This is a genomic window from Segatella copri (assembly GCF_009495355.1).
GTDB lineage: Bacteria > Bacteroidota > Bacteroidia > Bacteroidales > Bacteroidaceae > Prevotella.
Map to the genome: position 1 here is coordinate 1 of NZ_VZAD01000051.1, position 44,058 is coordinate 44,058.

Below are 44,058 nucleotides of genomic sequence, written 5' to 3' on the forward strand. Positions count from 1 at the left end.
AATACCTGCGACTGGAGTTAAACCAGTTAGGTTAGTGTCATGCCCGACACACAAACAAAAAAAGCATCTTTCTAAAAGAAAGATGCTCTTGGTTGGGATACCCGGATTCGAACCAGGAATGACAGGACCAGAATCTGTAGTGTTACCATTACACCATATCCCAATGTCTTTTTGTTGTTGCAATGTCATTTCTTAATTGCGAGTGCAAAGGTAATACTTTTTTCTGAACCCACAAAATTTTTCTCAACTTTTTTATCGAAAATCGTTATTTTTTTCATTTTTATGCCTTTTCGGACAAAAAACACGTGGTTTTGCGCCATACCAACCTTAAAAAAACAGAAAAGTTGGAGGAAAGTAACGCATACTCATTTTTTTGCACTATCTTTGTAGTCGAATAAACATAATAACAACTCAATGAATACAGCAAAACAATTAGTAGAGACAATTAAAGAAGGAATACAAGAGAAAAAAGGCAGCAATATCGTCATTGCAGACCTGAGCGAGATAGACGGCACCATAGCCAAGTACTTTATTATCTGCCAAGGCGGTTCACCCTCCCAGGTAGAGGCTATTGCAGAATCAGTAGGCGACTTCTGCCGTAAGAAGTTGGGCGAGAAACCTGTCAACGTAGCAGGATTAGGAAACGACCAATGGGTAGCCATCGACTTTGTGGATGTACTCGTACACATCTTCCAGCCTGAGGTAAGACAGTTCTATGATCTGGAACACCTCTGGGAAGACGCCAAACTGACAACCGTGCCAGACGTGATGTAACCGTCGCGCGTACATTATTATATATAATAAGAAAGAAAGCAAGAAACAAAAGTCTTTTTTAAAACAAAAAAAGGAAAGGAAACATTCAATATGGAACAAGGCAACAACAAGAACAATCCCGGCGGGCCCCAACCCCCCAAGATGCCTAAGTTCAACATGAACTGGCTCTATATACTTATCATCGTCGGACTGATGGTAGCCTACTTGAGCGGAGGCACAAACTCTTTAGGAGGAAGTGCCACACAAGAAGCCACCTACACACAGTTTAAGCAATACGTGGAAAAAGGTTATGTGCTGAGCGTTGTAGCCAACAAGACCGAGAACACCCTGAAACTGTATATCAACCCCAAGTACTCACGCGAGGTGTACAAAACCTCAGCCAAGAACTTAGGCACCAACCCTTATGTGGAGGTGCAGTTTGGTTCGGTAGATGAGGTGGACAGGTTTGCCAACGCCATGGTGCAAGCCAAGAAAATCAATTCGTTCAGTTATAAGAACGAGTCAACGGACGGTTTCCTCAAAATCTTGTGGAATATCTTCCCGCTGATTCTTTTCTTCGTCTTCATCTGGTGGATGTCGGGACGTATGGGCGGCATGGGCGGCTCAGGCGGAGGAATCTTCAATGTAGGCAAGAGCAAAGCACGTATGTACGAGAAAGGCAATGCCATCGGCATCACCTTCAAGGACGTGGCAGGACAGGAAGGAGCCAAACAGGAAGTACAGGAAATCGTAGACTTCCTGAAGAACCCCAACAAATATACCGACTTAGGTGGTAAGATACCTAAGGGAGCCCTTCTCGTAGGACCTCCGGGAACTGGTAAGACTCTCCTTGCCAAAGCCGTGGCAGGCGAAGCTGGCGTACCTTTCTTCTCGATGAGTGGTTCCGACTTCGTAGAGATGTTTGTCGGCGTAGGTGCATCACGTGTGCGCGATCTCTTCCGTCAGGCTAAGGAGAAAGCACCTTCCATCATCTTTATCGACGAGATTGATGCAGTAGGACGTGCCCGCAGCAAGAACCCATCCATGGGAGGCAATGACGAGCGCGAGAACACGCTCAACGCCCTGCTTACCGAGATGGACGGATTTGGAACAAACAGCGGTGTCATTATCCTGGCAGCCACCAACCGTGTGGACATGCTCGACAGCGCCTTGCTGCGTGCAGGACGATTCGACCGTGAAATACACGTCGACCTTCCTGACCTGAATGAGCGAAAAGCCATATTCCTGGTTCATCTAAAACCTGTAAAGGTAGACAAGAGTGTTGACGTAGACCTGCTGGCACGACAGACACCAGGATTCTCGGGAGCCGATATTGCAAATGTGTGCAACGAGGCAGCCCTTATAGCAGCACGCCACGACAAGAAGAGCGTAAGCAAACAAGACTTCCTCGATGCTGTAGACCGCATCGTAGGCGGACTGGAGAAAAAGACCAAGGTGATGACAGCAGAGGAGAAGCGAAGCATCGCACTCCACGAGGCTGGCCATGCCACCATTTCATGGTTCTGTCAGTATGCCAATCCACTTATCAAGGTAACTATCGTTCCACGCGGACAGGCTCTCGGAGCAGCCTGGTATCTGCCCGAAGAACGACAGATCACCACCAAGGAACAGATGCTCGACGAGATGTGTTCGCTCATGGGAGGACGCGCTGCCGAGGAACTCTTTACGGGTCATATATCATCGGGAGCCATGAACGACCTGGAAAGAGCCACCAAGAGTGCCTATGGCATGATAGCCTACTTAGGTATGAGCGACAAGCTGCCTAATATATGCTATTACAACAACCAGGAATATTCCTTCCAGCGTCCATACTCCGACACCACTGCCCGCATGATAGACGAAGAGGTGCTCAAGATGGTGAACGAACAGTATACCCGAGCCAAGAACATCCTCGTAGAGCACAAGGAAGGCCATAACGCCCTTGCCGAGCTCCTCATCCAGAAAGAGGTGATCATGGCAGAAGACGTAGAGAAGATCTTTGGCAAGCGTCCATGGCTTAGCCGTTCACAGGAAATCATGGAGGACGAGCAGCCCAAGATTGACGACAAACTGAAGGAACTGCCCGAGGTTCAGGCAGCCATCAAGGCTCACGAGCAGGCACAACAGGAAGACAACTCGTCTGAAAGCACCGAAAACAATGATACCGACGTGCAGAACGACGAGAACTCAGAAGAAACAAACAACAAATAAAATAAGGAATCACAAATGACCGACAAACAAAAGAATCTTATCGTGAGGTCTATCACGGGCGTCTTGTTCGTGGTGTGCATGGTGTCTTGTTTCCTCAACCCAAGAGCCATGATTTTCCTCTTTACCATCATTACAGGACTCAGCATCTGGGAATACTGCGGACTGGTAAACAACGAGAAGGAAGACGTCACCGTCAACCGTCTGATCTGCACCATTGCCGGAGTATACTTTTTCCTGGCCGTGGCAGGACTGCGAATGGGCATCGTAGGCAATTTCATTGTCTTTGTTCCCTATCTGCTCACCATCGTCTACCTGTTTATCAGCGAACTGTATACCGGCAACAAAGACGCCATCAACGACTGGGCCTACACCATGCTCTCGCAGATGTACATCGCCCTACCCTTCTCTATGATCAATATTTTGGCTTTCGAATACTCAGCTTTCGACGGCCAGATACACTACGACATGCTGTTGCCACTGAGTATTTTCATATTCCTTTGGACAAACGATACCGGAGCCTACTGCAGCGGTTCGCTCTTCGGCAAGCATAAACTCTTCCCACGCATCAGTCCTGCCAAGAGTTGGGAAGGAAGCATAGGCGGAGGTATATTCGTTCTGATTGCAGCTGCCGTGATTGGTTACTTGGCAAATGACGGCGAGGCTCACCGACTCAGCATTGCCGGATGGATGGGTTTAGGCCTGGTTGTCGTATTCTTCGGAACATGGGGCGACTTGGTAGAGAGTCTCTTCAAACGCACTTTGGGAGTAAAGGACAGCGGCACACTGCTGCCAGGACATGGCGGTATGCTCGACCGTTTCGACTCTTCGCTCATGGCCATTCCCGCAGCCGTCATCTATCTCTATACACTGCAGCTTTTCGTATAAAAAAAGAGGCTCATGAGTTTCCCTTTTAACTCATGAGCCTTTTTTTAGGAACTTTTTTTGTCTTTGTAACTTATTGATAATCAATAGCAAGTTTTCATATTTTACTACGGCTCATTTATTTCCTGCTGGCTCACCCGCTCTGCCTCTTCAGCTTTCTGCCGGGCGATGGCAGCTTCCTGTTCAGCCTTGACACGAGCCAGCTCTGCAGCTTTGGCGGCAGCCTTGGCAACAGCCTCAGCACGTTCTTTAGCCAGACGTATCAACTCAGCACGATGCTTTCTCAACAAATCTACCATGATAGAAGCAGCTTCGTCGGGCGCCACCTTACTTCCCAACTCTCTCAGCACTTCCTGATATTCAGCAAGCATTCTTTCGCGTGCAGGCTGCCCTGGCATAATCTTATACAGCTCGTTGGCTATTCCGTCTATCGTAAACTTATCGGCGAACATCTCTGGAACCACTTCCTTATTGGCCACCAAGTTGACAAGAGAAATATAGTCAACCTTCAGCACGTGATTGAAGGCAAAACGAATCAGTTTTGGCAAGGGAGTTTCATAGCACACCACTTGCGGAACATTAAACAGGGCTGTCTCGAGCGTGGCAGTTCCACTGGTTACAAGAGCCGCCGTGGTGTGAGACAAGAGCTGGTAAGTCTTATTCTTCACCACTCTGACAGGAGAACCTTCCAGGAATTTATCGTAATATTCATCCTCTATCGACGGAGCTCCAGCCAACACCATTTGATAATCTTCAAAACGTTCAGCCACCTCTATCATGGCAGGAAGATTGTCCTTAATTTCCTGTAGTCGGCTACCAGCTAAAAGAGCGACAATCGGCTTACGACTGTCAAGATTATTTTCTCGACAAAACTCCTCATGCGTCTGATGATATCCTGCTCTGAACTCTGCCACTTCCTGAGCAGTGGGATTGCCCACATAGTGAACGGGATACTTATGTTTCTGCTCATAGAAAGGCACCTCGAAAGGCAGTATGGAGAACATCTCGCTCACATCACGTTTGATGCTTTTAATACGCCATTCCTTCCAGGCCCAAATCTTAGGCGAAATATAATAGTAGACAGGTATCAACGTATTCTTTTTCAAGAACTTGGCTATATTGAGATTAAAGCCTGGATAATCGACTAAGATCACAACATCGGGTTTCCACGCCACAATATCCTCCTTGCATCTTTTCATGTTCGAGAAGATGGTGCCCAGATGCAGCAGCACAGGTACAAAGCCCATATAGGCCAGTTCCTTATAATGCTTGACACGAGTTCCTCCCTCAGCAGCCATCAAGTCGCCGCCGAAGAATCGAAATTCAGCCAATTCGTCATATTTTTTCAACGAGCGCATCAATCTGCTGGCATGCAGATCGCCACTCGCCTCACCTACTATCAGATAATATTTCATCCTTATTGTCGAATATTCTTAGTTAATCGTCAAGTTCAGAAGCTTCCGTGTTGAGCGACCTGTTGTTCTCAAGCCACTCATAGTCGGTCACATCTATTCTTGTAGGCGTAATGGCAATGTAGCCATGACTGAGCGCCCACTGATCAGTATCTACAGCCTCGGGCTCATCATTGCGATATTCGCCCACCATCCAGTAATAGTCGTAACCACGAGGATGATGCTCCTTCACCACCTCATTGATCCACGAGCCCCATGTCATACGGCAAACCTTAAAGCCCTTGAAAGGAGGTTTGACGGGAAAGTTGACATTAAGACAAGTTCCCTTGGGCAGTCCTTCACGAAGCACTCGCTTCACGATGCTTACCACTCCGTCACGCAAGGGTGACAGATCGGCGTTCACATCATAGTTGCAACTACTGAACGCCACCGAGGGAATATACTTCATACAGCCTTCCTTGGCTACGCCCATTGTGCCCGAATAATGATTGTTCACACTCGAGTTGTCGCCATGGTTGATACCACTGAGTATCAGGTCGGGAACACGAGGAGCCAGCAGCTGGTCGAGAGCTATCTTCACACAGTCGACAGGCGTTCCAGAGCACGACCACACTTCCACCTCCTCGCCCATGTTGTGTCTGCGTTTCAACAGCAGTGGTGATGTTACCGAGAAGGCGCATCCATAGCCCGACCGTCCACTCTCAGGAGCCACCACAAGCACCTCGCACCAGTCTTTCAGAAATCCAACAAGCGTCTTGATGCCATTGGCATGATAGCCGTCATCATTGGATATTAATATTAAAGGTTTCTTATTTTCCATAAAAATATCGCTCTTTTTGGTGCAAAAGTACGAAAAAACCTTTAAAGTAACGTCTTTCTCGCATAAAATATGTATCTTTGCAGAAATTTTGTGATGATTTTTAATATAGAAAATTAAGAATATGGGAAAAATAATCGCATTGGCCAACCAGAAAGGCGGTGTCGGCAAAACGACAACCACCATCAACTTGGCAGCATCATTGGCCACACTGGAGAAGTCGGTTCTTGTTGTAGACGCCGACCCACAGGCTAACGCCTCCAGCGGCTTAGGAGTAGACATCAAGGAGGTAGACTGCTCTCTGTACGAGTGCATTATCGACCATGCAGATGTTCGTGATGCCATCTATACCACCGATATTGATGGGCTCGACATCATCCCCAGCCACATCGACCTTGTCGGTGCAGAGATAGAAATGCTCAATCTGCAGAACCGCGAAAGGGTTATCAAGAATCTGCTCGCCCCTATCCGCGACGAGTATGATTTCATCCTTATCGACTGTTCGCCATCTCTGGGACTCATCACAGTCAACTCGCTGACAGCAGCCGACAGCGTCATCATTCCTGTTCAGTGCGAATACTTTGCCCTGGAAGGCATCAGCAAGTTGCTCAATACGATTAAGATTATCAAGAGCAAGCTCAACACCAAGCTCGAGATTGAGGGCTTCCTGCTTACCATGTACGACAGCCGTCTGCGTCTGGCCAATCAGATTTACGACGAGGTGAAGCGCCACTTCCAGGAGTTGGTGTTCAAGACCGTCATCCAGCGCAACGTGAAGCTGAGCGAGAGCCAGAGCCACGGTCTTCCCGTCATCCTCTACGACACAGAGTCGAATGGCGCCAAGAACCACTTGGCGTTGGCAAAAGAAATTATCAACAAGAACTCATAAAGTAAGAAAAAAAGAGTGAAGACATGCTCACTCCTTACTAAGAAATAGAAAATGGCAGTACACAAGAAATACAATAACGGAACCAAGAGCAATGCCCTGGGACGAGGTCTCGACGCACTTATCTCTACCGAAGGAGTGCGCACACAGGGCAGCAGTACCATCAACGAGATTCCTCTCGACCAGATAGAAGCAAACCCCAACCAGCCCCGTCGCGAGTTCGACGACGAAGCTCTCCATGAGTTGGCAGAAAGCATCAAGGCCATAGGCATCATTCAGCCCATCACCTTGCGACAGGTGGCAGAGAACCGCTTCCAGATTATCGCAGGTGAACGTCGCTGGCGTGCCTCCCAGTTGGTTGGACTGAGAGCCATACCAGCCTATATCCGTACCATCAGCGATGAGAATGTGATGGAGATGGCACTCGTCGAGAACATCCAGCGCCAGGACCTCAACGCCATAGAAATAGCTTTGGCATACGAGCACCTGATGGAGAACAACGAGATGACTCAGGAGAAGATAGCCGAGCGCGTGGGCAAAAGCCGCGCTGCTGTAGCCAACTACCTGCGTCTGCTCAAGTTGCCAGCTCAGGTACAGATGGCACTTCAGAAGAAAGAAATCGACATGGGCCATTGCCGCGCCCTCTTGGCACTCGACAGCCCTTCACTTCAGATCAAGCTGTTCCATGAAATTCAGAAGAACGGCTACTCTGTGCGCAAGGTAGAGGAGATGGTACAGCAAATAAAGGACAGCGAGGACAACGAGACAGCCAGAAAGGTAATCAAGGGAAAAGCCGAACTGCCCGAGGAGTTCACCCTGCTGAAGAACCGCCTCTCGCAGTTCCTCAACACCAAGGTTCAGTTTACCTGCTCACCCAAGGGCAAGGGAAAAATCAGCATTCCCTTTGCCAACGAGGAGGAATTAGAGCACATCATGAACGTTTTCGACCAATTAAAACAAAACTAATTAGGTGAAATCGAAAATATCACATATTTGTATATCAGTCTTGTTGACCAGCCTACCCTGGGCTGCTCAGGCACAGAAGGCTGTCACAGCCAGTCAATCCACTGCAGGCGAAGATCAGCCTGCCGTAGTGGCACCTGCAGATACAACATTCTCTGCCAAAGACAGTCTCAAGCTCAACAGTATGCTCCAGGTTGCTACCAAGAAGCCCAAGCGCGACTGGTCCACATGGCGTCCTGACACCAAGCGTGCCATGTGGCTTGCCATCGTTCTGCCAGGAGCAGGACAGATATACAACCGTAAATACTGGAAACTACCTATTATATATGGTGGTTTCGTAGGCTGTGCCTATGCCATCACCTGGAACAACCAGATGTATCACGACTATTCACAGGCCTATATGGACATCATGGACGATGACCCCACTACCGACAGTTACAACCAGTTCCTGCACTTAGGAGCCACCATCGATGCCAGCAACATGGACCGATACAAGGAAATCTTCCGCAAGCGCAAAGACCGTTACCGCCGCTGGCGCGACATGGGTGTGTTTGTGATGATTGGCGTTTATGCCTTCTCCATCATTGATGCCTATGTGGATGCATCACTCTCCGAGTTCGACATTTCCGACGACCTTACTCTGAGAGTAGAGCCTGCCTTCATGAACAGCAACCCGCAAAGCCGCAACCCCTTCCGATCAGGAACATTGGGACTTCAATGCTCACTCACTTTTTAAAGTGAGGAACACAATTGTGTAGAATCTTAAAGAAACTTATAGAAAAGAAAGAATAACATAAATGAAAAAAATACTATTATTAGCAGCTGCAATGTTACTTGGTATGCCTGCACAGATGCTGGCGCAAACCGACGACACTGAAGAGAAAAAAGAAGATGTAATCACAGTCACCGACAAACAGGGCAACGAGGAAGAGATAGAAGTCCCTGTAGGACTGGAGGACAACCTCGACAGCCTACTGCATCTTTATAATGCTAAGACCTATATGATGCAAGACACATCTTGCAACTATCGTGATGTCAACCCAGTCTTCGACAAGGAGGTTTACATCGACCGGCTCAAGCGTCTGCCCACCATCATCGAGATGCCTTACAACGATGTGGTGCAGAAGTTCATCGACCGCTACAGCGGCAAGCTCCGCCGCTCTGTGAGCTATATGCTGGGCGCAGGCAATTTCTATATGCCAATCTTCGAGGAGGCTTTAGAGGCTTACAACCTTCCCCTCGAGCTCAAATATCTTCCTGTCATCGAGTCTGCCCTCAACCCTACTGCCGTTTCACGCGTAGGAGCCACCGGCCTCTGGCAGTTCATGATAGGCACAGGCAAGCGCTACGGACTTGAGGTCAACTCACTCATCGATGAGCGTCGCGATCCAGTGAAATCCTCTTATGCTGCCGCCCACTATCTGAGCGACCTCTATAAGATTTTCGACGACTGGAGCCTTGTCATCGCTGCCTACAACTGTGGCCCCGACAAGGTCAACAAGGCCATCCACCGCGCCAAAGGTTCTGCCGATTACTGGAACATCTATCCCTACCTCCCCAAGGAGACACGCGGATATGTGCCAGCCTTCATCGCAGCCAACTACATCATGAACTACTATTGCGACCACAACATCTGTCCTATGGTGACCGAATTGCCTATTAAGACCGACACCGTGGTTGTCAACAAAGACCTTCATCTGGAGCAGATTGCCCAGGTGCTCAACATCAACATCCAGCACCTTCGCAGCCTCAATCCACAATACCGTCGCGACATTGTCAATGGTCTCAACAAACCTATGACAGTACGACTTCCCTCATCTCTCGTTGGCCCCTTCATCGACCAGGAAGACTCCATCTACAACTTCAAAACCGACGAACTGCTGCTCAAGCGCTCTGTCGTAGAGGTAAACCAAGAAGAGCCTAAGGTAAGCCGCCACAGCTACCACAGCAGCCGCCATCGCTCCTCTGCAACACGCAGCAGGAGCCGCAAGAGCAGAAGCAGAAAGAGTAAGCGCGGAGGAAGAAACGTAACCATCAAGAGTGGTGACACCCTGTCGGAGATAGCAGAACGCAACCACACTACCGTGGCTAAACTGCGCAAGCTCAACAAGATTTCGGGCAACCATATCCGTGCCGGCAAGAAACTCAAGGTGAAGTAATATACACATTATTATATATATAGTTATTAATCTGACTAACACAAAGCGCAGGAGGCAAGAACTATGGACGATCAGAACCTCAAAGACTTAGAGAGAGAACAGGCCGACAACAAACTCATTGGCGATGCATTCCAGCATCTGCTCGACACCTATGTAGCTTCACGTCACCGCAAGAAGGTAGACATTGTCACCAAAGCATTCAACTTTGCACGCCAGGCACACAAGGGCGTACGTCGCCTCTCGGGCGAACCCTACATCATGCACCCTATCGCCGTGGCTCAGATAGCCTGCGAGGAAATGGGACTGGGATCCACCAGTATCTGTGCCGCACTCCTGCACGACGTGGTAGAAGACACCGACTATACAGTAGAAGACATCTCCAACATCTTCGGAGAGAAGATAGCCCAGATTGTAGACGGACTAACCAAGATCAGCGGTGGTATCTTTGGTGACAAGGCATCGGCACAAGCCGAGAACTTCAAGAAACTGCTGCTCACCATGAGCGACGACATCCGCGTCATCCTTATCAAGATCTGCGACCGTCTGCACAACATGCGCACACTCGCCTCGCAGCCTGCCAACAAGCAGTACAAGATAGCCGGCGAGACGCTTTACATCTACGCTCCATTGGCCAATCGTCTGGGCCTTAACAAAATAAAGACCGAGCTCGAAGACCTCAGCTTCCGCTACGATCATCCACAGGAATACACCAACATCGAGCACAAACTTGCCGACACCGAGGCACAACGCGACACCCTCTTCTCACAGTTCACACAGCCCATCAGGGAGGAACTCGACAAGATGGGCATACAGTATAAGATCAAGGCACGTGTAAAGAGCCCTTATTCCATTTGGAACAAGATGCAGAATAAGCACGTGAGCTTCGACGAAATATACGACATCCTTGCCGTCCGCATCATCTTCACACCCAAGGAAAGAGCCAACGAGGTCAACGAATGCTTCAATATCTATGTGGCCATCAGCCAGATATACAAGAGTCATCCCGACCGTCTGCGCGACTGGCTCAACCATCCTAAAGCCAACGGCTATCAGGCACTCCACGTCACCCTCATGAGCAAGCAGGGACGCTGGATAGAGGTACAGATAAGAAGCGACCGTATGGACGAGGTGGCCGAACAGGGATTTGCTGCCCACTGGAAATACAAAGAAGGCGAAGACGCTGAATACACAGAGGACGAGAACGAGCTCAACGACTGGTTGGGCACCATCAAGGAAATCCTCGACGATCCACAGCCCGACGCCATGGATTTTCTCGATGCCATCAAGCTCAACCTCTTTGCCTCAGAGATCTTTGTCTTCACCCCTAAGGGCGAGATCAAGACCATGCCAGCAGGCTGTACAGCCCTCGACTTCGCCTTCCAGATACACACCTTCTTAGGAAGCCACTGCATCGGAGCAAAGGTAAACCATAAGCTGGTGCCACTGAGCCATAAACTGCAAAGCGGCGACCAGGTGGAAATCCTCACCAGCAAGAGTCAGCACGTACAGCCTTCATGGATAAACTTCGTGAGCACAGCCAAGGCAAAGAGCAAGATTCAAGCCATACTGCGACGCGACAACCGCGAGATACAGAAGAAGGGCGAGGACATTCTGAACGAATGGCTCAAGAAGAACAGTCTGGAGGTCAACAACTCCATCCTCGACAAGCTCTGCGACTATCACCACATACAGAAACACGAAAACTTCTTCCAGGCATTGGGCGACCACTGCATTCTGTTGGGCGAGAAAGATCTTGACGAACTGCAAAGCAAGAACAAGAAAGACAAGAGCTCAAGCAGTTGGCGCAACTATATCCCCTTCCTCGGCAAGAGCAAGGACAAAAAGGCTGACGAAAAGGACAACAAGCCGCAACAGCTCATGGTGGTGGGCAAGGACTTCAACAAGAAGAAACCCCTCATCATCACCGAGGAGAACATCTCGCAGTTCATCTTCCCCTCATGCTGCCATGCCATTCCTGGCGATGACATCATGGGCTACATCGACAACAAGAACCGCATCGAGATACACAAGCGCTCCTGCTCTGTGGCAGCCAAGCTCAAGTCGAGCTATGGCAACCGCATCGTCGACGCCAAGTGGCAGATGCACAAGCTGATGTACTTTGACGCCACCATCGAGATAAAGGGCATCGACCGCAAGGGATTGCTCCTCGACGTGAGCCGTGTCATCAGCGACCAGCTCAATGTCAACATACACAAGCTCACCATCAGCAGCGACAATGGCATCTTCGACGGTTGCATCGAAATCAGAATTCACGATCGCGAAGATGTAAAGGTGATCATGGATAATCTGAAGATCATCGACGGCCTGCAGGATGTACAGCGCATCCTGTAAGCCATAGGACAGAAAAAACTATAAAACAAATATCAACCTACAAAAAACAACGACAATGAAAAAACTAATCCTGTCTATCCTCACCACGTTGGCAGTCCTCCCAGTGCTGGCTGCCAACAAGTACGACAACCCCGACACACTCTTCGTTTCACGCGACGGTACCTGCGAGTTCCGCACCATCGACGAAGCCATAGAGGTGTGCCGTGCCTTCATGGACTACACCAAGGTCATCTACGTCAAGAAAGGCGTTTACAAGGAGAAACTCATCATCCCATCATGGCTCACCCACATCACCATCTGTGGCGAAGACCGCGACCAGACTATCATCACCTGGGACGACCATGCCAACATCAAGATGCCAACAGGCGGACTCGACTCCGAGGCTGCTGTCAAGGGCAAGCCCATCGGCACATTCCGCACCTACACACTGAAGGTTCAGGGCAGCTACATCACCCTGAAGAATATCACTATCGAAAACAATGCCGCACGATTAGGACAAGCTGTAGCCCTGCACACTGAGGGCGACCACATCCTGGTACAGAACTGCCGACTCTTAGGCAATCAGGACACCGTATATACAGGCGTTGCCGGCACACGCATCGCCTTCTACGACTGCTACATCGAGGGAACAACAGACTTCATCTTCGGTCCTTCCATCGCTTGGTTCGAGAACTGCGAAATCCACAGCAAGTCCAACAGCTATATCACAGCCGCGTCCACACCAGCCGGTCAGCAGTATGGCTACGTGTTCCATAAGTGCCGCCTCACCGCCTCGCCCGAGGCCACACAGGTTTATCTGGGCCGTCCATGGCGTCCATACGCCTACACACTCTTCATCGACTGCGAAATGGGCAGCCATATCCGTCCTGTAGGCTGGGACAACTGGCGCAATGCAAGCAACGAGAAGACCGCCCGCTACTTCGAGTACGGCAACCATGGTCCTGGCGCCTCAACCAAAGCCCGTGCACCCTGGACACATCAGCTCAGCAAGAAGGAAGCCGCACGCATCACCATCGCCAACGTCTTCGGTGAAGACTGCTGGTAAATAAGTTTTCCAACGCTATAAACTATACAAGAGACAATGGACATCAAGAATATCAAGAAAGAATGGAACGCAGCCATACTCGACATACTGAAGACATTCATCAGTATCTGCCACACACACAACCTGCGCTACTACTGCTGTGCAGGAACAGCCATAGGGGCTGTGCGCCATCATGGTATGATACCCTGGGACGATGACATCGACGTCATCATGCCACGCCCCGACTACGACCGCTTTCTTGAGATAGCACGCCACGAAGACTTCGGCAACTACGAGGTGGTAACGCCCTACAACAACGAGCGTTACCCTCTCTATTTCTCCAAGCTGGTCAACAAGAACACCACACTCATCGAGGAGAAAGAGCGCCCTTGCATCATCGGACTCTTCGTCGACATCTTCCCACTTGATGCCACTGCCGACGATGTGGAACAGGCCAAGGCACTGCAGCGCAAATATGTGAAGCACATCAACTGCCTCAACGCCATTTCCACCCGAAACACCTTTGGCGAATACCTGACATTGCTCACCCATCGTAAGACCTGGGGACGTTTTGTCGTCAAGACGGCAGCCTTCTTCTTCCGCAACCTCATGCGCAGACATTTCATAGCGAAAATGGATCATCTGAGTCATCTCTACGACTTCGACAAAGCACTGAACGTACAGGTTTACACAGGCTCCTATCATGAACGCGAAATCTTCCCTAAGGCATGGCTTGGCAACGGCAAACCATTCCCCTTCGAAGACACCACCGTTCTTCTGCCTGCAGAATACGACAAGTATCTCAGCCACTTCTTCGGCAACTACATGCAGTTGCCGCCAGTAGAACAACGGGTAGAGAAACACCTGCGCTATTATCTCAACATGGAGAAAAGAGAGACATGGCAGGAGATTTCAAAGAAACTTCTATAACTTCTGAGCAAACGAAACTTCTATCGTGTGCCCGAAACCACTCTCCACATCCCAGAGCGGTTTCCATCCCAATGCCTTCAGCTTATCGGTATTGAAGGTTGCCTTGGTGACTGGGGTCGTATTCCCCTTCATCACGTCGTCTTCGGCAATGTCGAATACCACCTTGCGGTCAGCCTTCCTTGCTATCAACTCCGCCAACTCACGGATAGATATATTCGACTCCGAATGCGCCACATTATAAGCATTTGCCCTCTCGCCGTCGAGCAGGAGGCGCAAAATGGCATGGGCAGCATCCACTACGTAAAGCCACGACCGGAAAGCCTCACCACGACTCTTCAGCACAATATCCTCACCGCGCAACACGTTGCGGATAAACTGCGCATACACTCTGTTGTCGCTCTCCGTAAAGCCTGGACCGTAAGTATGGCTCAACCTGGCTATAACGACATCAGCGCCATACTCTGCCCCATAAGCCATACAGAGCGTCTCAGCTGCACGCTTCGACGAAGGATAACAAGCCCTCACCGATGCACAGTCCACGTAACCGCTGCTTGTCTCTGAAAACTCGCTGCCGTCGCCCTCGCCGTAAACCTCGCCCGAAGAGATGTACACCATGCGCTTCATGCCATGCTGCAGGCCAAACTCTATCAGATGAGCAACACCATCAAAATTCGCTTTCATCACCTCCACAGGTTTCTCGCGGAAGAAGTTGGGACTCGCATTACTTGCTGCATCGATGACAAAGTCTATACCCTGCGCAGACAGACCATGAGCCTCACACTGTTCGTCCATAGGCTGCGTAACATCCATCTCGACAAAGCCAAAGTCGGCCTCGTCCCAGTAAGCAGCAAACTTCGTTCTGGCACGCAGCCTGTTGCGTCCTGCCGCCACAACCCTGTAACCTCTGTCAGGATTCAGCATCAGCACGTCGACCACACAACTGCCAATCAGTCCTGTAGCACCCACTACGAGAATCGTCTTCCCATTGAGACGCTTCAAGTCGAGCCCCTCATCGAAGAGGCGGTCTATATCTTTCCTGTATATTGTTTTTTCCGACATTGCTAAATGATTTTAACATCTGTCAACTTACTTAATCCATCCCTCGGGCTGCACCTTCATCAGGGCCTTGAGAATCTCAAGGTCTTCTACGGTTGTAATCTTGATATTCTTCTCCGATCCCGGCACGATGTGCATCTTTCTTCCACCCAGCTCAGCCATCAGCGTACACGATGCCACCGAGTTGTCGATGCCTTTGGCCTTAGCCTCCTCGTGCGCAGCTATCAAGTTGCCCAGCCTGAAAGTCTGAGGCGTCTGCGTACGGATCAGCTTGTCGCGCGGAATACTTGTCGTTGTCGTAAACCCGTCCTCACTCTCCAGGATAGCCTCACGACACTTGATGCCCGTAATCGCATAACCATACTTCTGGCAAATGGCGATGTTGGAAGAGATAATATCCTGCGAGAGCAGAGGCCGCACGGCATCATGCACCAACACAAGGTCATCGTCGCTGCATCCAGCCTCTTTCAGACCATAGATACCATTGTGTATCGACTCCTGCCCATTGGCTCCACCAGGGAAAATCCACTTCAGCTTCGTAATACAAAACTGGTTGGCGTACGACTGCAGCACCGTTTCCCATCCTGCCAGGCACACCACGGCGATTCCCTGTATGTCGGGATGCTTCTGAAATGCCATCATCGTATGGATGATAATCGGACAATTATCCACGTGCATAAACTGTTTGGGAATGTCCTGTCCCATTCTGTTGCCAGAACCGCCGGCTATAATAAGAGCATAGTTCATATCAATAATTCTTTTATCTTGTTTCACACAAACACGCACCATGCATGTTGTCGTGGTGCAAAGATACAAAAAATAAAACAACTATTCCCCTTTTCTCGAAAAACTATCAATCATTTCGCCAAATTCTTCTTCATCCACGGCCTGCTGTCACATCCAACGACGGACGAAATCGGGTTCACGCCCACCTCAGCCTTAGTGAATTGAGCACTACACTCAGACTCGAGCAAGCCATAAGTCCACTTGCCCACATCGGAGTAATCTGGAAGTCGATGCCAAAGATGTGGAGCGCACCTGCCGCCAGGGGAATGCACACGATGTTGTAGACAAAAGCCCAGAAGAGATTCTGCCAAATCATGCCCACAGTCTTGCGGCTCAGCACGACAGCATCAGGAAGAGCCATGAGGTCATCGCCCATGAGCGTTATCTGAGCCACATCCATCGCCACATCCGTTCCCCGCCCTATCGCGATGCTCACATCTGCCAGGGCAAGAGCCTGCGTGTCGTTGATGCCGTCGCCCACCATAGCCACTCGCTTGCCTTGCTGCTGCAACGTCTTCACCAAAGCCTGTTTGTCACCAGGCAGCACCTTGCTGTGATAGTTGCCGATGCCTGCTTCCTGCGCCCAGTAACGGGCAGCCTCCTCTTTATCGCCACTCATCATGTACACCTCGATGCCTTCCTGCCGAAGTGCCGTCATCGCTTCCTTGGCATGGGGTTTGAGCGATTCACGCTCCTGCAGAGACAGTTGGTCTTGTCGGGTGAAATCAATATTGGGATTGGGAATAGTAAGCGTTCCCGTCTTGTCGATTACAAGTGCATCCACCTTTCTGAGATTCTCCAAAGCCGATGCGTCCTTGATGAGGATTTGCTTCTGAGCCGCCTTTCCTATACCTACCATCAAGGCCGTGGGAGTGGCCAGTCCCATGGCACATGGACAGGCAATCACCAAAACGGCAACAGCCGACAGGATGGCTTGCGGCAGCGCCCCATTGCCACCGACAATCAACCACACCAGGAAGGTAAAGAAAGCTATCGCTGCCACTACGGGCACAAACACCACGGCTGCCTTGTCTACAATGCGCTGCACTGGTGCTTTACTGCCCTGAGCTTCCTGAACCATTCGGATGATGTGGGCCAGGGCGGTGTTCTCGCCAATCTGCTTGGCTCTCATGCGAAGCTTTCCCTGGCTCGGAATAGTGCCAGCCAGCACGTTGTCGCCAGCCTTTTTCATCGCCGGAGTCGGTTCGCCGCTTATCATCGCCTCATCCACATAGGCAGCATCGGCAGTCATGAAACTCTCAGCCTGGGTCACCACGCCATCCACCGGAATCTTCTCGCCGGCTCTTACCTCTATCATGTCGCCTATCTGAATGGTGGAAATCGGCACTTCCTCCATCTTGAAGTCATTGGTGCCTTCCATCTTCTCGCGAGTCACCAGTCGGGCGGTCTTCGGCTGCATGCCCATCAGCTGTCGGATGCTGCTCGCCGTACTGTCCTTCGCCTTTTCTTCCAGGCATCTGCCGGTCAGCACGAAGGTGATAATCATCACGGAAGCATCGAAATAAGTGTGCCATTCTATGCCTCTCGCTCCCCAGACCATTTCTCCGAAGAAGGTGTTGAAGGTGCTGAAAAGGAAGGCGATGAGGGTGCTGAGCGCCACGAGTGAATCCATGTTTGCCGTATGATGCAGGAGCTGCTTCCAGGCGGAAACATAAAACTGTTTGCCACAATAGAGCAGGTTGGCGAGTGTCAGGAGCAGACAAATCTGGTTGGCGAAGGAACCGGTATGTGAAATCCATCCCATGGAGAAACACATCGTCAGGATGGCGAAGAGCCATGAAGCAAGGGTTCGGCGGCGCAGGAGGGTGAACTCACGGCGGTTGATTTCCTCCACGCTTCTGTCGTTTTCGATGACGAGGTCGTAGCCGGCGTTGCTGATTTCCCGTTTCATATCTTCCAGGGAGATGATGTCGGGGTTATAATCTACCAGGGCTGTTCGGCTCGCCAGGGAAACCGAGGCGAAGTTGATGCCTTTTAGCGACCGTAGTTTCTTTTCGACATTGGTAGAGCATACGCTGCAAGCCATGCCTATTACTGGAATTGTTTTCTTCATTTTTGTCTTTTTAAATCCTTTTCTTATTTCTTGCATTTTAAAGTGGGCTCAGTGTTCTAATTCAGTGTTCTAATTCAGTGCTCTAATAATGCAATTAAACATTTAATGTAATTGTTGTAGAAAATACTTCACCCATTTTTCGTATGTTCCAGATACTTCAACAGAAGCAATGCCGGTGAAGTATTTGAAAGAACTGCTCATCAGATTTTTTGAAAGCGAGAGCACAGGTTGTTGGATGACATTCCTATCCATCAAAAAGAGCAGGGTTAGCAACCTGCCTATTCTTCCATTTCCAGCGATGAATGGATGAATCATTTCAAATTGATAATGAATGAGCGCCGCCATGATGAGAGCGTCAGTCTGTTCCTCGTAATGGATATAGTTTTCTAAGTCGGCAATAGACTTTGCCATATCCTCATAAACAGGTGGAATGAAGGGAGCTGTTGCCAGCGTGTCATCTTTTGTTCCAAGCCAGATAGGTGAGGTGCGCATCTCACCAGGGTATTTCCTTTCATTGTGCTCACCTTGCATCATTACCCAGTGTACATCCTTGAGCAATCGGCTGCTAATAGGCAGTTTCTGCATACGTTCTACGGCAAATCTTGTGGCTTGAAGAAGGTTTTGTTCATCTAATTTGCGTTTCTTGTCTTCCTTATCATCTGTTTCAAAGAAAGCTAAGGCTAAAGACTTCTTTTCGCCATATACCAGATTCACGGAATTCTCAACTTCTTCCTTCTGCAATGCATCAATATCAGAGAGGTTGCGATTCTTTAATCTTTCATGTGCTTGAGCAAGCAGTGTTTGCATTTCTTCATCCATTTCCAGGTGAATATCCTGTAAAGGGGTTGGGACGAAAGAGCGGTATGCTCTCTCGTCCCTTCCTATTGTTCTGTAATATCCTTGTCTATCCATTTGTATTCAATTCTTTGAGCGACTGGGCTATATCGCCAGCAATACCCACGCTCTTTTCTGCTATCTCCTGTGGAATATAGAGCTCTTGAGGCATGTTGAGCGTGATATATTTAGCATTCGGCTCACGATAAGCCAGCTGCATGATTGGTAGCTTGATGAGTCGGTTGCGCGAGCCAATACCCAACTCTAAGATAACGAGCTTTTTGCCAGAATATTTTGTAAGAAAGTGATGGAAGAGTGTGTTTTTCTTGGGGTCTGGCGCTGCCGAAAGGTCGGTCATGACACCTTCTATCTCGAAGATGCGATTTTCATCAAACCCTGATTTCTCCAGATGCAAGTCGCCATTGCTGGTAAGGATGAAGTAATCCTTCTGCCCAATCACTTTCATGAGGTTATACATTACCTGTGAAGGTTCGTAATCGTCTACCCAAAACTTCACCAATCGTCTGTGGAACTCTAAGCGTGCTTCAACAGTAGGATACTGAAAGTAAAGACCTTCCACAACGTTTCTGAAACCATATTGCTGCTGCATGTCGCCAAACTGTCTTCGAAACATCTTGTTGTTGGCAAAGATATGATAGCCCTCGGCGATAGAAAGTCCGTTGCTGGCTCCTATGAGAATGGCATCAGCCTGGGCTATCCATTCTTGGGCAAGAGTGATATTTGCATTCATATTTAATATATCCTTCCTGGTTCGAAATTTGTATCTGATACGATATGATCTGCCGGTTTGCCCAACAGTTTCTTTAATGTCACAGCGATATCTTCCTTAATGGCAATACTCTTTTTGGCAATCTCCCTTGGAACATAAGCATCCTTTGGATTGATTACAGCATAAGTGGCATTGGGCCAGCGATATACCATGTTCATAAATGGCTCCTTGATAAACATTGGAGTCATCATACCCACACCAAGCTCGAGGAAAAGCACTTTCTTGTTCATGTTCTTCTTGAGGAAATCCATATAACGTTGCATTTCTTTTCGGTAATAGCTACCCTCCAGAAACTCGTGACTGCGCCACCATGGAATCATCTCCGTACCGCAATGTGGACAACGGGGAATCAGGTCGTCGGGCAGTCTGTCACCTTCTATCTTGTCCAGCAACTCATACACCTTCTTCTTGTTGGGATAGATTTCGTCTGTACAAGTATGCTTACACTGCCAGTAGCGGAAATCGCCCTGAATGCGAGTGATCTTCTCGACAGGAAAGGTGCGGAAAAACTGCGCATCCTGATTGGTGGTGGCAATATAATAGTTCTTGCCATCGAGTAGTTCTGCCAGATCCTCGTATGGCTCACCAGTATGACACTCATACAGGTACTTGTACTCGCGGAGCAATGCCGCCCATAGTTCCCCTTTCTTGATTTGCGGATGATAAAACAGTGGGAAACAACCATCAGCATGATATTTCTCGCCCAACTGTCCGGCTATCTGTTTGAATGTGGCATCATTCATATAATAAAAGCGGAAACCTGCTGCTGCCGACATTCCAGAGGCACCACCCACGATGATGGCTTCTGCCTCCTGAATATTTTTTTTCAGTATTTCTATCTGTGTCATAATTTCTATCTGTGTCATAGTATCAATACTTGTCCGTCTTCTGGTATCATCAGGCGTTTTTTATCCACCTTTTCATATTCAGCCTGATTACGGAGAATAGCCCTTGTTGTCTGTCCATGATCTATGGCATCCATATGAACCGCAATAAAACGAATCTGAGGATCGCAGTCCTTCAGCATTTGCATAGCTTCCATTTCATTCATCGTGATATCTCCATCTGTCTTTGACTGTGGTAGGAAAATGTTTCCACCAGTATTGATTACTATATAATCTGGCTTATAGGTAGATACAGCTATCTGGGTCTTCTCATCCCAAATGCAATCGCCCATAATGTAAATGGTTGGCTGTTTCTTGGCTTTGAGAATGTAACCAGAACTTGGTCCCATTTGCGCACCAAGTTGTCCACGTCCGTGATTGCCTCTGACGCGGATAATGGTGATTCCTTCATGCTCAATGCTGTCTGCAACGCCCACGGCATGAAAGAAGCCGTCTTTCTCCTTTACCTGCTCTACATCTTCAGTCTGTACGAACCACGGCATATCCTTGCGAATCAGCTTGACTGCTGTTTCATCATAATGGTCAGGATGGTTGTGGGTTAAGAGAGTGAAATCCAGTCCATCAAGCACTTCTTCCACGGGCATCGTCAAGTTTACACGAGGATTTGGATTTACGCCAAGAGCCGACCCGAAAGAGCCTTTGGCACTAAGCAATGGATCAACAAGAATTTGCTTACCTGCATATTCCATCTTCAGGGTTGCATTGCGAATGAGGCGGATGTAGTTCTTTGCACTCAACTGAGTAAAAGCCGACATTAAAGCCAGCATCAAAATCATTTTTTTCATACTTATGCGAATTTTAATTCCATTATATATTTACCTTCATTATTCCGACTGCAAAAGTATGAAAAAACACTGATGTATCAGATACCGGAAAACCGCCAAAAACTACCAAAATGATAAATTATTCTCATTCATACACCCCATTCTTATAGTCCTCCTGGAATTCTCGACATGTCTTGCCCGTCTGCTGCTTGAAAAAACGCATCAGGTGGGGTGGTTCGGGGAAACTGAAAGCGTAGGCTATCTCACTTATAGACTTGCTGGTGAACAGAAGCTCGTTTTTGATTTCTGCCAGCAGTCGCTGTTTCAGCAGATAGGTAGCCGATACTCCATACTGCGCCATCACGCTATGGTTCAGGGTGATACGGCTAATCTTGAGCAGCGAGGCGTAGTCTTGCACACGCTGCAACTTCCGGATGTGGGTTTCCATCAATTCCACAAACTGAAAGGCGTAATAATTCTTAGGAGCAGCCTGAGGCAATTGATGCTCACGGACATAATGGCGATTCATAATTGCCAGCAGATAGTAGAGTACGCTGACGATGATGTTGTAGCTGTCGGCTTGAGGCTGCCGAAGTTCTGTCCGTATTTTCTTGAGCAGCTGATTATATTCTTCACATTCATTTCCTGAACACATCAAATAGGGCGGTGTTTCGGTCTGCTGGCAGTATTGAAGTCGATAGACAAAGAATTTGTCGGCAATGAAGGTTCGCATAAAATCTTCACGGAATATCAAAAACTCGTAGTCGAGAGCTGGCTCATCAATGTGCCATTCCTGCTGCTGGTGTGGCTTCACAATGAGCACCATGCTGTCTTTCAGGTTTATCTTCCTGTAGTCTATCAGCACGTAGCCATTAGCTTTCTTGATGAAAAATATTTCGAAGAAGTCGGTCTTGAACACTTCATGCTCCGTAAGCACCCAAGGGCACTCTCCGCCATAAGCTGTGTTGATGTAGAAATCTACGCCGCAATCCGTCTTGTTGAACGGCACTTCTACCAGACGCTGTCTTTGCTTTGCCATAATCTTAATCTTTAATCTGAAGTTTCGCAAGTGAATAAATATCAACTTGCTTGGTTATATATATTATGTGTCGTATGGGCAACAGGCAATGATAGCCCATATCTTGTCCGTTACGGATAAGCAGAAACTTTGATAGCTGCTCTCCAGCCTGCAAAATTACAAATTAACTATGACCACCGCAAGATTTATGGAAGAAATAACCCGATGGATAGATGAAAATCATTATAATAGGGTAGATGAAAAATGCGATGATTCTGGTAAGGACACAAAAAAGGCAGGTTCCAAATTGCTTTGGAATCTGCCCTCAATCATTTATGCGAAATTGTTATTTGACTTCGATCTTCTTGGTTGTCTTAGCCTCTTCTTTAGGAGTAAGCTTTGGAATCTCAACCTCAAGAACACCGTCAGTTACCTTTGCTGAAATATGCTCACGGTCGGCATCCTCAGGCAAGGTGTAACACTGCTGGTAGTTGCTGTAAGAGAACTCACGACGCAGATAGTGCTCGTGCTTGTCTTCATCCTTATGTTCCATCTTGTTCTCTATGGCGATGCAGAGATTGCCGTCATTGTCGAGATTGATGCGAACCCATTCTTTCTTCAAGCCAGGAGCAGCAACCTCCATGGTGTAGACTTTATCGTTCATCTTGATATTAGTGGCAGGAGCTGTAGCGACATTTACGCGTGGCATCAAGTCTGTATCAAAGAAAGTGTCATCAAACCAATTACTCAACCAATTAGAATCATTATTTCTACGAGCTAATAACATAATTAAAACCTCCAATTTTCTTTTACTCGTCCTCTCGGTGTCTTGCGACTCCGTCGGGATTTCTATTTGTTATACTTTTGTTTATTATTCACTTTTGTTTGATTGCCTCGAGTCTCAAGACTCATCCAACTCATTGATTGTCATCGTCTTGTAGCTTTACGCTTTCACGGATGGATAGTGCAAGATACGTGCCAGTTCACGATGCAGTCCTTTTGTTGCCAGTTCTGTCGCAGGCAAATGCCAAAGGTGTCAGCAAAGTTTAAAATAATTATACTTTGCTGACAAAGCTGTCGGCAAAGTATAAGGTGATAAAACAAATGACTTTGAACCGGTGAGTCATAAGTCAAATCCTATACACTCAGAAAAGTTACACAGATGTCACAGATTTACACAGAACTTAAAACGTTGAATATAAAAGCTTTGTATAAAAAAAATAACGAGTGATTTCTGTATCTGTTTTCAGAACATCTAACAGGACTTCCTGCCAGTTTGGTTACCAAATAATGTTAATTGGCTACCAATTAATTGTTGTTTCAATAAAAAAGTGTATCTTTGCATCATAAACTAATATATATTGAATGATGGTTGTAGTTAGTACAAGAGACTTTCGCACTAATCAGACAAAGTATCTGAATTTGGCAAAAGCAGGAGAGCACGTAGTCCTAAAATCGCGTGCTGGCAATTTCCGCATCTTCCCCGATGACGGAAGCAATACCATTGACGCACCGCGCGACTTGATGAAAGAACTCAGAAACGCTTTGACGGAGGTAAAAGAAGCCATTGCCGGAAAGCGTAAACTTCAATCTGCTGAAAGTTTGCTCGATGAGTTGTAATATTACAATATCGGTTTCTGACGACTTTGCAAAAGAAGCAAAACGTCTCGCTAAGAAATATCCAAGTTTTAAACAAGACTATAAGGATTTTCTTGTAAGCATTAAGAATAATCCCCTGCAAGGCGATGAGATTACAAAAAACATACGCAAAATCCGTATGGCTATCAAAGCTAAAGGCAAAGGAAAATCTGGTGGAGCAAGGGTCATTACTTTCAATATCCTTACAGATATAGAAAATGGTCATGTGGTTTTTCTTCTTCTCTATGATAAAGAGGATGCTTCAACTGTCAAAGTCAATGTTGTCAAGCAACTTGTGCGAGACATGGGATTTGATCTTGAATAGAATCTATAATGAAGCTGTTGGACTCTAACGTATTCCAACAGCTTCTTGTCGTATATGCAGGAGAAATCATTAAATAGTTGTGATTTAATGATTTGATCCTTGTTTTATTTGCAAAAGCAGTAACTTTTAAATCGAAAATGACTAATGACTAAATCTTGCGAAAGGTCATCAAAAGTCGAGTTTGACCACTTTGACCATGACCACTTTGACCACAATACAAAATAATCAGGCTCACCCCTTATGGAGCGAGCCTGATTGTATTAGATTTTCCTGTCACGTTTCCCCAGAGTTGCTTATCACCTCTGCTGTCAAGTCGCCCTTGGTGAGGCGGAAGGTGCGGCCCAGGGCGTGCCAACCGTACACATCAAAAATGGCCGACCTCCAACTTAATAAATGTTATAAAGGAATTCTTTTTCGCCCATTAGGTTGTTTTGTGGGGTATTTATTGTAAATTTGCAGTATAATTAATAAGGTATACATATTAACCCAAGATAGAATTAACGAAAACAAAATAAAACATGATCAAGAGATTATTGTCATTTCTCGACGCTTCGCCAGTCAATTTCCTGGCTGTCAAGAACCTTACCGAAGAGTTGCAGCAACATGGTTATCGCCGCATTGACACTACCGAGACCTTAGGCACTGTAAAGGCCGGCGACAAGTTTTTTGTCACCAAGAACGATTCCTCCATCTATGCCTTCCAAATAGGAAGAAAACCCCTGGCTGAAACGGGATTCCACATGATTTGTGCCCATTGCGACTCACCCACATTCCGCATCAAGCCTCATGCAGAGATCGACTGCGAGGGAGGTATCGTGAAGCTCAACACTGAGGTGTACGGAGGTCCCATCATGTCGACATGGTTCGACCGTCCGCTCACTCTCGCTGGAAGAGTCATCGTGAAGAGCAAGGACGTGATGACCCCCACTACCCTCCTGCTGCACGTGAAGCGCCCATTGCTGCAGATAAGCAACCTGGCCATTCACTTCAACAGACAGGTGAACGATGGGGTGAAACTGAGCCGACAGAAAGATGTGCTTCCTATCCTGGGAATCATCAACGACGAGCTGGAGAAAGGTAACCTGCTGATGAACATCATCCTCGAGGAACTGAACAAACAGCAGACCGTGGCTCGCGAGGACATTCTCGACTTCGACCTCTATCTGGCTGATGCCACTCCTGCCTGCACCTTTGGCGCGCACAATGAATTGATCTCTTCGGGAAGACTCGACGACTTGTCTATGTGCTTTGCCGGACTTGAGGCGCTGTTGGCTTCACAACCCACCGACACCACACAGGTGCTTGCCATCTTCGACAATGAGGAGACGGGCTCGCAGACCAAGCAGGGAGCCGGAAGTCCTTTCCTCTCCTACATGCTCAAGCGCATCGCCCTGGCTCAGGGCGGAACCGAGGAGGCTTATTATCAGGCTGTGGAGCGTGCCTTCATGATTTCGGCAGACAATGCCCATGCATGGCATCCCAACTACTCCGAGAAGTACGACCCTACCAACCATCCTATGCTGGGAGGCGGACCGGTCATCAAGTTTAATGCTGCCCAGAAGTATGCCAGCGACGCTTATTCTGCATCGGTCTTTGCCGGCCTGTGCAAGAAGGCAGGTGTGCCTTGCCAGCGCTTTGTGAACCACAGTGATGTGGCAGGTGGAAGCACACTGGGCAACATCCTTGCCTCTTCCATTCCGCTGCGCGGTGTCGACATGGGAAATGCCATCCTTGCCATGCACAGCTGCCGCGAGACAGGAAGCACTGCCGACCATGAGTTCTGCGTCAAGGTGTTCACACAGTTCTACCAGGAATAACATGACACGATGAAAGGCATTCAATTGTATCAACAAAGATATGATGAAAAGTGGATATCGGAAGATTGTCATAGCATGCGACTCTTATAAGGGTTGCCTTACGAGCAGGGAGGTGAATGACACAATAGCAGGAGCTTTGTCGGCTCCCGAAATCATAACCCTCGAAATGAGTGATGGGGGCGAGGGAATGCTCGATGCCTTTCTCTCGGCAATGAAGGGTGAACGGGTGAGGATTCATGCTCATGATGCCCTGATGCGATGGACGGAGGCTGAGTACGGAATAGTGGACAATACTGCTATTATCGAGATTGCGCAGACAGCAGGCCTGGCTTTGATAGAGCCCGAACAGCGCAACCCGATGAAGGCTACGTCCTGGGGTGTGGGCGAGATGATCGTGAATGCCTATCGCCGGGGCGTGACCCATTTCATCGTGGGATTGGGCGGAAGTGCCACTTCCGATTGCGGTATAGGAATGCTCAAGGCTATGGGCGACGACTGGAAGACGATACGCAGGGAATGCAGCTTTGTGCTGGCTTCAGACGTTACCAATCCTCTTTGCGGCGAGAACGGCGCGGCTCATGTCTTTGCTCCTCAAAAGGGAGCAGACTCTAAGATGGTGGAAATGCTGGATGCCCGTGCCCGGAAGTTTGCCGAGGTGAGCGCCAAGCATTTCGGTTATGACAGGAGTGAGGCTCCGGGAGCTGGTGCTGCCGGTGGTTTGGGCTACGCCTTCCTGCAATATTTCAATGCCAAGGCTCGTCCTGGGGCTGAGCTTCTTTTAGAGAAAATTGGGTTTGACGCCTTGATTCAGAATGCTGACCTTGTGATTACAGGCGAAGGACATAGCGACCGGCAGACCTTGATGGGGAAACTGCCACAAAGAATCCTTGAGCATGTTACCAATCAGAAAATCTGGCTTGTATCGGGTGGCGTGAGCGACAGGCAGGCGATGCTGGATGCTGGTTTCGACAGAGTGATTCAGGTTACTCCGGACAACATGCCTTTGGATATGGCATTGAAGCCTGATGTGGCACGCAACAACATGATAAAAGCGATCATAATGGAAGAGAAACAATGAAATACATCATTTTTGATTTTGACGGAACTATCGGCGACTCACAACGGCTGATAGTAAAGACCCTGCAGGACACGATGCGGGAAAGAGGACTCGAGGTGAAGTCGGACGAGGCTTGCGCCAAAACGATCGGACTTCGGCTCGACGAGGCCTTTGTGGCACTCTTTGGCATGAGTGCCGAAGAGGGTAAAGCCTGTGCTGCCACTTATCGCGAGATATTCATGAAGAACAAGGAAATCATGATTGTCGAGCCTTTCCCTCATGTGATAGAAACGCTCCGTAAACTGCATCAACGTGGTTTCGTACTGGGCGTGGCAAGCAGCCGCAACCATTGTTCGCTCGACGGCTATGTCAGGCAGATGGCGCTCGACAACATCTTCACCTCTATAGTGGCGGGCGATGATGTGGAGCATGTGAAGCCTGCCCCCGACATGGTGTGGCGGGCTCTGAAAGAGATGAATGGAGAAATAGAAGAAGCCTTGGTCGTTGGCGACATGACATTCGATGTGGACATGGCGCACAACGCTGGTTGCAAGGCATGCGCCGTGACTTATGGCAACGGAACCCGCGAGCAACTTGCCTCAGCCGACTGGATCATCGACGATTTCGCAGAATTGCTGCAGAAATTGGATTTTTAAATATTGAGTCCACTTTCGTATATTACCCTTCTCCTTCCACCTTGCAGCCATTGAATCCCATTTCCCTGGCTTTATCCGGACCAAAAGTAAAGTAAACGGCTTCGCCCTCGTCGCAAATCTCGCCTGCTGAATTTTCAAGAGTAAGATGAATGGTGGCTATGTTGCGACGCTGGTTGGCTAAATGTCCACGAACCGTAATTTGAGTATCTGAGGTAAGAACAGGCTTCTTATATTTCACATTGAGCTGCATCGTCACGCCTGTAGTCTGAAGCTTACGGTTGATTACCCATCCTGCCACTTCGTCCATCAGCATTCCGATGATGCCTCCGTGAAGGGTGTTCACCCATCCCTGATAGTTAACACCTGGAGTCCAGACAGTGAGCACATCATCGCCATCTTCCCAAAACTCGAGATGCAATCCCACAGGATTGCCTGGAGCACAACATACACAGTTGTATTCCGGTTTGCCTAAATAAGGATTCAATATCTTCTTCATGACTCTAAAAAAACTCCTTAACTTCTTAACTTCTTAACTCCTTTAACTCCTCAAAAAATTAATCTTGTTTTTCGATGATCTTCATTCCTTCTTCCACAGCCAGCATGTTGAACACCTTGGAGTTCTTCATCTCGGCAGCCTTGTCCATGGCATCAATGCGATAGACGGTAATGTCCTTGCGCTGTGGCGGATTGATGACTCCATAGCCGTCATAAATAAGGATTCCTCCAGCCTTCACCTTGGGCTCAAACTTATCGAGCGACGGCTGGTTGAGCACGATGGCCACATCGTAATGGCTGAGGATAGGCGATGAAATTCGCTCATCGCTCACGATGACTGTCACGTTGGCTGTACCGCCTCGCTGCTCGGGTCCATAGGCTGGCATCCACGTAACCTCCTTATCCTCCATCAGTCCTGAGTAGGCCAGGATCTTTCCCATAGAGAGGACGCCCTGTCCACCAAAACCGGATATAATGATTTCTGTCTTCATTTGTTTCTATTTGTTTTAGGGAAGAGCAAATGATTTTTTTTCACTCTTCATTCTTCGCTCTTCACTTACATTCCCGTTGTATCCTTCAGGTCTCCCTTCACATACTCCTTGAACATATGCTCCTCCATCCACTTGTTGGCTTCTACTGGTGAAAGTTTCCAACCGCTGTTGCAGGTGGAGACGATTTCCACAAGACTGGAACCAAGTCCCTTCATGCTTGCCTCGAAAGCTTTGCGGATGGCTTTCTTGGCTTTGCGGATGCTGGCTACGCTTTCCACACTCTGACGGCTCACATAGCAGGTTCCCTGAAGATGTGATGCCAGCTCGGTAATGTTGAGTGGATAACCATGAAGGTCGGGCTGACGTCCGTAAGGACAAGTAGAGGTTTTCTGTCCAAGCAGTGTTGTCGGTGCCATCTGTCCTCCCGTCATGCCATAGATGGCATTGTTGATAAAGATGGCTGCTACGTGCTCACCACGGTTGAGGGCATGGATGGTTTCGCAGGCTCCGATACAAGCCAGGTCGCCATCACCCTGATAGGTAAAGACGAGGCGGTCGGGCCAAAGACGTTTTACTGCTGAGGCACCGGCAAGAGCTCGTCCATGAGCTGCTTCCTGCCAGTCGATGTCAAGGTAACGATAGGCAAAGACGGCACATCCTACAGGACAGATACCCACGGCTTTGTCTTCAATTCCCATTTCCTCGATTACCTCGGCCACGAGCTTATGCACCACACCATGAGAACAGCCCGGGCAGTAATGCATCGGGGTGTCGTTCATCAATGTTGGTTTCTTGTAAACCAGGTTTTCTGGTGATATGATATTGTTCGTCATTATTTTGTACTTTGAGTATTGCTGATAAGTTGTTTTACAGCCTCAACGATTTCTTCTGGTTCAGGAACGATTCCTCCCAAGCGTCCGAAATGTTCTACGGGGACTTTTCCATTGACTGCCAGACGCACGTCTTGTATCATTTGTCCGGCATTGATCTCGGCTACAAGTATGCCTTTACAGCGCTGTGCAAGTTCATGAAGCTGCTTCTCCGGGAAAGGCCATAGGGTGATGGGACGGAAAAGTCCAACCTTGATGCCTTGCTGACGGGCAACCTCGATACTCTTCTCTGCTACACGGGCGGCACTTCCGAAAGCCACGATGACATAGTCGGCATCTTCGATATGCTCAGTAGCATAACGCACTTCTTTCTCGCGTATGGTTTGGTATTTCTGCTGCAGATGTAGGTTGCGCTGCTCCATCACCTCAGGCTTAAGCTCGAGCGAGGTGATAATGTTGGGCTGGCGGTCTTTGCTTCTGCCTATAGTTGCCCAAGGACACTCGCGAGCGATTTCCTCTTCGGTGCGACGGGGCTTCATCGGTGGCAACACCACACGCTCCATCATCTGTCCGATGACGCCATCACTCAGTATCATGGCAGGATTGCGATAACGGAATGCCAGGGTGAAAGCCAAGTCTACGAAGTCGGCCATTTCCTGTACCGACGCCGGGGCAAGTACGATCACGTTGTAGTCGCCATTGCCTCCTCCACGCGTTGCCTGGAAATAGTCACTCTGCGAAGGCTGGATGGTTCCCAGTCCTGGACCGCCACGCTGCACATTGACGATAACGCCAGGCACTTCTGCACCTGCCATATAGGCGATGCCTTCCTGCATGAGAGCCACACCAGGACTCGACGAAGTGGTAAGCACACGCTTTCCGGCTCCGGCTCCTCCGTACACCATATTAATAGAGGCTACCTCGCTCTCTGCCTGGAGCACAACCATACCTGTCGTCTCCCAAGGCTTGAGGAGCGCAAGGGTCTCAATGATTTCTGTCTGTGGAGTGATGGGATAGCCAAAGAAACCATCTGCTCCACATCGTATACAGGCATGGGCGATAGCCTCATTGCCTTTCATAAGTGTTACTTCTTGCTCTGCCATTGTTAGATTTCCTCCTTTTTTCGATAAACGGTGATACAACCGTCCGGGCACACGATGGCACACGAGGTACAGCCTACACAAGCCTCGGCATGCGCTGGTTCTACGTAACGATAGCCATGCACATTCACCTTCTTTTCGGCAAGCGCTATGACATCGTGAGGACAGGCCTCCACACAGAGCGCACAACCTTTGCATCGCTCTGTATCTACCACAATTGCCCCTAAAATTTTATTCTTTGTCATGGGTTATAATAGTCTTTACAATAAAAGCCGAGGATATTATCGAGCATTTCCTTGGCTACGACGGCAGGGCTGTCGGGGTCAAGGGCTATGGCTTCCATATAGCAATCGAGAGCATGCTTGTAATCGCCTTGTTTGCGATAGGCATTGCCCTGTAGATAATATTCCTGAGCTGTCATTTATCTGCTGATGTTCTTTTAAATTTGCTGTGCGAAATTAATAAAATAAGCTAACTAAAAAGAATTATCAGCCGAGATTTAAACTATATTAATGTTGTTTTGCGGAAAAATGCGCACACCATATTTCAGTGTGCAATTTTTAAAGAATAATGTACGTTATTTCTAATATTATATTCTATAAGAACATACTCCGCCACTTAACGCAGCTGGCCGCGGTAAATGACGAACAATACTACACCCCGTAACAGAAGGTAGAGAACGAAGGCCAACCACAAGGCATGATTGCCCAGTAAAGGATGCAGAACGAAGAACAGAACGAAGAACGAAGCTGAGGCAATGGCGGTGGAACAGAGCATCGACTTTGACTGGGTGATACCGACAAAGATGCCGTCAAAGACGAATGCCGACATGCCCGACAAGGGAATCAGCACTGCCCACCAGAAATACGCACCGGATGCCGTTATTACCTTCTCATCACTTGTGAGTAACGAGAGAAAGTTCTCGCCTCCTATTATATATAATAAGGTGAAACCGACGGCTACGCCTACACCGAACATCATCGTTCTCTTCACTACTTCCCGGAACGCCACCCTGTTTCCGGCTCCATAATACTTGCCACTCAATGCCTCTGCCGCATAGGCGAAGCCATCCATAAAATAAGAGAAGATGGTGAAAAGCGTCATCAGCAAGGTGTTGACAGCCAACACCAGCGTACTCTCGCGGGAACCTGCTGCCGTAAAGAAAAGATTCACTGCCACCAGACATACGGTACGGAGAAATATGTCCCTGTTGAGCGAGAAGAATCGTTTCAGTGGTTCGGAATCAAAAATATGGTGACGATAATCATACTTGCCCAATCTACGATAGTAGAGGCGATAGAGCACACAAGCCATCAGAAGTCCCCACCATTGGGCGATGACCGTTCCGAGTGCCACACCTTCTACCGTCATCCTGCAGACGAAGACAAGCATCAGCGAAGCGATGATGTTCACCACATTCTGCGTCAGCGACACTACCATCGGGATGCGGGTGTTCTGCATACCGATAAACCAACCCGTGAATCCATAAAGTCCAAGCACAGCGGGAGCACCCCAGATGCAGACATAGCAATATCTGCGAGCCAACTCCACGACATCCGTCTCGGGTGACATCGCCCACAGTCCGCATCCGATTATCCATCGCTGAAGGATAAAGAACAGCAGACCTATCCCCACACCGATACTCAGAGAGCGCACCAGGAGTCGCTGCACCTCGGAAAAGTCTCGTCTTCCCAATGCTTGCGAGGTCATTCCGCTGGTTCCCATGCGCAGGAAACCGAACAACCAGTAGATGACATTGAAGAGCATCGAGCCCACAGCGATGGCTCCGATATAAGACGCATCGCCGATATGACCGACAATGGCGACATCCACCAAACCCAAAAGCGGTACCGTGATATTGCTGATTATCGACGGTACCGCTAAATGTAATATCTTCCTATTCATTAAATTTTAAACTTCGCAGCCTGCTCCTCGATGTAAGCTGCATCGCTGAAGTAGTCGATACGCATGGCTTTGCGAACCTCATCCATAGTCTGGGCTGCAAAGGCACGGGCTTCCTCACTGCCCTTCTTCAGGATGTTGAACACCTCAGGAATATCCTGCTCGTACTCATGACGGCGAGCACGGATAGGAGTAAGCATCTTGTTGAGCACACTGTTGAGGAATTTCTTACAGGTTCCGTCACCGATGCCTCCCTTCACATACTGGGCCTTCAGTTCGTCGAGATTCTGGAACTCTGGCCAGAACTCAGCGAAATCTTCAGGTGTAGAGAACGCCTCGAGATAAGTGAACACGGCATTGCACTCCAGATGTCCTGGTTCTTCCATACTCATACGTGGAGCACCGTTCGACATCTTCTTCACCTTCTTCCATACCGTCTTCTCGTCGTCGCTCAGATAGATACAGTTGCCAAGACTCTTACTCATCTTCTCCTTACCATCGGTACCTGGAAGACGACGGCAAACCACATTCTCGGGGAGCATAATCTCCGGCTCTACAAGCACAGGTGCGTAAATCTGATTGAAACGGCGCACCAACTCACGTGTTACCTCCAGCATTGGTTCCTGGTCTTCACCAGCAGGAACGGTTGTAGCTTTGAAGGCTGTGATGTCAGCAGCCTGACTTACTGGATAGCAGAAGAAGCCAAGAGGAATGTTGGCCTCGAAGTTGCGCATCTTGATCTCGGTCTTCACCGTTGGGTTGCGCTGAACACGAGATACGCTGATGAGGTTCATCAAATAGGTGGTGAGCTCGGCAAGCTCAGGAATCATACTCTGAATATAGAGTGTGCACTTCTGTGGATCAAGGCCTACAGAGAGGTAATCGAGAGCCACTTCGGTGATGTTCTGACGTATCTTCTCTGGGTTGTCTGCATTGTCAGTAAGAGCCTGCACATCGGCCATAAACACGAACATCTTGTCGAAGTCGCCTGCATTCTGCAGTTGTACTCGGCGCTGAAGTGAGCCGATGTAATGCCCCAAGTGGAGCTTGCCTGTTGGACGGTCGCCCGTCAATATTATCTTTCCCATATTATTACGATTGTTTCTGTTATACGAAAAATAGTCAGCCTGTCTGCTATTTTTAGTGCAAAGGTACAGCAAAAAGGGCAAAACACAAAATAAATAGTTACTTATTTTGTGTTTTTGCCCCTTACCCGTCACTTACCATGTATATTTTAATCGGCAAATCACAGTTGTGTTGTGACAGCGAAAACAAATTACTTCTTGGTGATCACCACTTGTTTCTCATTGAAAGCACTGCAAGCATCTACCAACTTCAAGACTTTGTCCCAGTTGGCTACTGGTTCCTCACGATGCAAGAAACTCTTGCTTACATGCACTATGATCTTGCCAGCCTCGGCACTTGCCTTCACCGCGAACTCGCCACAATCGTTGCTGACGGTGGTATTCAGTTTCTTCAATGACTCTGCTGAAGCCTGATAGCCATTTGGCAAAGCTATTTCTATATTCCACTCATCAGCAAATGCCATTCTACGCCAGATACGATCCTTACGGATGCGGTCATTGCCTTCCAGTTTCATCTGCTCTCCTATCAGCTTTCCCACAGCCAGCATCATGCTGCTTCCTGCACGTTTCACCAATCCTTCCATCTCGTAATCTACATGATAAACGAAGTCTGCGCTGTCTTTTCGGATGCCTACACAATCGAGTCCATAACCATTTACCTTGACTGGCTCCGCTTCATGATAGCCTTTTATCTCTTCCTTGAACTGGTCGGGTTGCTCCTTTTGCTTGTACTCGGCAAAGTCAGACTTCATGACGGAAGCATCTTTCTTCAAGAAAGCACTATAAGGATCAGACTCATCATACTTCAAATAACGCCAAAAAGCGGCAAGATGGTCGGGACCATACAGATAATAATCTGGCGAGCTAACCATTTGTCCGTATTCTTTCTGTGCGCCAGAATAGTCTATGCTGCGGTGAATATTCATCTTGGTACCATCGATGTTGACCTTAATGGTGACGACAGACTTGTTAGTGGCAGCTGTACTTACAGGGATTTCGAATGGCGCATCAACATCCTGCATATATGCCTTACGCCCCTGGAACTTATAAGGGATGTCCGATGCCACCTTAGGAAAGGTACCAGGGAAATAATACAGGTTGGTTCCCTTGAGGCGGAAGAACCAAGTGGTAGAATTATAGTTGATGAGCTTGTCGACAGGCAATTCGCCAACAGCAGTCGTGATGCCCATTTCCACTTCTACCCCTAACTTACGCAAGAAGTTGGGCACACGGTTGAAGGCTTCTTGGCTTGTTCCACCAGTAACATATTCATAAGCATAAATACGGTCTGCTTTCTCGTCGGCAGGCATCGACTCATCCTTGGCCGACTTATACACACTGCGTTTCTGCGCAGAAAGACCTGCTGCCGAATAGCCGTTCTTGCTAACATAAGACTTCATCAGCTTCCAGTCATCTTGTAGGATGGGCGCAACATCAGGGTTAGCTCGAACACCTTTCTGACGCATGGCCTTCTCGACCACCATGGTCTTCGACTTAGTGGGCGTAATGTACATCAAAACATAAGGAGACTGCAAGGAAGAGTTATACCAAGCAGACGGCTCTCCATCGACAGGTTGGTCCATCACAAAATCAAGCACGGCGTTTTTATCCTTGTCCGTGGTCTGCTTAAATTCGGGAGCCCCATTCATCGAGCGATAAACCGTAGACAAACTTTGGTCTAACACGCAATGCACTCTGCTATAAAGAATCGGCTCGTCTTGGCGAAAATAAAAAGTAAAAGGATCCAACCGCTGTTCCTGCGTGTCAATCTGGTCGAGAGAAAATACGTCAATACAGTCGCCGACCTCCAATCCTGGCACGGCAATCTTCTGGCTCAAGTCCTTGCCTTTCTTACCTTCCTTGACATCCACATAGTCATCGAAGTCGACCACTTGCACCTTGCCGTCTTTCTTCAACACACGAATACCCAGGACGGTATTGGTCTTATTGTGATATGCCCCTACCCACTTTTTTGATTTCGTGCGGAAAGAAAACTCAGAATAATCCTTCAAGGCTTTCTTGTCGTTGAGTTGTATCAGCATACGCTCCATGTCTTCGCAGTCTATCTGACGTGTCAGACGGAGGTTAACAAACAATTCCGTTGTTGCCTTACGGTAATAATCGGTACTCAACTCCCGGTAATAAGAGAGGATAACAGCCGATTCGTTCTTGTACTTCGCTGGCACTGTGCGTTTCTTGAAGTCAGCAGGAGTATTGTCCCACACTTCTTGACGCACTTTCTGAGCCAACTTGAGGTAATCAGCCTTGTCGTCAGCCTTAACAGGCAAACATACGAGTTGCATTGCCAAAAGGAAGAAAGCAACTCCCATCATTCTCACATGTTTCATAGTTCAACCTTTAAAATGTATAACATTGCTTATTTAGTTTGCAAAACCACTTGCTCGTTGCAAGCATCATTCCATTCGGAAACCAATTTGTTCCATGCCGGAATATCCTTCAAGGCTACTCGCCTGTTCTTGATGACATACTCCTTTTTCATGACGACACGATTGCCTTGTTTGGAAAACGTACAAGACAAGTCTGCCCAATGGGTATGCGACGCAAAAGGAGCAGGGAGTTCCTGCACACGCATACCTTTTGGTACAGAGAGACTGACCTTGCGCACATTCTTCAGTTTCATACCTATCATATAGTCGGAAACCCGCTTGGCAGTATCTACTTTCTCCAACCACACATCTTTGTCCTGATTCATATCCACATAGAGGTATTGGTCTGCCGACACTCCCACGTTTCCTTTATAAAAAGAGGAAGAGATGGCGAGCTGTTCGTCTTGGGGCCTACTACCTTTGAGCACCACATCCCTCATTTCGTCATTATTGCCGTCCATTCCCAACAAACGAGACAGAAATTGCTGTCTGTCATCTTGCGCAGCTGCGTCGTATGCCGACAAGACCATGGCTTTCATATCTCCTTTCCAAGAAGAATTCAGAGTGCCCTTCATGGCATAATTGCCATCCCCCTCTACGGAAAGTGCACAATCGTATTCCACAGATGAGGAACAAGCTTCCTGGGGCAATGTGGGCAACGTATAGACCCGGCATCCTTCTCCTTCTTCCACCAAAGCCTGTCGTCCCTGAATATTTGTAGGAATATACCCTAAGGGTATGTAAGAATTGGTGGCATCAAGATAATAGGGCTTACCCTGGTAGAACACCGTGCATATCGCATGATTGACAGAGGAAATGGTGGGTACTTCATGCGATGTATAAGGAATGTCATCTGTTCCGATATCTGTCTGTCGCGCATCAAAACCCTGAGCCTTCAACAAGGTTTTCAGCAAGAGCGACATGGCCTTACAGTCACCATATCGCTTACGGATCGTTTCGGCAGGAGTGGCTGGCTGATGGGCAGAAACGCCGGCCTCGTATGCCAAATAGCGTATGTGGCTTTGCACCCAGGCAAAGGTGTTGGCAATTTTCTCCTTGTCACTCTTTGCACCTTGGGCTATCTCTGCAAGGATTTCCGCTTGGTTGGGAATCGTACAGTCGACATCTGCCATTTTCTTAGACCAAGCGAACATATCCTGTTCATCCTTGAACAAACCTATTACGAGCAAATGAGGAACAGTATAGCCCCAGGCTGGAGCTCCCGCCTCGGAAACTGGCACAGACAAGCCGTGCATGACATAGGTAAACACGGAGTCGCCAGCCTCATCGGCCACAGCTGTCTTGACCACATCGGCAGGAAGATTACACTCCTTGAGATGATATTGAGATAAAGCCTTCGGTATAACCACCTGGACGGTTTTGTTCTCTACATAGTAGTCTTCGGGAAAAGAGATTCTTGTGAAATAAACAGCATCGGTAAAGGTTCGTGCAAAAGAGGCCTTCAAAGTCTTACCCACCTTGGGTATCCGATAATTGAAATAACAGACCTTGGTGTCATCAAAGAAGATATTCTCAGGTGTAGCAGACTTATATTGTGCCGTGCCCTTGGAGGAAGCTTTGTCCAAACGGATAAAATCTCCATAGTAGACATTCGGCTGAACAAGTGCTGCATATTTTGTCACGCCATATTCCAAATCCGTCGTATTCGAGATGACAGGAATACCATCGGAATTCACCTTAAACTTATACCGATCCACACAGTTTACTATATGCACATTGTCGTCCACGCCTTGAGCCGCAGCAGACAATACGCTCAGAAAACACAGATAAATAAATACAGGTTTTATTGTCATCAGATTGGTGTTATGAATTAAATGCCCCCCGAAGTATAAAACAAAGGAAGGGCATTTTATATATTATTCAAGTTTCGCAAATTTTACCCCACACGCCCTGAAGGGGCAGAAGCTCTTAGCCCAGGGCAGCGCCCTGGGTTATTTTGGACGCAAACCTGTCGCCCTGTAAGGGCAAAAGCTTTAAAACTTCAGGCAATTTACAAAGCTTTTGCCCTTACAGGGCGCCTTGCCGATTGCCATTATACCCAGGGCGCTGCCCTGGGCTAAGAGCTTTTGGGCCTTCAGCCCGTACTTAAACCACTTAGAACTCTGCGTTCTTAGGAGTACGTGGGAAAGGAATCACGTCACGGATATTCTGCATACCTGTAACAAAGAGAATCAGGCGCTCGAAACCGAGACCGAAACCAGCATGAGGACATGAACCATACTTACGGGTGTCGAGATACCACTCCATATCCTTCATTGGGATGTTGCGGTCCTTGATCTCGCCCATCAGCTTGTCATAGCTCTCCTCACGGACAGAACCACCGATGATCTCGCCTATCTGTGGGAAAAGCACATCGGTACCCTGAACGGTCTGGCCGCTCTTGCCACCGAAGCCACTCTCCTCCTCGTCTATCTTCATATAGAAAGCCTTGATGGCCTTAGGATAGTTGGTCATGATGACAGGCTTCTTGAAGTGCTCCTCTACCAAGAAACGCTCGTGCTCTGAAGCCAAGTCGTCGCCCCACTCACATGGGAACTCAAACTTCTTGCCATTGGCTATAGCCTCCTGCAAGATGCGGATACCTTCAGTATAGGGCAGATGAACGAATTCGGAGTTCAGCACACTTTCCAATCGGGCAATCAGACCCTTGTCGATCATCTTGTTCAGGAATGCAAGATCGTCCTTGCAGTTGTCGAGTGCCCAGCGGATGCAGTACTTGATGAAATCTTCCTCCAGTTCCATCAAACCAGCCATGTCCAGGAATGCCACCTCAGGCTCTACCATCCAGAACTCTGCCAGATGGCGGGGAGTATTACTGTTCTCTGCACGGAAAGTTGGACCGAATGTATAAATAGCACCAAGGGCTGTGGCACCCAACTCGCCCTCCAACTGACCAGAAACGGTCAATGAAGTCTGCTTGCCGAAGAAATCATCAGAGTAGTCTATCTTGCCATCCTCTGTCTTCTTCAGGTTGTAGAGGTTCTTGGTAGTTACCTGGAACATCTGACCTGCACCCTCGCAGTCGCTGGCTGTGATGAGAGGTGTATTGAAGTAGAAGTAGCCATGCTCGTGGAAGTAGGTATGGATAGCCATCGCCATGTTATGACGAATACGCATCACGGCACCAAAGGTGTTGGTACGGAGGCGCAGGTGAGCATACTGACGCATGTACTCAAAGCTCTGACCCTTCTTCTGCATAGGATAATCGCTTCCGCAGAGACCGTAAATCTCAATGCTTTCGCACTGGATTTCAACACTCTGTCCGGCACCCTGACTTTCAACCAAAGTACCTACTGCACTGATGCAGGCGCCAGTGGTAATCTGACGGAGCTGATTCTCATCGACCTTGGATGGGTCGACTACTATCTGAATATTATTAATAGTAGAACCATCGTTAAGAGCGATAAAATCGACTGCTTTGCTACTACGATGGGTACGCACCCATCCCTTTACATTCACGATTGAGCCATAGGCTGTGCTCTTGAGCAAGTCTACAACCTTAGTTCTTTTTACTGTTTCCATTGTTAATATTATGCTTCAAGGAGTTAAAGAAGTTAAGGAGCTAAGGAGTCAACTCCTTAACTCCTTAACTTCATATTATTGTTTCTTATTCAAAAGCACCCATGCGGAGCATGTCGACTTCCTTCTCTGTCAGGAAGCGCCAGTCGCCACGACGGAGGTTCTTCTTAGTCAGACCGGCAAACTGTACACGGTCGAGCTTGGTGACACGATAGCCAAGGCTCTCGAAAATACGACGAACGATACGGTTCTTGCCACTATGGATCTCGATACCTACCTGTGCCTTGTCGTTGTCATCAGCATACTCTACTGCGTCTGCCTTGATCTCGCCATCCTCAAGAGTGATACCGTCACGAATCTGCTGCAGGTCGTGAGCTGTCACGTTGCGGTCGAGATGTACGTGATAAACCTTCTTCTTCAAGAACTTAGGATGGGTAAGCTTGCTGGCCAGGTCGCCATCGTTGGTCAAAAGAAGCACACCTGTAGTGTTGCGGTCAAGACGGCCTACTGGATAAATACGCTCTGGACAAACATCCTTCACGAGGTCCATCACTGTCTTGCGCTGCTGAGGATCGTCGCTTGTTGTCACATAGTCCTTTGGCTTGTTGAGAAGCACGTAAACCTTCTTCTCCAAGCTGACAGGAGCATCGTGGAACTTCACTTCGTCGGTACGCAGAATCTTAGTTCCCAACTCGGTTACTACCTCACCGTTGACAGTAACCACACCTGCCTGAATAAACTCATCAGCCTCACGACGTGAGCAGATACCGGCATTAGCGAGGAACTTGTTCAAGCGCAATGGCTCGTTAGGATCGATGTTCTCCTCCTTATATTCAATACGCTTCTTGAGATTATATTTTGCATTGGGATCGTAGCCTGGTGTGTGTGGACGACCATATCCACCACGGTTGTTGTAGCCACCGCCCTGTGGACGACCATATCCGCCACGGTTGTTGTAGCCACCGCCCTGTGGACGACCATAACCGCCACGGTTGTTGTTGTAGCCACCGCCCTGTGGACGACCATAACCGCCCTGCTGACGAGACTGATAACCGCCACGGTTGTTGTTGTAGCCACCACTCTGTGGACGACCATAACCGCCCTGCTGACGAGGCTGATAGCCACCCTCTTCATCATTGTTGTTGAAACGAGGACGATAACCACCCTGTGGACGATTCTGATATCCGCCACGGTTGTTGTAGCCACCACCCTGAGGACGACCATAACCGCCCTGCTGACGAGGCTGATAACCACCACGCTGCTGATAACCACCTTGGCGATGCTCACCATTATTCTGCTGAAGAGCCATTCCGAAACCTTCTGGGCGGAATCCACCTTCATTGCTGCGACCGCTGCTGTAAGCACGCTGCGAGTTGATACGAGGACGCTGTGGGCGTCCGTTACTGCGATAATTCTTCTGATAACCGCCTGCTGGGGTATAACCCTCACGGGCACCTTCATTTGCAGTCGATTCGCTCTGAGGTTTGTTGTCAAATTCTGAATCCATTTTCCTTTTTCTTTCTTAAAAGCCTCACGGCTGGGTTAATAACTTTTTTTTAAAATAATTCTTTTAGTTCTTTATATATATATATGGTATATGATAAATACTTCGATAGGTAGCGATTGGGAATTGAAGATTAATATCTGTTAGATTCCTGTATAGTTGCTGGGGCTGATAGCCATCAGTTCTGCTTTCACACTGTCGCTCACATTCAAGCCCTGGATGAACTCATGAATGGTCTCCTCGGTCATGTGCTTGTTGGTGCGGGTAAGCGCCTTCAATGCCTCATAAGGATGTGGGTAAGCCTCGCGACGCAAGATGGTCTGAATGGCTTCTGCCACCACTGCCCAGGTGTTGTCGAGGTCTTCCTGCAACTTCTCTTCATGAAGAATGAGCTTGCGAAGTCCCTTCAAAGTGCTCTGAATGGCAATCACACTGTGACCGATAGGTACACCGATGTTACGCAATACGGTACTGTCGGTGAGGTCGCGCTGCAGACGGCTTACAGGAAGCTTCTGTGCCAGGAACTGGAGTATGGCATTGGCTATGCCCAGGTTGCCCTCGCTGTTCTCATAGTCTATAGGATTCACCTTGTGAGGCATGGCACTTGAGCCTACCTCGCCAGCCTTGATCTTCTGCTTGAAGTAATCCATAGAGATATACATCCAGAAGTCGCGGTCGAGGTCGATAATAATGGTGTTGATACGACGAACGGCATCGAAGATGGCACCCAAATAGTCGTAATTGCTGATCTGTGTGGTGTACTGCTCACGCTCCAAGCCCAGCTTCTCGCTGACAAACTTATTGCCGAAAGCACGCCAGTCGTACTGAGGATAAGCCACATGGTGAGCATTGTAATTGCCGGTAGCACCACCAAACTTGGCAGTCACCTTGCATGCCTTCAAACTGTTGAGCTGCTCGGTAAGACGATAGACATACACCATAATCTCCTTGCCCAAACGGGTTGGAGAGGCTGGCTGACCATGAGTCTTGGCAAGCATTGGTACATCCTTCCACTCATCGGCATAGGTCTGCAACTGAGCTATCAACTCCTCTACCTGTGGATAGAAAACATCCTGAAGTGCTTCCTTCACAGAAAGAGGCACACTGGTATTGTTGATGTCCTGAGAGGTCAAACCGAAATGGATAAACTCCTTGTAAGCATCCAATCCGCCAATCTTATCAAACTCTTCCTTGATAAAATACTCTACAGCCTTGACATCGTGGTTGGTAACCTTCTCGATATCCTTGACACGCTGCGCATCATTCTCATCAAAGTTCTGATATATCTCACGCAAACGAGCAAACAAAGCTGAATCGAAAGAAGCAAGCTGCGGCAAAGGCAACTCACACAAAGTGATAAAATACTCAATCTCTACACGAACACGATATCGTATGAGCGCATACTCGGAAAAATAGTTTGCGAGTGGCTCTGTCTTTCCCCTGTAACGTCCATCTATAGGGGAAATTGCTGTCAGTAAATCTAAATTCATAACCAATACGTATTATTTATAGGGTGCAAAGGTAAAAAAAATCAATGAAAAAGCCGAACAAATAATGATAAATTAGCTTAAAAAGAAAAAAAGTCTTGCAACTTTTATGTTGCAAGACCTTCATTTGTGGGCGTTGACGGATTCGAACCGCCGACCCTCTGCTTGTAAGGCAGATGCTCTAAACCAGCTGAGCTAAACGCCCTTACTTTTCGTAAGCGGTTGCAAAGGTACTAACATTTTTTGTATCCACCAAACTTTTAGCCAACTTTTTTCATTTTTTCTGCAAAAAAGTTGTTTTTACTATCTTTTTTGCCTCTTTTCGCCCTTCAAAAGTCAGATACGCCACCTTTTCATCGTGACATATAGCCCCTTGTCGTTTCCCGTGATTTGAAATTGATAAAAGACAGTCATCCCAAATACGTGATTTCTATGGATAGGCTTTACCTTACAGAACTTTTGAGCCTTCAGGGCGTGTGGGATAAAACTTGGGAAACTTGAGCTGGATAATATGAAAGATGTATTAAAAATAATTGCCTGCGCATAAATGTTTTTTGCGGGAAAATGTATCATAGTATCATTATTTAGCACGATATCCTTATAAACATCTGATATACTGCACAATACGAGAATGATACTTTTTCGTTTATTTTACAAGAAGTATCATAGAAGTATCATAGAAGTATCATAAATCACAAGAAACATCATTAAATTCGGCTTTGAGTCGATTTAAAAGACTAAAGTTTCAAAACTTTAGCACCTACTCTTCCAGTATGTAAAGAATGCCAATACAAACTATGAATAAGAAGAAAGATTGACAAGCTGGATTAGGAATAAAATCACATAAGCCGTTCTGTAAGAGACCATCAGGTGGTCTGTCTTGCCCGTCAAGTGGACACTCAGTGAACAAGCGTCGGGCATCGACTGAACAAGCATCGGGCATTGATTGAACAAGCATCGGGCATTGATTGCCCATGCGGTGTGCACAGAGTGCCCAAAAGTCAGGCGATTCTTGGGCACTCCTTGCAGATCTGCGGCTTTGCTTTTATGCATAATGCCTCATGACGATTTTGTGATACTTAGATGACGTTTTTTATGATACTTCTATCAGATTTATGATACTTCTAT

At 48.1% G+C, this 44,058-nt stretch carries 38 protein-coding genes, 2 tRNA genes and 1 pseudogene; 15 read left to right on the forward strand and 26 right to left on the reverse strand.

Annotation, left to right across the window (positions count from 1 at the left end; all coding sequences use genetic code 11):
- Window positions 1-89: 89 nt before the first annotated feature.
- Window positions 90-163, reverse strand: a tRNA-Gln gene (locus F7D20_RS05725).
- 251 nt (window positions 164-414) lie between these two features.
- Between F7D20_RS05725 and rsfS the strand changes: the two genes are divergently transcribed.
- The 3 genes from rsfS to F7D20_RS05740 all read left to right on the forward strand — a co-directional run bounded on the left by rsfS (window position 415) and on the right by F7D20_RS05740 (window position 3,849).
- On the forward strand, window positions 415-774 hold the full coding sequence (gene rsfS, locus F7D20_RS05730) for a ribosome silencing factor (protein WP_022251480.1): 360 nt from the start codon (window positions 415-417) through the stop codon (window positions 772-774).
- A 90-nt stretch (window positions 775-864) separates the two neighbouring features.
- Window positions 865-2,964: an ATP-dependent zinc metalloprotease FtsH gene (gene ftsH / locus F7D20_RS05735; RefSeq protein ID WP_158463220.1), complete on the forward strand. Its 2,100-nt coding sequence runs from the start codon at window positions 865-867 to the stop codon at window positions 2,962-2,964.
- Window positions 2,965-2,979: 15 nt separating this feature from the next.
- The gene (locus F7D20_RS05740; protein ID WP_022251482.1) at window positions 2,980-3,849 is read left to right on the forward strand and encodes a phosphatidate cytidylyltransferase; all 870 of its coding nucleotides are present in this window, start codon (window positions 2,980-2,982) and stop codon (window positions 3,847-3,849) included.
- Between the two features lie 104 nt (window positions 3,850-3,953).
- Here the strand turns inward: F7D20_RS05740 and lpxB are convergent, their stop codons facing one another.
- Window positions 3,954-5,261, reverse strand: a complete 1,308-nt coding sequence (gene lpxB / locus F7D20_RS05745) for a lipid-A-disaccharide synthase (RefSeq protein WP_158463221.1) — start codon at window positions 5,259-5,261, stop codon at window positions 3,954-3,956.
- Between the two features lie 22 nt (window positions 5,262-5,283).
- On the reverse strand, window positions 5,284-6,078 hold the full coding sequence (surE, locus tag F7D20_RS05750) for a 5'/3'-nucleotidase SurE (RefSeq protein ID WP_158463222.1): 795 nt from the start codon (window positions 6,076-6,078) through the stop codon (window positions 5,284-5,286).
- A 121-nt stretch (window positions 6,079-6,199) separates the two neighbouring features.
- Between surE and F7D20_RS05755 the strand changes: the two genes are divergently transcribed.
- From F7D20_RS05755 to F7D20_RS05785, 7 genes are all read left to right on the forward strand, one after another.
- Window positions 6,200-6,964 carry a ParA family protein gene (locus tag F7D20_RS05755; protein WP_022251485.1) on the forward strand — a complete coding sequence of 255 codons (765 nt, stop codon included), beginning with the start codon at window positions 6,200-6,202 and terminating at the stop codon, window positions 6,962-6,964.
- Window positions 6,965-7,015: 51 nt separating this feature from the next.
- Complete coding sequence (locus tag F7D20_RS05760; RefSeq protein WP_158463223.1) at window positions 7,016-7,927, forward strand: ParB/RepB/Spo0J family partition protein; 912 nt, start codon at window positions 7,016-7,018, stop codon at window positions 7,925-7,927.
- 4 nt (window positions 7,928-7,931) lie between these two features.
- Window positions 7,932-8,660, forward strand: a complete 729-nt coding sequence (locus tag F7D20_RS05765; protein ID WP_217757977.1) for a DUF5683 domain-containing protein — start codon at window positions 7,932-7,934, stop codon at window positions 8,658-8,660.
- 61 nt (window positions 8,661-8,721) lie between these two features.
- On the forward strand, window positions 8,722-10,083 hold the full coding sequence (locus F7D20_RS05770) for a lytic transglycosylase domain-containing protein (protein ID WP_158463224.1): 1,362 nt from the start codon (window positions 8,722-8,724) through the stop codon (window positions 10,081-10,083).
- A gap of 63 nt (window positions 10,084-10,146) precedes the next feature.
- Window positions 10,147-12,435: a RelA/SpoT family protein gene (locus F7D20_RS05775; protein WP_158463225.1), complete on the forward strand. Its 2,289-nt coding sequence runs from the start codon at window positions 10,147-10,149 to the stop codon at window positions 12,433-12,435.
- Window positions 12,436-12,490: 55 nt separating this feature from the next.
- Window positions 12,491-13,480, forward strand: a complete 990-nt coding sequence (locus tag F7D20_RS05780; protein ID WP_158463226.1) for a pectinesterase family protein — start codon at window positions 12,491-12,493, stop codon at window positions 13,478-13,480.
- Window positions 13,481-13,516: 36 nt separating this feature from the next.
- Window positions 13,517-14,389: a LicD family protein gene (locus tag F7D20_RS05785; protein WP_158463227.1), complete on the forward strand. Its 873-nt coding sequence runs from the start codon at window positions 13,517-13,519 to the stop codon at window positions 14,387-14,389.
- Here the strand turns inward: F7D20_RS05785 and F7D20_RS05790 are convergent.
- The 9 genes from F7D20_RS05790 to F7D20_RS05830 all read right to left on the reverse strand — a co-directional run bounded on the left by F7D20_RS05790 (window position 14,384) and on the right by F7D20_RS05830 (window position 23,403).
- Window positions 14,384-15,448 (reverse strand): NAD-dependent epimerase/dehydratase family protein, encoded by a 1,065-nt coding sequence (locus F7D20_RS05790; protein WP_158463228.1) that lies wholly within the window; start codon window positions 15,446-15,448, stop codon window positions 14,384-14,386. The two genes, F7D20_RS05785 and F7D20_RS05790, sit on opposite strands and share 6 nt — an antisense overlap.
- A gap of 27 nt (window positions 15,449-15,475) precedes the next feature.
- A complete protein-coding gene (locus F7D20_RS05795; RefSeq protein ID WP_022251493.1) occupies window positions 15,476-16,192 on the reverse strand; it encodes an IspD/TarI family cytidylyltransferase in 717 nt (238 codons plus the stop codon).
- A gap of 175 nt (window positions 16,193-16,367) precedes the next feature.
- On the reverse strand, window positions 16,368-18,305 hold the full coding sequence (locus F7D20_RS05800; protein ID WP_158463229.1) for a heavy metal translocating P-type ATPase: 1,938 nt from the start codon (window positions 18,303-18,305) through the stop codon (window positions 16,368-16,370).
- 102 nt (window positions 18,306-18,407) lie between these two features.
- Window positions 18,408-19,217, reverse strand: coding sequence for a Fic family protein (locus F7D20_RS05805; protein WP_158463230.1), 810 nt, complete (start codon window positions 19,215-19,217; stop codon window positions 18,408-18,410).
- The gene (locus F7D20_RS05810) at window positions 19,210-19,890 is read right to left on the reverse strand and encodes a hypothetical protein (protein WP_158463231.1); all 681 of its coding nucleotides are present in this window, start codon (window positions 19,888-19,890) and stop codon (window positions 19,210-19,212) included. Before F7D20_RS05810 ends, F7D20_RS05805 begins: the two co-directional genes overlap by 8 nt.
- A 2-nt stretch (window positions 19,891-19,892) precedes the next feature.
- Window positions 19,893-20,777: an NAD-dependent protein deacetylase gene (locus F7D20_RS05815; protein WP_158463232.1), complete on the reverse strand. Its 885-nt coding sequence runs from the start codon at window positions 20,775-20,777 to the stop codon at window positions 19,893-19,895.
- Window positions 20,778-20,791: 14 nt separating this feature from the next.
- Window positions 20,792-21,619: an MBL fold metallo-hydrolase gene (locus F7D20_RS05820; RefSeq protein ID WP_367383912.1), complete on the reverse strand. Its 828-nt coding sequence runs from the start codon at window positions 21,617-21,619 to the stop codon at window positions 20,792-20,794.
- 124 nt (window positions 21,620-21,743) lie between these two features.
- A complete protein-coding gene (locus F7D20_RS05825) occupies window positions 21,744-22,637 on the reverse strand; it encodes a helix-turn-helix domain-containing protein (RefSeq protein WP_158463233.1) in 894 nt (297 codons plus the stop codon).
- 325 nt (window positions 22,638-22,962) lie between these two features.
- Window positions 22,963-23,403, reverse strand: coding sequence for an Hsp20/alpha crystallin family protein (locus F7D20_RS05830; RefSeq protein WP_158463234.1), 441 nt, complete (start codon window positions 23,401-23,403; stop codon window positions 22,963-22,965).
- Window positions 23,404-24,038: 635 nt separating this feature from the next.
- Here F7D20_RS05830 and F7D20_RS05835 point away from each other — a divergent pair.
- The 5 genes from F7D20_RS05835 to F7D20_RS05855 all read left to right on the forward strand — a co-directional run bounded on the left by F7D20_RS05835 (window position 24,039) and on the right by F7D20_RS05855 (window position 28,109).
- The gene (locus F7D20_RS05835; RefSeq protein ID WP_228114114.1) at window positions 24,039-24,236 is read left to right on the forward strand and encodes a prevent-host-death family protein; all 198 of its coding nucleotides are present in this window, start codon (window positions 24,039-24,041) and stop codon (window positions 24,234-24,236) included.
- Window positions 24,226-24,579: an addiction module toxin RelE gene (locus F7D20_RS05840; protein WP_158463235.1), complete on the forward strand. Its 354-nt coding sequence runs from the start codon at window positions 24,226-24,228 to the stop codon at window positions 24,577-24,579. The genes F7D20_RS05835 and F7D20_RS05840 overlap by 11 nt, the downstream gene beginning before the upstream one ends.
- A gap of 518 nt (window positions 24,580-25,097) precedes the next feature.
- Window positions 25,098-26,396: a M18 family aminopeptidase gene (locus tag F7D20_RS05845; RefSeq protein WP_158463236.1), complete on the forward strand. Its 1,299-nt coding sequence runs from the start codon at window positions 25,098-25,100 to the stop codon at window positions 26,394-26,396.
- 40 nt (window positions 26,397-26,436) lie between these two features.
- Entirely contained in the window at window positions 26,437-27,474 is a 1,038-nt protein-coding gene (locus F7D20_RS05850) for a glycerate kinase family protein (protein ID WP_158463237.1), read from the forward strand.
- Entirely contained in the window at window positions 27,471-28,109 is a 639-nt protein-coding gene (locus F7D20_RS05855; RefSeq protein WP_158463238.1) for an HAD family hydrolase, read from the forward strand. The genes F7D20_RS05850 and F7D20_RS05855 overlap by 4 nt, the downstream gene beginning before the upstream one ends.
- A gap of 22 nt (window positions 28,110-28,131) precedes the next feature.
- Here the strand turns inward: F7D20_RS05855 and F7D20_RS05860 are convergent, their stop codons facing one another.
- The 14 genes and pseudogenes from F7D20_RS05860 to F7D20_RS05925 form a co-directional block, all read right to left on the reverse strand.
- Window positions 28,132-28,605 carry a PaaI family thioesterase gene (locus tag F7D20_RS05860; RefSeq protein WP_158463239.1) on the reverse strand — a complete coding sequence of 158 codons (474 nt, stop codon included), beginning with the start codon at window positions 28,603-28,605 and terminating at the stop codon, window positions 28,132-28,134.
- Window positions 28,606-28,681: 76 nt separating this feature from the next.
- A pseudogene (locus F7D20_RS05865) lies at window positions 28,682-29,095 on the reverse strand (2-oxoacid:acceptor oxidoreductase family protein); the annotation flags it as partial.
- Between the two features lie 65 nt (window positions 29,096-29,160).
- Entirely contained in the window at window positions 29,161-29,928 is a 768-nt protein-coding gene (locus F7D20_RS05870) for a thiamine pyrophosphate-dependent enzyme (RefSeq protein WP_158463241.1), read from the reverse strand.
- Window positions 29,928-31,028 (reverse strand): 3-methyl-2-oxobutanoate dehydrogenase subunit VorB, encoded by a 1,101-nt coding sequence (locus F7D20_RS05875; RefSeq protein ID WP_158463242.1) that lies wholly within the window; start codon window positions 31,026-31,028, stop codon window positions 29,928-29,930. The genes F7D20_RS05870 and F7D20_RS05875 overlap by 1 nt, the downstream gene beginning before the upstream one ends.
- Before the next feature lie 2 nt (window positions 31,029-31,030).
- Complete coding sequence (locus tag F7D20_RS05880) at window positions 31,031-31,270, reverse strand: 4Fe-4S dicluster domain-containing protein (protein WP_022251673.1); 240 nt, start codon at window positions 31,268-31,270, stop codon at window positions 31,031-31,033.
- Window positions 31,267-31,446, reverse strand: coding sequence for a tetratricopeptide repeat protein (locus tag F7D20_RS05885; RefSeq protein ID WP_022251674.1), 180 nt, complete (start codon window positions 31,444-31,446; stop codon window positions 31,267-31,269). Before F7D20_RS05885 ends, F7D20_RS05880 begins: the two co-directional genes overlap by 4 nt.
- A gap of 197 nt (window positions 31,447-31,643) precedes the next feature.
- Window positions 31,644-32,930, reverse strand: coding sequence for an MATE family efflux transporter (locus F7D20_RS05890; protein WP_158463243.1), 1,287 nt, complete (start codon window positions 32,928-32,930; stop codon window positions 31,644-31,646).
- Entirely contained in the window at window positions 32,930-34,015 is a 1,086-nt protein-coding gene (gene trpS, locus F7D20_RS05895; RefSeq protein WP_158463244.1) for a tryptophan--tRNA ligase, read from the reverse strand. The genes F7D20_RS05890 and trpS overlap by 1 nt, the downstream gene beginning before the upstream one ends.
- A 188-nt stretch (window positions 34,016-34,203) precedes the next feature.
- Complete coding sequence (locus tag F7D20_RS05900) at window positions 34,204-36,360, reverse strand: DUF3857 domain-containing protein (protein WP_158463245.1); 2,157 nt, start codon at window positions 36,358-36,360, stop codon at window positions 34,204-34,206.
- Between the two features lie 29 nt (window positions 36,361-36,389).
- Window positions 36,390-38,213, reverse strand: a complete 1,824-nt coding sequence (locus F7D20_RS05905) for a transglutaminase-like domain-containing protein (protein ID WP_158463246.1) — start codon at window positions 38,211-38,213, stop codon at window positions 36,390-36,392.
- Between the two features lie 301 nt (window positions 38,214-38,514).
- Window positions 38,515-39,942, reverse strand: a complete 1,428-nt coding sequence (gene asnS / locus F7D20_RS05910; protein WP_158463247.1) for an asparagine--tRNA ligase — start codon at window positions 39,940-39,942, stop codon at window positions 38,515-38,517.
- An 85-nt stretch (window positions 39,943-40,027) separates the two neighbouring features.
- A complete protein-coding gene (locus F7D20_RS05915) occupies window positions 40,028-41,446 on the reverse strand; it encodes a pseudouridine synthase (RefSeq protein ID WP_158463248.1) in 1,419 nt (472 codons plus the stop codon).
- A gap of 140 nt (window positions 41,447-41,586) precedes the next feature.
- Window positions 41,587-42,933: an adenylosuccinate lyase gene (gene purB, locus F7D20_RS05920; RefSeq protein WP_158463249.1), complete on the reverse strand. Its 1,347-nt coding sequence runs from the start codon at window positions 42,931-42,933 to the stop codon at window positions 41,587-41,589.
- A 127-nt stretch (window positions 42,934-43,060) separates the two neighbouring features.
- Window positions 43,061-43,135 (reverse strand) — tRNA-Val (locus F7D20_RS05925).
- Between the last annotated feature and the right edge of the window lie 923 nt (window positions 43,136-44,058).

Coding starts and splice junctions, on each gene's coding strand:
- rsfS (WP_022251480.1), top strand. CDS start 415: ATGAATACAGCAAAACAATTAGTAGAGACAATTAAAGAAGGAATACAA.
- ftsH (WP_158463220.1), top strand. CDS start 865: ATGGAACAAGGCAACAACAAGAACAATCCCGGCGGGCCCCAACCCCCC.
- F7D20_RS05740 (WP_022251482.1), top strand. CDS start 2,980: ATGACCGACAAACAAAAGAATCTTATCGTGAGGTCTATCACGGGCGTC.
- lpxB (WP_158463221.1), bottom strand. CDS start 5,261: ATGAAATATTATCTGATAGTAGGTGAGGCGAGTGGCGATCTGCATGCC.
- surE (WP_158463222.1), bottom strand. CDS start 6,078: ATGGAAAATAAGAAACCTTTAATATTAATATCCAATGATGACGGCTAT.
- F7D20_RS05755 (WP_022251485.1), top strand. CDS start 6,200: ATGGGAAAAATAATCGCATTGGCCAACCAGAAAGGCGGTGTCGGCAAA.
- F7D20_RS05760 (WP_158463223.1), top strand. CDS start 7,016: ATGGCAGTACACAAGAAATACAATAACGGAACCAAGAGCAATGCCCTG.
- F7D20_RS05770 (WP_158463224.1), top strand. CDS start 8,722: ATGAAAAAAATACTATTATTAGCAGCTGCAATGTTACTTGGTATGCCT.
- F7D20_RS05775 (WP_158463225.1), top strand. CDS start 10,147: ATGGACGATCAGAACCTCAAAGACTTAGAGAGAGAACAGGCCGACAAC.
- F7D20_RS05780 (WP_158463226.1), top strand. CDS start 12,491: ATGAAAAAACTAATCCTGTCTATCCTCACCACGTTGGCAGTCCTCCCA.
- F7D20_RS05785 (WP_158463227.1), top strand. CDS start 13,517: ATGGACATCAAGAATATCAAGAAAGAATGGAACGCAGCCATACTCGAC.
- F7D20_RS05790 (WP_158463228.1), bottom strand. CDS start 15,448: ATGTCGGAAAAAACAATATACAGGAAAGATATAGACCGCCTCTTCGAT.
- F7D20_RS05795 (WP_022251493.1), bottom strand. CDS start 16,192: ATGAACTATGCTCTTATTATAGCCGGCGGTTCTGGCAACAGAATGGGA.
- F7D20_RS05800 (WP_158463229.1), bottom strand. CDS start 18,305: ATGAAGAAAACAATTCCAGTAATAGGCATGGCTTGCAGCGTATGCTCT.
- F7D20_RS05805 (WP_158463230.1), bottom strand. CDS start 19,217: ATGGATAGACAAGGATATTACAGAACAATAGGAAGGGACGAGAGAGCA.
- F7D20_RS05810 (WP_158463231.1), bottom strand. CDS start 19,890: ATGAATGCAAATATCACTCTTGCCCAAGAATGGATAGCCCAGGCTGAT.
- F7D20_RS05815 (WP_158463232.1), bottom strand. CDS start 20,777: ATGACACAGATAGAAATACTGAAAAAAAATATTCAGGAGGCAGAAGCC.
- F7D20_RS05820 (WP_367383912.1), bottom strand. CDS start 21,619: ATGAAAAAAATGATTTTGATGCTGGCTTTAATGTCGGCTTTTACTCAG.
- F7D20_RS05825 (WP_158463233.1), bottom strand. CDS start 22,637: ATGGCAAAGCAAAGACAGCGTCTGGTAGAAGTGCCGTTCAACAAGACG.
- F7D20_RS05830 (WP_158463234.1), bottom strand. CDS start 23,403: ATGTTATTAGCTCGTAGAAATAATGATTCTAATTGGTTGAGTAATTGG.
- F7D20_RS05840 (WP_158463235.1), top strand. CDS start 24,226: ATGAGTTGTAATATTACAATATCGGTTTCTGACGACTTTGCAAAAGAA.
- F7D20_RS05845 (WP_158463236.1), top strand. CDS start 25,098: ATGATCAAGAGATTATTGTCATTTCTCGACGCTTCGCCAGTCAATTTC.
- F7D20_RS05850 (WP_158463237.1), top strand. CDS start 26,437: ATGATGAAAAGTGGATATCGGAAGATTGTCATAGCATGCGACTCTTAT.
- F7D20_RS05855 (WP_158463238.1), top strand. CDS start 27,471: ATGAAATACATCATTTTTGATTTTGACGGAACTATCGGCGACTCACAA.
- F7D20_RS05860 (WP_158463239.1), bottom strand. CDS start 28,605: ATGAAGAAGATATTGAATCCTTATTTAGGCAAACCGGAATACAACTGT.
- F7D20_RS05870 (WP_158463241.1), bottom strand. CDS start 29,928: ATGACGAACAATATCATATCACCAGAAAACCTGGTTTACAAGAAACCA.
- F7D20_RS05875 (WP_158463242.1), bottom strand. CDS start 31,028: ATGGCAGAGCAAGAAGTAACACTTATGAAAGGCAATGAGGCTATCGCC.
- F7D20_RS05880 (WP_022251673.1), bottom strand. CDS start 31,270: ATGACAAAGAATAAAATTTTAGGGGCAATTGTGGTAGATACAGAGCGA.
- F7D20_RS05885 (WP_022251674.1), bottom strand. CDS start 31,446: ATGACAGCTCAGGAATATTATCTACAGGGCAATGCCTATCGCAAACAA.
- F7D20_RS05890 (WP_158463243.1), bottom strand. CDS start 32,930: ATGAATAGGAAGATATTACATTTAGCGGTACCGTCGATAATCAGCAAT.
- trpS (WP_158463244.1), bottom strand. CDS start 34,015: ATGGGAAAGATAATATTGACGGGCGACCGTCCAACAGGCAAGCTCCAC.
- F7D20_RS05900 (WP_158463245.1), bottom strand. CDS start 36,360: ATGAAACATGTGAGAATGATGGGAGTTGCTTTCTTCCTTTTGGCAATG.
- F7D20_RS05905 (WP_158463246.1), bottom strand. CDS start 38,213: ATGACAATAAAACCTGTATTTATTTATCTGTGTTTTCTGAGCGTATTG.
- asnS (WP_158463247.1), bottom strand. CDS start 39,942: ATGGAAACAGTAAAAAGAACTAAGGTTGTAGACTTGCTCAAGAGCACA.
- F7D20_RS05915 (WP_158463248.1), bottom strand. CDS start 41,446: ATGGATTCAGAATTTGACAACAAACCTCAGAGCGAATCGACTGCAAAT.
- purB (WP_158463249.1), bottom strand. CDS start 42,933: ATGAATTTAGATTTACTGACAGCAATTTCCCCTATAGATGGACGTTAC.